This window comes from Sulfurimonas sp. (assembly GCF_028694895.1).
Lineage (GTDB): Bacteria > Campylobacterota > Campylobacteria > Campylobacterales > Sulfurimonadaceae > Sulfurimonas.
On sequence record NZ_JAQVKA010000004.1, the window covers coordinates 1 to 57,082 of the forward strand.

The following is a 57,082-nucleotide window of genomic DNA, read 5'->3' on the forward strand; positions in this document are numbered from 1 at the left end:
CTGCACACTTTTCATTCATATCTTCTAGCACACTTCTCTCCTTGGCTAAATAGTCAACTATTTTTGCGATTACACTAAAATCAAATTAAAATAAAATTGATTTAAACTTCTAAACAGTCACTTATAGAGTAAAGACCTGACTCTTTTTTAGCTAACCAAGAAGCAGCTCTGATTGCACCTTTACTAAATGTATTTCTTGAAGTAGCTGTATGATTTAACTCTAAAAATTCGCCATCATTGTAAAAGCCTACGGTATGACGCCCTACGATATCTCCACCGCGAAGAGCCATAACGGCTATCTCATCACTGCTTCTCTCGCCAATGTTTCCATCTCTTCCGCTAATGCGAACCTTATCAAGATCTAAACCACGTCCAGCTGCTGCTGATTCTGCTAAAGTAAGTGCCGTTCCACTTGGTGCATCTTTTTTATGTTTATGATGCATCTCAACTATCTCTATGTCAAAGCCATCTAGAGCTGCAGAAGCTTCGCGTACAAGCTTGTTTAAAAGAGCTACTCCTAAAGACATGTTTGTAGCATAAAGAACAGGCATATTTTTACTTGCTTCTTTTAGAAGGTTTAACTGATGAGTGTTTAATCCTGTAGTACCAATTACTAAAGGTTTTGGAGTTTTAAGTGCAGCTTCGAGTAGTGTTTCACAAGCCTCAGGAAGTGAGAAGTCAATAACTATATCACATGCATTAAGAAATGACTTCATATCAGTACTAACAAGCACTGATGGGTCTATTGAAAAATCAAGAGAGTTTCTTACAAATACAGAACTTAGACTAATATTTTCAGTCGTTTTAAGGTCTTCTAGGAGGAGCTTTCCAACTCTTCCATTTGCGCCAAAAACACCAACTTTTACCATTTTATTCCCCTTTTATTTCTATAACATTTAAAATTTATCTTAGTGATTTAGTAGCTCATCAACATAAGAGATTGCTTTTAATGCAGCAACCGCGCCATCTCCAGCTGCACTTACAACTTGTTTAGGAGCTGCTATACGCATATCTCCAGCTGAGAAAAGTCCTTTTACAGAAGTTTGCATACTAATATCAACAATAACTTCACCTTGTTTATTCATTTCACATAAGAAAGTACCATCTTCTTGCTTTAGAGTTTGGTTATTCACATCATTTCCAACAAATGTAAACACCCCAGGAACTTTGATATCGCGAACTTCACCGTTATTATTTTTTATAAGAATCCCAGTAACACCCATCTCATCGCCATAAACTTCTTCTGGAGAGGAGTTTAAAACTAACTCTATATTTTGTGTTCTTTTTACTCTAGCAACTGTGTTTGGAGCGGAGCGAAATGTATCACGTCTATGAACAAGATAAACTTTTGAACATATCTTAGCAAGGTAGAGTGCCTCTTCAAGGGCTGTATCTCCGCCACCGATGACTACAACTTCTTTTCCTTTATAGAAAAATCCATCACATGTAGCACAAGTACTTACACCTTTTCCAAATAATGCATCCTCACCCTTAAATCCAGCACGTCTTGGAGATGAACCAGTACAAACAATAACGCTATGTGCTTGCGTTATTGAGCCGTCATCTTTATGAATATTGAAAGTATCTCCATCTTTGCTAACTCTAAGAATAGCTACCATCTCATGCTTAAGGCCAAACTTTTGGCACTGCTGGGGCCATGGAATCATAAGATCCATTCCGCTAATTTCTCCTGTTACACCTGGATAGTTTTCTATCTCAGAACTTTGAGTAATTTGACCACCTGGCATACCTTTTTCATACATAACAACATTTTCTAATCCACCACGAGTTGTGTAGAGTCCAGCAGTTAAACCAGCTGGCCCTCCACCTATAATTGCGCAATCTAAAATCATATATATATATTCCTTTTACAAATCTCTTATTTTATTCGATAATTCATGCAAATTATCTAGTTTGAGTATCATACTATCTTGTTTATAAATCTGCTCTTTTGTTTTTTTTATAAAGAATATAGATGGGGATTCATAGATGTTAAACCTCTGTATAAAGCTAAGTGAGGTCTTTGTCCCAGACCTAAGAAAGGTTGTACTTTGCGTATTTGTAAATGCTTGATTGTAGTAATCAATTGCTAAGATTTTATACTTAAGATTTGTTTGAGAGAGAAGCTCTGCAGTGCCAGATTCTTTTGAAGAATAAAAGACGATTATATAGTTTTCATCGCTTGGTTTAAATATCTCTTTTTGCTCATAAAACACCCACTCTTTAAAGTCGATAAATTTATACTCAGCAAATTTGTAATTGAAGTAAGCAAAAGTAGCAGCTATCATAGCTGCACCAAAGAAAGAGGCTAGAAGAGTAGATAAAGTAAAGAGACTTTTGCCTCTTTGCTTCACCGGAGCACTCTTAAAGATTACGCTAAAAGCGCGTCGATTTTTTGTGCAAGAGCAGCTTTAGATTGTGCTCCAACAACTTGATCTACCATTTTTCCATCTTTAAAAAACATGATAGTTGGGATAGAGCGGATACCAAATTTTACAGCGATATCTTGCTCTTCATCTGTGTTTACTTTACAGATTTTAGCTTTACCATCGTAATCATTTGCTAACTCCTCAATTACTGGAGCAATCATACGGCAAGGCCCACACCAAGGTGCCCAAAAATCAACTAAAGATACACCTTCACCCAGTGTTGCTTCGAAATCTGCGCTAGTTAATTCTATATATTTTCCCATTTTAATTTCCTTGCTTTTTTTGTATTTGGGGCATTATACAAAGCTAAGTCTTTAAAATTGCTTTATAACAAATCTATTAAAATTTTATAAACTCTTTTTTTCGCTTACGATAAATTACACATTCACTAAAGCCTAATTCCTTAACCATTTTCATAGTTTCATCACTAAAGAGGCCAACTTGTTCTGGTTTATGCGCATCTGAAGCAAATGTTATAGGAATGTCTAATCTTTTAATCTCTTTGAGTAGCTCAGGTGATGGATATGCCTCTGCAATTGGTTTTCTAAAACCTGCAACGTTTATCTCAACAGACATACCAGATTCTTTTATTGCCAAAAGAGCGTTTTTTGCTATATCTACAATGTTGCCCTTTGGCATAAATTTAAAAATTTTTATTAAATCTAGGTGGCCTACTATATCAAATAGTTTGCTCTTTGCCATCTCCTCGATTGCGTTAAAATACTTTTGCCAAATCTCATCAATATCTTGATTTTCATAATCTTTTATAAACTCAGGGTTATCAAATCCCCACTCATTTATAAAGTGCACACTTCCGATAAGATAATCTACTTTTGCATTTAATACTCTCTCATCCATGTAGCCTCTTAGATAATCTACCTCATAGCCTAAGAGAATCTCTATTTTATCTTTATAGTGCTCTTTTGCTTCTAGAATGTTTTGCTCATACTCGCGCATCTGATCAAATCTCATGCGATATTTTTCATCAAAATTCATTGCTGCATGCTCCGAGAAGCCAAAGTATTGAATATTGCACTCAATCGCTTTATCAATATACTGGGCTATTTCACCCTCTGCATGGTTACAAAGCTTAGTGTGATTATGTAGGTCAACTATCATTTTCTCATTCCAATTTTGTATATTTTTATGATATTATAGTGTCAAACAATAAATTTAGCTAATTTTACAAATATGGAGAAATTGATTATGACCCAAGAAGAACTTGATGCTTTGATGAGTGGTGATATTGATGATTTAGACTCTTTTGAGGATGAAAAAAGTACTTCTGATGAAGAATCTTTTATAGAAGAAGAACTATCAGATGATTTAACTTTACAAGATGACGAACTAAAAGAGACTGACGACTCAAAACCAGCTGGATATACAAAGCAAACTTCTCACCATTGGCCTTTGCCTGCTACTGATGAGAACAAAATGGTACATCAATTGGATGATGTTACAAAAGAGAGCGAAGAGAAAGCTAGTGAAATATTTGACATTATTGATGGTGTTTCTAACAAACTTGTGGAGAGTGAAGAGTTTATAAATAATATTGTTGAAACTTTAAATAGTAATATAGAGCTCTTTAAAACATTAAATAAAAAATTTCCAGATGTTGAAGCTTTTGCAACACACTTAGAAAAAAATAACGCAGCATTAGATGAAGCAAATGAGATAATAGAGGCTATGCAATCTGGTGGAGACTCTATTATGAATGTTATGGATATTATGCAGTATCAAGACATTCATCGTCAAAAGATAGAGCGTGTTATAAATGTTATGCGCGCACTCTCTAACTATATGAACTCTCTTTTTGAAGGTAGAATTGACGATGAGAAGAGAGTCTCTTCTGCTCAACATATTGTAGGTGATACTCATAATGAACTCGCTTCAAATGAAGATATAGAAGCACTACTCGCAAGTTTTGCAAAATAATGGATAGAGTTGAGTTATTGTCTCCTGCTGGGACGTTAGAGAAATTAAAGATTGCTATTGATTTTGGAGCAGACGCTGTTTATGGTGGAGTTAGTCACTTCTCACTTCGTATCCGCTCTGGTAAAGAGTTTAGTTTTGAAGAGTTTGAAGAGGGGATTGCTTATGCACATGCAAGAGGTAAAAAAGTCTATGCAACTATCAATGGTTTTCCTTTTAACTCACAACTAAATCTACTGAAAAAACATATACTTAAGATGGCAGAGTTAAAGCCAGATGCTTTCATAATAGCAACTCCAGGTGTACTTAAACTATGTCATGAGCTAGCTCCTGATATGCCGCTTCACCTTTCAACTCAAGCAAATGTTATGAATGTTTTAGATGCAAAAGTTTACTATGACATGGGAGCTACTCGTATCATTACAGCTAGAGAGATTTCGCTTAGGGACTTGGTTGAGATAAAAAAAGAGCTTCCAGATTTGGAGCTTGAAGTATTTGTCCATGGATCTATGTGTTTTGCATATAGTGGAAGATGCCTCATCTCAACTCTACAAAGTGGACGAGTTCCAAATCGTGGAAGTTGCGCAAATGATTGTAGATTTCCTTATGAGATGTACGCAGCAAATCCAGAAACAGGGACGCTCTTTAAGCTTGAAGAGGATGAAGGTGTTGGAACTTACATCATGAACTCAAAAGATTTAAATCTTGCTTCGCATATAAAAGAGATACTAGATACTGGTGCGGTTGATTCTATAAAAGTTGAAGGGCGCACAAAAACATCATATTATGCGGCAGTTACTGCAAAAGCTTATAGAATGGCGTTGAATGACTACTATAACGGTATAAACGATGTAGAGAAATATCAATATGAGTTACAATCTTTACAAAACAGAGGCTACACAGACGCTTATCTTATCTCAAGACCTTTTGAAAAGCATGATACACAAAGTCTAGATTTTACTATGCAACTTGGAACTCATCAGGTTAGCGGACAAGTAGATGAGCGAGGAACACACTTCTTGTGCAAATACAAAACTCTGCCTAATGATGAGTTAGAACTTGTTGCTCCGCTTGATGCAAAGATAGAGATGGTAGATAATGAGATAGGTACTATTTATGAGAGAGACGGCAGAGTTTACATGAAGCTAAAAAAACTTTTAGCTGAGAATAAAAAAGTTTGGGATGAGGTACATAGTGGAAATTTAAACCCTATAACACTTCCTATAAAACTACCTGCTTATACATTTCTAAGAATCCCATCTACGCCAGATATGGGAGCATATCCAAAAGCATAAAAGCTTTTATCTGCTTTATGCTTGGATGGCTTTATCAAGCCTAACATCAAAAAAAAGTTTAAAAAGCTATGATATAATCAACTATCAAAAATAAGGATGATGGATAGATGAAATTTGTTTCAATTGTAATAGGCAGCAGAAGTGATTATGAGGTTATGAAATCTTGCTCAGATACGCTAGAGGCGTTTGGTGTCTCTTATGAGATGATCATCTCTTCAGCGCATCGTTCACCAGAGAGAACAAAAGATTATATTGTAAAAGCAGAAAAAAAAGGTGCTCAAGTTTTCATTGCAGCAGCTGGTATGGCTGCGCACCTAGCTGGTGTTTTATCTTCTAAAACTGTAAAACCTATCATTGGAGTTCCTATGAGTGCATCTGCACTTAGTGGGATAGATGCACTTCTATCAACTGTTCAAATGCCGGCTGGAATGCCAGTTGCTACGGTAGCAATAGGAAAAGCAGGAGCAATCAACTCTGCATATCTAGCTATGCAAATCTTAGCACTTGATAACGAAGAGTTATCTGTTAAGCTAAAAGAGGATCGTATAGCTAAGGCTAAAAAAGTTGAGATGGATTCGCTAGAGATAGAGACTATTTTACCTTAAAAAATTGCAATAGGGGCGAAAATGAAGTGGATGCGTGATGAAGAGTATATGGAGCTTACAGGGTTAGATATATCAGCTATTGATGATTTAGCACAAAGAGGTAAGCTTACTCTAAAAGTTGAAGACGGTATAAGATACATCGACCCATCTAAAGGTGCAAGAGAGGTAGTTCCCGCCCAACTAAGAGAGCTCTCTGCGCATAATACAAAAGAGATGTTGGTTCAGCCTCAGTTTGTTGAAAAGACAATAGGCACCATCATAAATCTACATGAAAAAGTTCTTGATGCAAAAGATGAGACTCTAAAAGCTGTTAGAGTTGAAAATGAATTTCTAAGAGAAGCATTAGGCTCTCTTCAAGAGCTTTATGATGAAGATAGAGTAACTATACATACACTTCAAGAACAGCTAAAACTCTCACAACAAGAAGTTGAGTTTATGAGAAGAAAATATAAACTCATGTGGAACAAAGCTATAGATGAACATACTGATAAATAGTAGATATTTTAAAATATGACGATAGATGAAGCTTGCGTTACATGCATAATAAACCAAAGCACAAAAGTAGCAAATGCAATTGGCGCAGATGAGTTGCTCTTTAAAAAATTAACCTCTACAGTACAAGAGATGAGTAAGTCATTCTCTTTTAGTGATACCCCTCCTGAAATTGCATCTTATGTTTATGAAAAAATGGCTCTTCTTGCTAATAAAGTAGATTTATATGATGAAGTAAAAGAGCTGTCAACAAAAAAAGCACTCTCTTTTGTTCCACTTTTAAAAGAGAAAATATTAAACTCTAAAGATAAGCTCTTAACCGCTACAAAAATAGCGGTGGCGGGTAATGTTATAGACCTCGCGGCTGAAGTTGAGTTTGACCTCAAAGAGGAGCTTGATAAAATCTTTTATACAGAATTTGCACATGATGACTTTTCTCTCTTTGAAAAAAAGTTAGATGAGGCAAAGAGTGTTTTAGTCATAGGCGATAATGTAGGCGAGCATATCTTTGACTATATGTTTATAGAGGTACTCAAAGAGTTTTACCCTAAAACAAAGTTTTCATATATGGTTCGTGGAAACCCAATCATAAACGATGTTACTATGAAAGAGGCAGAGGAAGCTGGGTTTCATGAGCTTTGTGAGCTAATTGATAGTGGTGTAAACACTCCTGGATTTGCCTATAGCAGAGCTTCTTCTTACTCTAGAGAAGTTTTTGATAGTGTTGATTTGGTTATAAGTAAAGGGATGGGAAATTATGAGTGCCTAAGCCCATCACATAGGGCTAATATCTGCTTTTTGCTAAAAGTAAAGTGCTCAGTAGTTGGAGCACACCTGCAAAAAGAGATAGGCGATATCATCTGTAAAATCGTATAAAAAATTACTCAAACACCATAAGCGCATAACCATCGTTTTGATACTTGATGGTTTCTAAGAAGCTGTTTGGAGAGATTTTTGCAGCTGAGATTACACTGCTCTCATCAATTGCATTTGCGTTTAGGCTCATTGCGCAAACTACTATTTTAACGCCCTTTTTATCAAGTTTTATCAGTTGAAGTTGAGCTAGTTTTGCATTTTGTATCTCATCATCTTTTACGAGCATATCATAATCTTTAGAGACAATCTTAGCGCAGCTTCCATGTAGAGTTATAGCAAAATTTACACTATCACCATTTGACTCAATCATATCCATAGTTCTCTCAACTAAAAACATTCGACTAGCTATGTATGACATATCATTTGAATTACAGTCAAAAACAGTTTTGTACTCATGCGCACTAAGCGTAGTTAAAAAAAGAGTGATTAAAATTAAAATATTTCTCATGATTATTCTCCTAATCCAAAAACATTTGAGAGTGTATTTATATAGTTAAAATATCCAGTTATTGCAACTGCCTCAAGGATTTGTGCATCACTATAACCTAAATCTCTTATAGCGTCGATATCCTCTTTTAGTATCTTGTAACTATCTTTTTGTGCAGCTCTTAGGCAGAAGTTTAGAAGAGCTTTTTCTTTTGCATCAATGTTCATGGCATCAACGCCTTGTAATATTTTCTCAATTTTCTCATCACTAAGCCCTAGCATTTTTGCGATGCCTTTATGAACATCCACACACATTTTACATCCATTTTCTTTTGAGACTAGAAGGGCGATAGCCTCTTTTGTGTCATAAGAGAGTGTTGTCTCATCTAGGAGGTATTTTTGAATCATCATATCAGTTGCAAAATAGACTTTTTCATCCATCGCCATAAGCTTAAAAATCTCGCCAAGTTTTCCTGTTTTTTCTAGTATAGGACGCGCTCTATCTTGTATAGAAGGAGTCATATCTTCAAATTCTGGTAGTTTAATATGTGCCATATTTTCCCTTTTTTTGTTTAGTCTCTTTAAAAACGTTAAGTTGTACTTAACGTTTAGAATTATAGAATACAATTCTTAGATAAAAGTAAACAGGTAAAAGATGAAATATAAAATATCTCAAATAGTAGAACTCACTCAAACTCCAAAATCAACAATTTTATACTACATAAGAGAAGGACTACTTCCAGAGGCAAAGAAACTAAAATCAAATGTTCATAGATACTCAGATGAGCATGTAGAGCTTTTAGAGTATATAAAGTACATGAAACAAGAGATGGGAAGCTCTAATGAAGAGATAAAGAGTATGCTAAAAAATAAAAATAGTTCTCTCTCCAGCTCATTTTCTATGATAGCACCTATGATGCAGACACTAGAAAATATCCCAAAAGATGCCAAGCACTACACAAAAGAGGAGTTTATAAAAGAGTATGAAGTTGACGTAGAGCTTTTAGAAGAGCTACTAAAAGATGAGATTTTACTGCCTTTAGGGAGCGATGACTTTACACAAAAAGAGGCTTCTATCGTCAAACTTGTAAAGAACTTTCAAGGTATTGGTGTTGAGTATAGCATCCTAAGGGAGTACGCAAGTCATGCAAAAGCGCTCTCTACACTTGAGTATGAGATGCAAAAAAAATTATGTGCAATAAGAGATGATGAGAACTTCTCTACTTTATGGAAGATTATGTTTGAGACTCTCTTTGTAGCAAAAGAGTACATGCAAGGACGCTCAACACATAAAGTTTTATATGAGGCTCTCAAAGAGGAGATTTCAAAAAAGTAAAGTATTGCTTTGATATAATCTCATAATTTTTAAAAGAGGCAATTATGATAACTTTTAGCGAGATGTTACTAAAACTACAAGAATTTTGGATGAAACAGGGTTGCAATATTGTCCAACCTTACGATATTCAAGCGGGAGCTGGAACTTTTCACCCAGCTACATTTTTACGCTCCCTTGACTCAACTCCGTGGGCTGTTGCTTATGTTGCACCAAGTCGCCGTCCAACTGATGGAAGATATGGTGAGAACCCAAACCGTCTGGGAAGCTACTACCAGTTTCAAGCACTTATAAAACCATCACCTGACAATATCCAAGAGCTATACTTAAAGTCTTTAGAGTACTTAGGACTTGATGTAAAAAACCATGACATCCGTTTTGTAGAGGATAATTGGGAGTCTCCAACTCTCGGTGCATGGGGGCTTGGCTGGGAAGTTTGGCTAAATGGTATGGAAGTTACACAGTTTACCTACTTCCAACAAGTCGGCGGTATAGAGTGTAATCCAGTCGCAGTTGAGATAACTTACGGAACAGAGCGCCTTGCGATGTATCTTCAAGGCGTGGACACTGTTTTTGATATAGTTTGGGGCGAGAATGAGCATGGAAAAACTCTATACAGAGACGTTCACAAAGAAGCAGAGATAGAGTTTAGCAAATACAACTTTGAAGTAGCAGACACTGACATGTTGTTTGCAGAGTTCAACGCAAAAAGCAACGAGTGCCTAAGAGCCCTAGAAGCTGGGCTTCCTCTTCCTGCATATGACTTATGTATGATGGCAGCAAGCACTTTCAACGTTCTTGACGCTAGAAAAGCAATCAGCCAAACAGAGAGACAAAACTACATCCTAAAAATCCGCGAACTATCAAAAGGTTGCGCAGAACTCTATAAATCACAAGAAGAAGAGAGAAATAAGAGGGTTAAGGCGTAAATATATGACAGATTGTCATGAAATAGAACTTTTTTATTTATTTGATCATATACTTCAAAATAATGAAATTTAATTAGGATGAGAAAATGACTGCACCGCTAAATCAATCTAATTTTACAAAGTATCAACCATTTGTAAAATGGGTTGGTGGTAAAAGGGGTCTTTTATCTCAAATAATTCCTCTTATTCCAGAGGAATTTAATAACTATTTTGAGCCTTTTGTAGGTGGTGGCGCACTCTTCTTTGAACTTTATTCACTAGGGCTTTTAAAAGATAAAAATGTCTATCTTTTTGATATAAATTCAGAACTTATCAACGCTTACAATATTGTAAAATCCAATCCTTTTGACTTAGTAAAAGAACTTCAAAAATTTAAAGAAAAACACTCTAAAGAGTTTTATTATGAAGTAAGGGCTTGGGATAGAGAAGAAAACTTTTTAAAAAGAAGTGAAATAGAGCGTGCTTCAAGATTTATCTATCTAAACAAGACTTGCTTTAACGGGCTTTATCGTGTGAATAGTAAAGGTTATCACAATGTGCCTATTGGGAGTTATAAAAATCCAAATATTTGTGATGAGCTTGTTATTTATAATGCTAGTGAAGCTCTGCAAAATGCCACGATTTTAAATAATTCATACAAAGATGTGCTTTTACATGCAAAAGCAAATGACTTCGTATATTTTGATCCTCCGTATTATCCGCTTACACCAACTTCAAGTTTTACCTCTTACAATGAAAATAGTTTTTTAGATAAAGAACAAAGAGAGCTTTTTGAAGTATTTGATAAATTAGCAAAACAAAAGAGTCATGTCATGCACTCAAATTCAGATACTAATTTTATAAATGAGTTATATGAAAAATTTGAAATTAAAAATATCCAAGCTAATAGATTTATCAATAGCAAAAGTAATGGACGCGGAAAGATTAGTGAAGTTTTAGTAAAAAATAACATAAAAGGTTTGTTATGCAAATAATAAAAGCGTTTCAGGATTTTAAATTAACCGATACTCAAGTTAGTTTAGCATTAGATTTTTATGGAAAAAAATACAAGTTTACAGAAAAATCTATTGCTTACATGTTCTTTATTCTTGAAGAAATATTTGATCTTCAAGATGATGAAATATACAACTCACTTACTGATACAAGCTTTATTACAAGACAATCTGATTACATAGATAAAAAACATTATCCACATGATAGAGGAATAGATGCAATTATTATAGATGAAGAGAATAAAATTGTTCATTTGTTTAATTTTAAACATATATCAAATTATGAAAAAGCAAAAAATGCTAAGTTTGAAAGTAATGAAATTGATAAAGTTTTAAATTTCCTTACTGCAGTATTTGAAAGAAAACCTGATGCTAACTCAAATCCAAAAATACTTGAAAAACTCAATGAAATTTTTTCTGCACAAGAAAAAGGGGTTATGTTTTCATTCCAAATATATTTTAGTGCAAATATATATGAAGGTTTTACAACAGATGAAGAAAATAGATTAGCAGAAAGACTGAAAATGTTTAGAGGGACTGGTTTTCAATATATTCTCTTAGATTCTATAGTTCAAAAACTGACCTCCTATAGTGAACAGCTAGATGCCAGATTTAAAATTGTTGATAATCATTTTTTTGAAAAAAGCGAATTTGGTAGAAGAGCATTAATTGTTGAAATATATGCAAAAGATTTAATTAGAATTGTTTCCAATGATAAAGAATTACGCAATAACTTAGAAGCTGATGATATTTTAATAAATCAATCTTATATTAATGAAAATGCTTTTGAAGATAATGTGAGAGTATATAAAGAACAAGGTACCAATGTTAATAAAAATATTAAAAGTACTGCTTTAGATGAACAAGAGAGTAAAAAGTTTTTCTTTTATAATAATGGAATAACTATTACATGTGAGGAATTTGATTATCGTGGGCATAGAGCTATGCCAATAATTTTAAAAGGGTTGCAAATTGTAAATGGCAGTCAGACTATCCACTCTCTAAAAGATGCTATGACTGAAAACAAAGATTTTTTTGATGATATTTCTCTATTATGTAGAATATATGAGACAAAAGATCAAAGTTTTAAAAATAAAATAGCAGAATATACAAATAATCAAAATCCAGTAACTAATCGAGACATTAGATCTATTGATGTTGTTCAAATTAAATTAGAAAAAGAGTTAGTAGCTTCAGGATATTATTATGAGCGAAAAAAGAATCAACATAAAGACAAGAACAAGGAAGAAAGAATAGATGCTGAAAAACTAGGACAAGCTATGCTAAGCTACTATGTACAAATGCCAGGTGAAGCAAAAAATAAAAAGAGTATCATTTTTTCTACTAAATATAATGAAATCTTTGATAACAACATTACAGCTGAGAAAGCTTTAAAAGCTTACCGTTTATATATTGAAATAGAGAATAAAAAGATCGACCTATTAGAAAGTAAACCTTTTTTATCACATGCAACGTATTACATAATGTATTTTATTTCTCTCATTGCTTCTAATGATGAATTAATGAATTTTTATGATAAAGCAATCGAGTATATTGAATTTATACGTGGTAAAGAAAAAGAAAAATTAAAAGAAAAATTCTCAGATGCAGTATTATTTAAAGGGAGTACGCCAAAAGCTTATTTGTCAGAGTTGGGCTTATGATAAAAATGAAATTTGAAATTCTAAAAAATACCCTCCAAGATTCAATTTTTACATGGGATTATTTTACTGACTTTGAAAAAGTAAAAAAGAATATAAAGAAAATAGAAAAAGAGCTCAATCTTCTTAATTATTTAATAGGCAAAGAAAATCTTGAAGAGGAGTTTTTATCTTTGGTGGAAGAGTATCCTAAAGTAAGAAAGATTTTACCTATTTTAATTGCAATTAGAAACAATAAATTATCTGAAACATCAGTTATTACAGATGAAGAACTATTAAATGCTGAAAATAAGAAATATATCTTCAATGATCCAATTGATGAAAATATAAAAAAAGAATTATTAATTTTTTTCAATATTAGTGGATTGAAATACTTATTTGAAAGTAAATCAGTAAAAAACTTAGTTGATTATTGTTATGGTGTTGAAGTTGGGCTTGATACAAATGCAAGAAAAAATAGAACTGGCAAACTAATGGAAGAACTTTGTGAAAATTTTATGAATAATTTTATCAAAGAGCATAAAGAGTTTAAATTATTAAGAGAAGCTACAAAAGTTCATATATTAAAAGAATTTAACATAGATGTTAAGACACAAATTGATGCTGATGAAAAAAAGAAAAATGATAGAAGATTTGATTTTGTACTTTATGATACTAAGAAGCATAAATTATATATATTTGAAGTTAACTATTATAGTAGTAGTGGTTCAAAGCCAAATTCGATTGCGCGAGAGTATACAGATTTATTTGTTTTATTAAAAAGTCAAAATATTGAATTTGTTTGGATTACAGATGGAAAAGGATGGTTGAAAATGACTAATGCTTTAGAACAAACTGTAGAACATAATGATTATGTAATTAATCTTGACATGTTAAAAAATGGAATTCTCGAAGAAATAGTTCTCAGCAAATCTTACTAAAATATATGACAATTTGTCATATTATCACTCTCTCTTTTTTCAATTTGATATAATATTTTATATTAATAAAAGAGGTTTTCATGAATACTACTTATTTCAAATCCCTTTATATCTTAGATGTAGATACGCTAGAAACAGAGGTTGCAGACCATCTTGTTATGTGCGGTACGCAAAATTGGGAGCATTATTATGATCTGTGCCCACAAGAGGCGCATGTAGAGACTTTGCAAGATATTGTTCTTATAGAGTTTAAAGATAAAAAAACATTTCAAAGTTTTATTACAACTAATGAAACTATAGATTATTCTTTAGAGCATGAAAATCCTTTGGTACTGATTCATGGCAAAGATTAAAAAACTTCACCCTGAAGAGTTTGAACTAGAGTGTGCAACAGTTTGGAGCTTTAGAAGACGTGGGAATTGGGCGACTCATAACTCAAAATATAGAGGAAATTGGGCACCTGAAGTTGTTCGTAATCTTATACTTAGATATTCACAAGAGAAAGATTGTTTGTTAGATCCGATGATTGGCGGAGGAACAACTGCTGTTGAGTGTAAACTTTTAAACCGTCGTCTTTTAGCCTTAGATATCAATCCAAACGCGATAGAACTGACAAATAATGCGCTTAATTTTGAATGTGAATACAATCCTAGAATAAGAGTTGAGTTAAATGATGCTAGAAATTTGTCAATCTTAAAAGATGAAACAATAGACTTCATTTTAAATCATCCACCTTATGCAGACATAATCAAGTATAGTGATAAAAAGATAGAAGAAGACCTATCAAATATACATGATTTAGAAAAGTTTTGTGATGAGATGGAAAAAGTTGCAAATGAGTTTTATAGAGTTTTGAAAAAAGATAAATATTGTGCAATCTTGATAGGCGATACTAGAAGAAATAAAATGTATCAACCTATGGCTTTTATGGTGATGCAAAGATTTTTAAAAGTTGGTTTCGAGCTCAAAGAAGACATAATCAAACATCAACATAATTGTAAAGCTACAGGCTTTTGGGTAAACAAAAGTAAAGAAGCAAATTTTTTGCTTATTATGCATGAGCACCTTTTTGTATTTAAAAAGAGTTAGTTTTATCCGCAAAAATATCCGCAATTTTTATTTTTTTAAAATATACAAAAGCCATAAATAGGGTATAAAAAGGCATAATACATTAACAAAAATATCCGCAATTAATATATAAAAATATATAGGTTTAAAACTTGAATGAAACTCTAATCGGACAAATTGATAAAATCCTCTTTGAAGAGGAAGCTTTTTTTATAGCTGTGCTAAAGAGTGGGGAAAAGATTAGTGGGTCTTATTTTGAGAGTGAAATTTCACATATCAAAGATAGTGCTGTAACTCTTAGGGGGCACTGGGAAGAGCATAAGAAGTATGGGAAGACATTTAAGTTTGAACATATCAAAGTAAACCAGAATGAGCTTTTTTTCTTTCTCAACAAGATAGTAAAAGGGTTTACTAAAAAGCTTACCGCAGAGTTGATTGAGCACTTTGGGAATGAGGGGCTTGTTGATGTTTTGGACAATGACATCGAGAGGCTTTTGGAGTTTAGCGGTATCAAGGAAAAACGTCTCAAAAAGATACAAGCTTCTTGGAAAAAGTTTCGCTCCATGCGTGAGATAGGGGAGTTTTTAACTCCTTATGATGTAACTCCCGCACTTTTAACTACCATCGCAACGGCTATGCGAGATGTGGATGAGCCGTGTGCTAAGATAAAAAATAATCCCTACATCTTGACATCCATAAATAGCATCGGGTTTAAAAGAGCGGATGAGTTAGCACTGAAGATGGGCGTAGCAAAAGAGGATGAAAACCGCATCGGCTCGGCTATGGATTATGTGCTTTTGAACTACTGTGAGCAGCAAGGAAACTCATGTGTGGCAAAAGATATCCTTTTTCGTGAGCTAGATGAGTTGCTTGGTTTTAGTGATAAAAATCATATATATGAAGCGACACTAGTTGAGAGAGTTAGTGAGGGAAGTATAGTTCTCATGAGGAACGACCGTCTTTCTCCTTCACGTCTTTATGACGCAGAGAAGTTCTTATATGATGAGTTTAAAAGAAGAGCAAAGCTTGAAAATGGTGGGTTTGTTAAAGATTTGGATCTGTTTTTAAGCGAGCATGATTTAAAGCTTGGAGATGAGCAAAAAGAGGCTGTCAAGAAGATAAACGAAGGCGCATCTATACTCTTTTTAGTTGGATATGCGGGAACTGGAAAGAGCACCACTTCAAAAACTATTCTTGATTTGTTAAATATAAAATATGATAAAAAAGAGATTATCACCTGTGCTCTTAGCGGTATCGCTTCACAGCGCATAGCCGATACTACGGGCTATGAGAGTGCAACTATACAATCACTTTTGGTGAAGTTTGAAGAGAGAGACTATTTCCCATATTCGGTTGTTTTGATAGATGAAGCCTCTATGATAAACTCATCTTTGTTTGCAAGATTGGTTAGAAAAGTTAGCAGAGATGCTCTGCTGATAGTTGTCGGAGATGATGCACAGCTTCCTCCTATAGGCGCTGGAAATGTGCTCAGTGATGTCTTAACATTAGAACTTGCACCGATAGTCAAACTTACAAAGATATATAGACAAAGTGAAGATAAAGCGATAACGGTTATAGCAAATGATATTCGTTTGGGAGTGGTGCCTGAGTATAAAAAGGAGTATGAGGATTTTGAGTTTGTGGATGTTAGTATGCAAAACTACTATGCTCTTAAAAACCAACTCACTCAAGCGGAACTCTCAACTCAAAGAGAGGAGAACTCTGCGCAAATAGTCGCGGTTATTGCTCATAAAGTTTTAGAGTCAATTGAGAAAGCTAGATATAGACTGAGCAATAAACGTATTAAAGAGTACCTAAACTACTTTCAGGTTATAACGCCTATGAAAGGCGGAACTCTTGGCTCAAACAACCTAAATATTGTCCTGCAAAACTACTTTAACCCAAACCCAAAAAAGTGCGTAAAAAGAGGTTTTTCAGAGTTTAGACTTATGGATAAAGTAGTCCATACAAAAAATGAAAACATGACTTCTTGGAGTGGCGAGGGTTTTAAAGTGGGCGAAGATTCTGCTCAAAGACGAATATTTAACGGGATGAGTGGACTACTTTTTAAGATAGAAGAGGATGATGAACAAGTGTTCGTTTTTTATCCAAATGAGGATGTTGTTGTTGTTTATGAGTATGAAGAGTTAAAGTCGCATCTGATGCTCTCTTACGCGCTTACTATCCACAAAGTTCAAGGCATGGAGTACGATATAGTAGTTATTCCTATGAGTTTTTCGCACTACATCATGCACAACACAAAACTCATCTATACAGCTATTACAAGGGCAAAGCATAAGTGCATCTTAGTAGGCGAGAGCATGGCCTTTGAGAGTGCATGTCGCAAGCTTGATATTACCGCAAGAGATACAGTCCTTCTAGAGTTATAAGCGCTAATTTATATACTTGTACTTATAATAGCTTCATATCAGTTGTGGAGTTAATCATGGCAGGAAATAGACTAAAAGTAGCGATTTGCGGGAAAAGTGGTTTGGTTGGCTCTAAACTTACAAAGTATTTTTTATCTCAGCATAATGAAGTTATAGAAGTAAAGATTATGGGTGGCGTACCTGTAGAAGATGTGGCAAAGCAGATAGATAGATGCGATATCTTGATAAATCTTAGTGGAGCTACAATCCTCTCAAAGTGGAGCAAAGAGTATAAAAAAGTTCTATATTCAAGCCGTATAGAGACTACAAAAAAACTGGTCGATGCTATTGAACTCTGCCATGAGAGACCTAAACTCTTTTTAAATGCTTCAGCTGTTGGAATCTATAAATCAGATATGACGCATGATGACAACTCAGAGGAATTCTCAGATGATTTTTTAGCACATCTGTGTAAAGATTGGGAAGCAGAGGCGAGACGCTCAGGTGAGTTTGGAGTAAGAAACGTACAGATGCGCTTTGGCGTTATCTTTGCAAAAGAGGGTGGCGCACTACAGAAGATGCTTCCACCTTTTAAGCTTGGTTTAGGCGGTATTGTTGGAGGCGGAGAGCAGATGGTTTCGTGGATTCATATAGAGGATTTGGTGAGAGCAGTTGCGTTTATAATCAAAACTCCAGATATAAGTGGCTCTGTAAACTTTTGCGCGCCAAATCCACTTAGCAACAAAGAGCAGACAAAAGTTCTTGGAGAAGTTCTACACCGTCCAACTATCTTCCCACTTCCTGCATTTGTGCTAAAACTTCTTTATGGAGAGGGTGCTAGTGTTATACTTGATTCAAAAGAGGTATATCCATCAAAGCTTCTTGAGAGCGGGTTTGCTTACGAGTATGATAACTTTAAAGATGCACTTCAAGAGATAGTTAGTTAGGAGATTTGTTATGATAGATGCTGTAGTTTTAAGAGTTGCAAAGAGTGCGATTTTAAGCAAGTTTGATGGTAGTTATAGTTTTGATAAAGAGACGCTCCTAGATAAGTATCCATTTTTAAAAAAGAAGGGTGCTTGTTTTGTAACGCTAGAGTATAGCGGAAACTTAAGAGGCTGCATAGGCTCTATCATAGCGCATAGAACCCTTCTTGATGACATTATAAGCAACGCAATCTCAGCTGCTTTTAAAGACCCAAGGTTTAACCCTCTAAGTAAAGAGGAGTTGTCAAACCTAAACCTTGAAGTCTCTATACTTACGCCTCCAGAGATTTTAGAGTATGAGGATTATGAGGATTTATTAAAAAAGGTAACACCGTTTAAAGATGGGCTTATCTTAAACTATGGCTCATATCAGGGAACATTTTTACCTCAGGTTTGGGATGATCTAAAAACACCAGAACTTTTTTTAGAACATCTAAGTTATAAGGCTGGAACAAATCCCAGCGTTTTTGCATATCACCCAAGTATATATAGATATAGAGTTGAGGCGATAGAGGAGAATTTTGATGAAGTACTTCCACTATAATGATGAAGATAGCATAACATGTCTTTTGTGCAAACATTACTGCACACTCAAAGAGGGTAGAGCCGGAATTTGTGGCATAAACTATAACATAGACTCAGAGCTTGTAAATAAAACCTACTCACATCCAAGCGCAATAAATATAGACCCAATCGAGAAAAAACCACTATACCATTTTCTACCAGCTTCAACTTCGCTCTCAATTGGTACAGTTGGATGTAACTTAAGATGTCCATTTTGCCAAAACTACTCTATCTCTCAAACAACTGAGGTTGATGAGAGCATAGTTTATACGCCAGAGGATATTGTAAATCTCGCACTTGAGAATAAGTGCGAGAGTATAAGCTACACATATAACGAGCCAGCTATCTGGTATCCATACGCAAAAGATATAGGCGTACTTGCAAAAGAGAAGGGGCTAAAAAATATCTTTGTCTCTAGCGGATATGAGTCCAAAGAAGTTTTAGAGGAGCTTCCATCGTGGCTTGACGCGGCAAATATTGACTTAAAGAGCTTTTCGCATGATTATTATAAAAAGGTGTTAAAGGCTGACCTTGATGGAGTTTTAGAGTCTTTAATCGGGTTTTCAAAGAGTAAGATTTGGCTAGAGATAACAACACTGCTTATCCCTGAGGTCAATGATAGTTCACAGGAGATAGAGAAGATGGCGGAGTTTATAGTTACAAAACTAGGACGAGATGTTCCATGGCACTTTAGCGCTTTTCATCCAGACTATAAAATGGATGTGACCCCTCCAACTTCTATGGCGACAATGCAAAGAGCAAAAGAGATAGCAAAAAGTTTTGGTATAAAGTATGTCTATCTTGGAAATATAGCAAACGATGGCTCAACATACTGCCCAAAATGTCAAACAAAACTCGTAAGTAGAGAAGGCTATAAGGCGAAGATACTTAACCTTCAAGACTCTAAATGTACAAACTGTGGCGAGCTAATAGCAGGGGTATGGAGATGAAAAGAGAGATGAGCGTGGCTGGGAGCTTTTACCCAGCAAGAGCAGTTGAGTTAGAGAGATATTTTGAACACTTTAGCACCTCTTACGATGAAGATAACACTTTGCCAGATATAAAAAGCAGAGTTGTAATCGTTCCACATGCGGGGTATATCTACTCAGGATACAGCGCAAATATAGCGTATAGGATTTTACAAAAGAGTGGTATAAAAAAGTTTCTACTTATCGGTCCATCACATAGAGTAGGGTTTGAGGGGATATCTCTGGGTGATTTCACATCTTATGAGACACCATTTGGCTCACTCTCTGGCTCTTTGGAACTTGCAAAAGAGTTGAGCGAGACTTTTTCGCTCTCTTGTCGTCGTGATGCACACTTTGAACATAGCACTGAGGTGCAGTTTCCATTTATAAAGCACTATATAGAGGGTGCTTCTATCGTGGAGTTGGTTTACTCTTTTACAGAGCCATCAAATGTATCTAAAATTATAGATTTTGCTCTCAAGCATAATGACGTTGGAGTTATCATAAGTACAGATTTGAGCCATTTTCACACACAAGAAAAGGCCCTAAGAGTGGATAGTGTCTGCGTAGAAGCCATAGAGAAGATAGATATAAAAAAACTCCACAGTGGTTGTGAAGCATGTGGGATTATCGGAGTTGAGGCACTACTTCTTAGTGCAAAAGAGAGAGGTTTAACTCCATATATACTAGATTATAGAACAAGTGCAGATGCTACTGCAGATGAGAGCAGCGTTGTTGGATATGTGAGTGCTTGTTTTGAAGAGTAAAAATATATTTAGAGACATTCCCGCTTCGCTAAAAGAGGAGTTTTTTGAGACACTTCAAAGTAGCAAAGAGATAAAGATAGAGAGGATAGTCTCTTATGGACATACAACAAAAGAAGGTGAGTGGTACAATCAAGAACAAAATGAATGGGTTATTTTGTTAAGCGGGGAGGCGGTGCTTTCATTTTTAGATGAGGATGATGTAAAACTAAAGGCTGGAGAGTATATAAACATACCTGCACATAAAAAACATAGAGTCTCTTGGACTGCTCCAGAAAAAGAGAGTATCTGGTTAGCAATTCATTACTAAAGCACTCTAATATTTAGCTAAACTTTTAAAATTTTTTATAAGGACTCCCTTTGGGCCATTTTAGATTCTCTTTTATTTTTACATTTACTTCTTTACTTATTGCGTTATGGTGGGGTTATCACCTTGGCGGATGGAGTAGCGCACTTAACATGATGCTAGTTACGCTAATCTTGGCTTTTATGGAAGTTTCACTCTCTTTTGATAATGCCGTTGTAAATGCATCAATTCTTAAAAATTGGGATGAGTACTGGAGAAAGCTCTTCTTAACTGTAGGTATTTTGATAGCTGTTTTTGGTATGAGACTTCTCTTTCCACTTGTCATAGTTGCTCAAACTGCTGATATGGGAATCTTGGAAGTTTGGAACCTCGCCCTTGATAATCCTACAGAGTATTCAAGTAAGTTGATAGCGCATCATGCAGAGATATCTGCTTTTGGAGGGATATTTTTACTCCTAGTTTTCCTTAATTTTATGTTAGATGAGCAAAAAAATATTCATTGGATTGAAGTTATAGAGAAGAAACTTGGAATGCTTGGAAAGATTGAGGCTATCTCTATTTTTATATCGATAGTTATTTTGATGTTCTTTACCTCTTTTGTAGATCAAGAGCATAAACTAGTTGTTCTTACAGCTGGTCTTTGGGGGATTGTTGTTTATGTGAGTGTTGATATATTGGGCTATGTTTTAGAAAAAGAGCATAATGATGGCGATATCGCAAATGTTGTAAAAAAAGGAAGCATTGGTGGCTTTTTATATCTTGAAGTTCTAGATGCATCATTCTCTTTTGATGGAGTAATAGGTGCTTTTGCAATTACAAAAGATATTGTGGTCATCATGCTAGGGCTTGGTATCGGAGCTATGTTTGTAAGATCTATAACTATCTATTTGGTAGAAAAGGAGACCCTTGGCGCATATATATACCTCGAACATGGTGCACACTATGCTATTGGTATCTTAGCCCTTATCATGCTATTTGGAATGAAGTTTCATGTTCCTGAAATATTTACAGGGCTTGTAGGAGTAGCTTTTATACTACTCTCTTTATATTCATCTATCAAGCAAAAACGCCTCTCTTCATAAGGCGTTGTTAGCTTATAAAAGTATAGTAGTAATTATAATGTGCTATAATTCACTCCAAAATTTTTTAAGGAAATATTAAATGACCAAAAGCGACCCAGACTCGCGTAGTTTTACCAATATGTTCATAGGAAAAGTTCTATGACACTTCTTATTACTTACCTTTTAATCGCTCTTATAGTATCGTTTCTCTGTTCTATTCTTGAAGCAGTTTTACTCTCAAGCACAAACTCATATGTAGAGAGTTTATCAAATGGACAAAATGATAGTTTAGTAAATAAACTAAAGAATTTAAAATCAAATATTGACAAACCAATATCTTCTATTTTAACAATTAATACATTTGCGCACACAATGGGTGCTGCAGGTGTTGGTGCTCAAGCACAAATAGTTTTTGGAGAGGAGTGGCAAGCTCTTGTTGCATTTGTTGTAACGCTGCTTATTTTATACCTCTCAGAGATTATCCCTAAGACTATTGGTGCACTTTATTGGAAGAAGCTTTTAATTCCATCTGCTTATATCATTGAATTTATGATGGTTATTAGCACTCCTTTTACATGGGTGTCATCTATTTTGACAAACTTTATATCTAAAAATAAACCTTACCAGAGTAATTTTTCACGTGATGAGATTATGGCAATTGTTGCTATGGGTGAGAGAGAAGGTGCCATACTATCAAAAGAGAGTGATTTAATAGAAAACCTACTCAAACTCAAAAATATAAAAGCAAAAGATATTATGACTCCAAGAAGTGTTGTTTTTGCTCTAAGAGCAGATACAAAAATCGAAGAAGCTATTGAAGATGATAGAATGTATATTCACTCACGAATACCAATATTTAGAGATACTTTAGATGACATTGTAGGAATTGTTTTTAATCAAAAAATCCTTGAAGAGAGTAATGAAGACCATGACGAAATAACTTTAGAGAGTATCTCTCATGAAGTTCATATGGTCTCAGAGAACCTTCCAGTTCCACAGCTCATAGACCTTTTTGTAAAGCGAAAAACTCACCTTTTTATAGTTTTTGACAACTATGGTCAAACTGTAGGAGTTGTAAGTCTTGAGGATGCGATTGAGACACTCTTAGGTGTTGAGATTGTTGATGAGATGGATGAGATCGAAGATATGCAGCTCTTTGCAAAAGATAAAAGTAAGCTCTTCCAAGATCGTATGAAAGTTGAGCGAAAAAAGATAGAAAAAGCCAAATTAGCTTAGATAAGGTTCATCATGGTCAAAGTAAGTGCAGTTCAGATGAGTATGAGTGAAGATAAAGCTTCAAATGTTGATAAAGCCTATAGACTGGCGATAGAAGCTGCCTCAAATGGTGCAGAGATTATACTTCTACCAGAACTCTTTGAAGGACACTACTTCTGTAAAGACATGGATGAAAAATATTTCTCATGGGCATCTCCAAAAGAAGGAAATAAGCTTATAGAAAGATTTGCCTCTTTGGCAAAAGAGTTAAAAGTAGTAATCCTTATAAGCTATTTTGAAAAGAGTGATGAGGGTTATTTTAACTCTCTGGTCGTTGCCGATGCTGATGGCACTATCATGGATAACTACCGCAAAACTCATATCCCAGATGGCCCTGGATACGAGGAGAAGTTCTACTTCAAAGCTGGTAACACAGGTTTTAGAGTTTACGATACAGCGTATGCTAAGATAGGCGTTGGTATCTGCTGGGATCAGTGGTTTTGTGAGACTGCAAGAGCACTTACTCTTATGGGAGCAGAGATAATCTTTTATCCTACGGCAATTGGTAGCGAGCCTGAGATTCACCTTGATTCTAAGGAGCACTGGCAAAGAGTTCAAATGGGACATGCTGCTACAAACACAGTTCCAGTAGTTGTTGCAAACCGTATTGGGCAAGAGAGTGGCGAGAGCTGCACTCTTAACTTTTATGGATCATCTTTTATAACAGATTATACTGGTGCAAAAATCGCAGAGGCGTCCAGAGACAAAGAAGAGATTATCTACGCCTCTTTTGATATAGAAGATAACCAAAAACAGAGAGAGTATTGGGGACTTATCAGAGATAGAGAACCAAAAATGTATGCTAAAATCTGTGAACCAAAAAAATAAGGGTATAAAAATGAAAAAAGTAAAAGTTATAGCACTTCTAAGTGCAGTTCTACTATCTACACATTTAAGCGCATTTGATATGGGTTCTATGATGAAAGCGGCTACTCCTTTGATGTCAGATAGCAAGACAGAGACAAAAACTGAGGATAATGTTTTGTTATCATCACTAAGCGCACTTGGAGTAACAAAAGCTCAAGCAGCAGGCGGTGCAGCAATACTTCTTGGTGATGCAAAAGATAAAATGGCACCCTCAGAGTTCTCAGAACTTACAAAACAAGCTCCTGCCTTAGGCTCTGTTTTAACGTCAGCCCCTGCTGCTTCTTCTCTTTTGGGCACATCATCTACTGAGAGTAAGTTTAAACTCTTAGGAATGGACGCATCAATGATTGCTCCATTTAAAGATACTATTGTTGAATATGCAAAAGAGTATGCATCTCCTGAAATAATCACTGCATTAGTAGGTGCATTAGAACTCTAAAGGGCTATAAATAGCTTTTATTGGAACTGTTTTTGCTTTAAAAGCTAAAATATCCAATAAAGGTTAGAGTACATGGAGATTGTTTTACGCAATAATCTTATTCTTATCAATACGGACTTCGATACACTAAATAGTGTTTGGATGAGAGACTTTTTAAGTCATCATGCAAGAGGGATGCTTTTTTTAGATAAAGCAGTTCTTATCTTTAGAAATGAAACACTTAGTGATGTAAGAAAAGATTTTATAAAAGAGTTAAGCGAGCACCACGCCGCAAAACATGACTTCTCACACGAATTTTTCCTACGCTCAATGCTCAAATTTGGAAATCAACCAATTAGAATAGAGCTAAACAAAGCACAAGAGCCTCAAAACATAAAAGTAAATCTTTACGCATATGATAAAAATAGAGTACTGATTACTTTAGATAGAGACAACTCATGGGTTATGAGCTATTTACGCTCACAGCTTGATATATATATAGAGCGAGGAACAGATAACTCTTTGGTTCTTGATTTGTCTGATTTAAAGTCACGAGAGAGGCTAGATAAGACTTTAAATAAACGTAGTGTTTTACACTATCAAATAACTTATACCTACGATAACCGCTTTATGAGTAAACTCTATAGCGAATTTGCACACTATAGCTTTGGTAGTCTTTGCAAAGAGGAAGAAGATAGAGAGAAAAACTACTTCTATATGGTTTTGGAGTGCCCAGTTGGAGCGAGCCAAGACGAGCTAAGAGAGAGCTACAAAAAGCTAGCAAAGGTTTATCATCCAGATAAGCTTCATAACGAACCACCATATATGATAAAACGTTACACGCAGAAGTTTCAGCTCCTACAAGAAGCATACGCAGCACTAAGAGCTAGCTAAAACAGAGATTCTATTAGCTCTTGCTCATTTGATTTTTTTAAAAGTGCTTCAAAGTCTTTTGCACAAAAAAGAGCGAGTTCTTTACCCTCATTTTTTAATAACTCTTTTGAGAATCCTCTTTTTGAAAATATGATTATTTGTGTAGGCTCGATACCTGTTTTTTTGCATTTATCTACTATCTTAGTCCACTCCGCTTTAGTTACTTTATGGTTTGTCCATTTGCACTCAGCTACATAGGTTTTATCATCTTGTGTGATTGTTAGTATATCTATCTCAACATTAGCGTCCCAGTAGCTTCCTGAACTAAGTATTTGAGAGTCTCTTAGATTGTAGTTTAGTAGTATCTCTGAGAGCTCTTCAAAAACTAAACTTGTATAACTGTTTTGTCTTGTTTCAAAGGCTTTGAAAAATCCATCATATTGACGAAGTGCTATCTCTCTTGCATGAGGTGCTATAAAGTAGAACCAAAATCTTACAAAAGGGTGAGTGAATAGTACTTTATGCGAGATTCTATGTCTGGCTTCTTCTCGCTTTAGCTTCTCGTTTGGGCGCGCAGGACGGGTTGGTTCCTCTCTTGAGTACTCTATTTGGACTAGACCTTTTTGCTCAAGATAGTTGAGAGCACTTCCTCCATTTGCGTTGTTCAGTCCTGCTCTATTAAAAGCTGAGAAAATCTTTCTATCTCCAATGGCTAAAGCTTTAAGAAGCCTCAAACATTGTGAACTTGAGAGAGTTAGCTCTTGCATCTTTTTGTTGAGTTCTTTATAATTATCAAGAATAAGCTCTTTAATAAGTAAAGAAGCATCTTTTGTAGTATCTACTTCCCAGCCAAGCCCGCCAAAGATAGCAAAATACTCAATCTGAGTCTCCATATCATCTGGATAATTTCTTGCATAAAATGAGCGAAACTGCTCTAAAAGTTTAGTTTTTACCATGGGATGATTCTATCATAATTCACTTCCCCATTTCAACATGTCTATACCGTATTTTTCGCGTATATCTTGGGAGTGATTTGTCAGAGAGTGCATCTTTTGATCATCTTCAAAACCTATAAGGGAGAGCTCTTTTCTTGACTCTCTTGTAAAACTTGAGCAGTTTATACTTATACGGATAAGATGAAGGCGCTTATGTACATCAGCTTCATTAAAGAGCCTTAAACAGAGTGAGTCAAACTTTTTTTCTGTAAAAATTTCACAAAGAGAGATATTTTTATGTGATTTTTGACACATTTCATAATTTAGTGAAAGACTAAAAACTGTTGGAATTACTTTGAGTTTTAAGATGGCAAAGCTTAGATGACGAGCGAGCACATGAACTCTTCGTCTAAGCTCATCTCTATCATAAAGAGGGTCAAATGTTCTTGAGATTCCTATGGATTTTCGTATATGTTTAGATGTTATCTCATCATCACTCTGTGCGCTAACTCTGAGATAAAGCTCTTTTGCATAAGGTCCCCATGACTCTAGTGTACCTCTTCTTCTACTTAGTTCTCCAAGTGTATGAATCTGCACACTTTTTAGTTTCTCTTTCATACTTTTACCAATTCCCGCAAACTCTCCAACGGGAATATTTTCTATAAAACGCTCCAGCTCATTTTCATAAATAACTCTGCATCCATAAGGTTTTGCATAAGTTGTAGCAAGCTTTGCAATGTAGCGAGTCTTTGCTGCGCCTATTGAGACGGGGAGTTTAGTAACAGCTTTTATCTCCTCTTTTAGTGCGGCTATAAAACTAGGCACTTCAGAGTCCTCCACCCAGCCACTCAAATCACCGTAAAACTCATCAATACTAGCTTGCTCAACTAGCGGTATCTTAGTTTGTAAAAACTCATGAAGCTCATGTGAGAGTTGTTGATATAGCGACATATTAGGAGCTTTTATGATTAGATGAGGGCAGAGATGAAGCGCTTCTCTTATGCTCATCGTGGTTTTTATACCATACTTTCTTGCTTCATAACTAGAGGTAGTAAGTATGCCTCTTATTTTCCCATCAGCATCTTTAAACGCATCTATATCATCATAGCCCAGGCTACCCTCTCTTGCTCCGCAATTCACCTTGTTCTTTTCTTCATAAGGTTTATAAAAAGTAGGTACAAAAGAGCCAGAATTTTCAAGATTTACAGTCTGGTTTTTTGCCTCGGAGTTAAATATTTTTGTATCACTACGCCCACCAATAGCCACAGCCTTGCCCTCAAGGAAAGGCTCTTTTATGCGAGCAGCACTAACAAAAAAGCAGTCTATATCTATGTGTATTTTCATAAGATGATTATAGAGGAGATTTTGAAATATCATAAAAAGTATTGCAAATTGACATTTTATGTATTTGAGCATGAAATCTATATACGCTACTAAATACGTAAAAAGTTACATATTTTACTGCCCTAGTAGCCATTTTATTATCAAAGTTTATAAATAAAGCGAATTTTGATACTATTCATTTAACAAATAAAACAAAGAGAGAAAACATATGAGAATAATAATACTGTTTTTAACACTCTTTTTTATCTCTATAGCACAACCAATTATAAACATAGATTCAGACAAATCAAGCATTACAGATTTTGAACTAAGTTATTTTATTGACACTACAAATAAACTAAAATTTGAAGATATTAAGTCTATGCACTTTACTCAAGGTAAAAACAATGACTCTTTAGGTGTTAGAGTTAAAGAAGCTTGGATAAAAATAGAGCTATTTAATTCAACTAAGCAAATACAGGCTCTTTTTTTACATCAAGATATAGCGTATAAATATATAAGTTTAGAGTATTTTGAAGTGGATAGCGATGATAATCTTATAAAAGAAGAACTGATTGCTCCATATGGCCCTAATGCAAAAGAGCAACTAAGAGGCTCAGATGCTGTTTTTAAATTTACTCTTGATGCATATGAATATAAAACAATATATGTGCATCAAAAAACTCCAGCTTATCAGTTTTACAATTTTTCAATATTTTCAGCTAAAGAGTCTATTGAATACCTCATATATCAAAAAGTAGATGCAGTGTTGATATCTGGGCTGCTACTAGCTTTAGGTCTATACAACCTACTTTTATTTATGTCTTCAAGATATAAAGAGTATTTGTATTACTCTCTATATCTTTTATCATCTACTCTGTGGGTATTTTATGTTTATGGCGCATTTGCACACTATTTTCAAATATATGGTGAAATTCCTTTAAGATTTAACTTTGGCATGATGCTCTCGCCAATTTTTTTAACACTTTTTATTCAAGCTATTTTTAAAACAAAAACAGCGTATGCAAAAGAGCACAAGCTACTAAATAGTATTATATTTATAACGCTAGTAAACTTTATATACGCTCTCATAGACTTTAATAGTGCGTTAGAAATCATGTCTCTCTCACTCACTTATGCGTTGATAATTTTTATGTGGATTGCTATTAGTATCTACAAAAAAGGTGATAGGCTCATAAAAATATTTTTATTTGCGCATACCTTTTATTTGATTTTTAGTATTTATGCTCTTTTATATTATATGGGTTTAGTGGAGTCCAACTATGTTTCATCTCATGGCACAAGTATAGGACTCATTATCGAAGCATTGCTACTCTCTTATTTGGTTTCATATAAGTTTAAAATCACCGAACAAGAAAAAGAAGAGGAGAGAATAAAGCAGTTAGAGTTAAGGCTCTTAGCATCCACTGACCCTATGACTAAACTCTACAATAGAAGATATTTCACTGAGATATCAGACAAAATACTACATCTCTCAAGAAGAGAAAAACAAGAGTTATCTATTCTTATGCTTGATATAGATAAATTTAAAGTTGTTAACGATACATATGGGCACCAATTTGGTGATGAGGTATTGATTGCTCTATCGCGTCTCTTAGTCGAGCATCAAAGAAAAAGTGACATAGTTTGTAGATATGGAGGCGAAGAGTTTGTGATACTGTTGCCAAACACTTCGCTTAGTGATGCTGCTAATATAGCTGAGAAATTACGAAAGTTAATAGAATCGTTGAGTATGAAAGCTCCATCAAATGACAACTTTAAATTTACAGTAAGTTTTGGTGTAGCGAATGTGGATATAGAAAATGAGCAAGACATAAAATTTGCTCTAAAGAGATCCGATGATGCTTTATATGTTGCTAAAAAAAGTGGCAGAAATAGAGTTTGTGTCGAGAATATAAAAAATTATTAACTCAAAAAATAGGATGAAAAATGTCTAATATTAAAGATTTTATGACTCAAAGCCATAGAGATTGCGATGAGATTTTTGCACAGATGGAAGACGCAGTTGCTGCAAAGAGTGATGAAGCTGTAGTTAAATTTGAAGAGTTCTCTGACGCTTTGACAAATCACTTTAAAATGGAAGAGATGGTTCTTTTTCCAGCGTTTGAGCAAGCAAGTGGCATGAGAGATGGACCTACTCAAGTTATGGCGATGGAGCACGAGCAGATGAGAGAACTTCTATCAAGAATGAGTAGCGCAATCAAGGATAAAGATAAGTTTTTTGGTATCTCTGAGACTCTTATGATTTTAATGCAACAACACAACATGAAAGAGGAGCAGATGCTCTATCCTATGGCCGAGCAACATCTAGGTGATGATGCAGACCATATCATCTCACGCATGAGAACTGTAGCTTATTAGTTTTTTGTACCTGAGAGTATCAAAGATTTTAACTCTAAAATCTCTTCTCTTAGTTTGGCAAGTTCGATGTTAGTGCTATTGTTTGCTATCTGAACTTCCTCTACTATATGTTCTTCTTCGACTTTGTTTATAATTGACATTGCATCAACAACAATGGCAACAATGAGATTTACCATAACAAAAGTAACTATAAAGATAAATGGAACAAAAAACGTCCACGCTAAAGGATAAACTTCCATGATTGGGCGAACTATTCCCATAGACCAAGACTCTAGCGTCATGATTTGAAAAAGTGTGTAAAAAGATGCACCTAGTGTTCCAAACCACTCTGGAAACTTTTCAGAGTAAAGCTGAGTTGCCATAATTGCAAATATATAAAAAAAGAGACTCATTAAAGCCGCTATAGAGAGCATTCCAGGAATAACGCTGATGAGTGCTGATACAATTTTTCTCATCTGAGGAACAACTGTTACAAGTCTAAAGAGTCTTAGAACCCTTAAAACTCTTAAAATCTCAAATCCAGCGCTTAGTGGAACTAGTGAAATTGCAACAATACTAAAGTCAAAAATGCTCCAAGGGTCTTTGAAAAAAGCGGCTCTATAGACATAGATTCTCATAACAATCTCTATAGTAAATACAGAAATTACAAAAATATTAAAGAGTGAAGTATAAGCGCCAAAGCTATCCATAAACCCTTTTGAAGTCTCAAGTCCCATAGTTATGCCGTTTAGAATGATAAGGTACGTTATGAAATTTGTAAAGCTTTTACTTTGAACAATTGTTTGGATTTTGTTGTACATGTAGGTCCTCTAATTTTTTCGCAATACTATCACTCTTTGAATAATGTTTGGTAGTTTGAAGATAGAGTTTTTTGTTATCAACATATATTCTTTAACTACTTTGAATATTAAACTTGATATATTAAATTGAATTTTGTTAAAGTTATTGTTTTCTCTACTCTTATGAAATAAATACAGTATAAAAAAGAGATTTTGTAAAATGGGTAAGTACTTTTTATAGTGTTACAATGCCAATAAAATAACCGCTATAATCTCACTTATGAAACAAATACTGCTTATTTTTGCTCTTTTATTTAGCGCATGTAGCGTTAAAAACTATGAGCATACTCAAACAAAAGTCATCACTATAAAGTCGCCAAAGATAAAGTTCTCTGATGCTGGGTATCTCAGAAATAGTGGCGATACTATTGAGCTTGAGCTCTTTGTCGCAGGTAAGTGTATAGAAAAAATTACTATCAATCACATGATTTGTACAAGTGAGGGTTGCAAGAGCAAAAGTGGATTTAACCAAGATTATCTACATAGTGCATACCCCGATGATACTATGCAAAACATGCTTCTCTCCCGTGCAATTTATAATGGTGTAAATTTGAGTAAAAATAGTGATGGTTTTGAGCAGAGTATAAGAGATGATAAAGTAGATATTATTTATAGAGTTGATTCGCATGGAGTTTTTTTTAAAGATAGAGCAAACGGAATTATTTTTAGTATAAAGGATTTAGATGAGTAAATTTGTAGGAGCACATGTAAGTGCAAGTGGCGGAGTTTTTAATGCAGTTGAAAATGCGGTGGCAATAGGTGCAAAAGCGTTCGCACTCTTTACTAAAAACCAAAGACAGTGGGTTGCAAAAGATTTGGACACTGAGACGATTGATAAGTTTAAAACAGCGCTAGAGAAAAGTGGAATCTTGCCTAAACATGTTCTTCCACATGACTCATATCTTATAAACCTTGGTCATCCTGAACTTGATGCTAGAGAAAAATCAGTTGAGGCATTTTTGGATGAGGTGCAGAGATGCTCTATTTTAGGGCTTGATAGACTAAATTTTCACCCAGGAAGCCACTTAAAGAAGATAAGTGAAGATGAGTGTTTGGCAAATATTTCTGAATCTATGAATAGAGTTTTAGATAAAACAAGCGGTGTTAGTTTGGTTATAGAAAACACGGCAGGACAGGGAAGTAATCTTGGCTGGAGATTTGAGCATCTGGCTCAGATAATCGATAAAGTAGAAGATAAAAGTCGTGTTGGAGTCTGTATAGATACATGTCATATGTTTAGCGCTGGATATGATATAAGAACAAGAGAAGCTTATGATAAGAGCTGGGGCGAGTTTGAGAAAATAGTAGGGTTTAAGTATCTTATGGGGATGCACATAAATGACTCAAAAGCAAAATTTGGCTCACATGTAGATAGACATAACTCTTTAGGAGAGGGCGAAATTGGGATTGATGCTTTTAAATTTATCATGAATGATGAAAGAATGAATGACATCCCTTTAATCCTTGAAACCATTGATGATACTATCTGGGATAAGGAGATAGCACTACTCTACTCGTTTGTAGATTAAGTGCTATTTGTGTAAAATTAGAAACTATTTCATAAAGGGGAGGGCTTTGTTATGAGAAACATATTTGTGTTTTTGCTGCTTACAACTGCCCTTTTTGGAGGCGGATATAGAATCCCAGAGACTTCACTAAACGCTGTTGCTCTTGGGGCTGCAAATGTAGCACATATAAGTGGTGCAGACGCAGCATACTATAACCCAGCAAACATGGCTTTTATGAAAAATGAGGCTCTTATAGAATTAGGAGTCATCTATATCGGGCTTAATAATGTTAATTATCAAGGCTCATATACAAGTGCTTCAGGTGCTACAACTAGCGGACATAACATAAATGCTACTAGAGAAGACTTTTTCATTCCGACACTTCACTATGTCTCACAAGGTATAGACGGAGTTCGCCTTGGAGTGAGCTTAGTTACTCCAGCAGGACTTTCAAAAAGATGGCAAGACGCTCCAGCTGTGTATAGCTCTGAGGAGTTTACACTAAAGACAATTGAGCTAAATCCGAGTATCGCATATAGAATAAGTGATACACTCGGAGCTGCTTTTGGTCTAAGAGCTATCTATACGGACGGCGTTGTAAAGAGTACTTCGCCAATTTCGTCACGTGATATGAGTGGAGATAGTGTTGACTTTGGATATAACTTAGCACTTTCATATAAGCCAACCTCAGAGCTTGAGTTTGCACTAACATATCGCTCAAGAGTAGATTTGACTTCAAAAGGTGATGCTACTCTTTTTTATCGTGATATGACAAATGCTTTTGGTGGAGGTGCTGGAGCAACATATAGCTCTTTTAGTTCTGCATCAGTTAGCGTGCCAGTTCCAGCTATTTTAAACATAGCAGCTGCATATACATTTCCTTCAAAAACAACACTGGAGTTTGTTTATGAGAGAAACTACTGGAGTGCGTATGAAGAGCTTGATTTTAACTATGGAAGTGGTGTAGATCCTGTAACTAACATTGTTTTTGGCAATCCAGTTGCAAAGAACTTTAAAGATACAGATGCCTTTCGCTTTGGTGTAACTCAAGAGTTGGATGCACTGAGACTTATGGGTGGTGTGGTTATAGATAAGACTCCAGTTCCAAACGAAACTATAGGTTTTGAACTTCCAGATAGTGATTCACTCTCACTCTCTTTAGGCACTAGATATCAGATAACTCAGAAGATAAACATAGGATTGGCGGCTCTTTACTCCATGCGAGAAGATAGAAGAGTCTCAAATGCCTCATTACAAGGCGAATACTCAGATGCAAACGTACTTATAGTTTCATCTGCAGTAGAGTATAAATTTTAAGGAATTATTTGGAAACGTTAATAGATTTTTTAGAAGCTAGTGATATAGAGAAAACTCTCATATTTGCTCAGCTAAAATGTAGTAAAACAGAGGCAAAACTTCTTAGAGCTCTTGCAAAGAGATATATACAAGGCGAAGATGATGTCTTGGTATTTGATCTTTTAAAAGAGCTTTATGGTGAGAAAAAGTATGATGCAATCAAACACTTAAAAGAGGTAAAACTTCTCTTAGAACTTGGTTGGTTGTATCAGCAGAGTTTTGCACCCATGAAGATTTCTGAAGTTACCCCGCTTGAACTTTTAAACAGTGCACTAGGGCTCTCTCCATCATTTTTAAAGCTTCTTCAAGATGGAGCGCTTGAGAGTGAACTCCCAGACATCAAGCCATATAGTGATCATTTAGAGTATCTTCAAGATCAATTTTTACGTATAGATTTATATCAAAAGATGAGTGCAATACGCCAAAATGTTCATGAGCACTCTCTAGGGATTGATAGAACTCAAGCAAAACTTAATCTCTTAGAAAAACGCATAGAAGATAGAGTAGGTCAAACCACAGGAAAACTGGTACTTGATAAATTTTTTAAACAAAAAAAGATGGACTCAAAAGAGCAGGTTATATTTTTAGCACTTCTTCGCGAAGAGTACAGTGCAACTGATGCTTCACTAAGAGAGATGAACACGCTTATAGAGCTTATCTCGCTTGATGAGTATGACCGTATAAAAAACAGAGCTCTTTTGGAAGATGGATCTAACCTTATAAATGAGGGAATAATCGATTATGAAGAGATGTTAAACCCTTTTGGTGGGATTTCAAGAGCTTTTTATATAGTTGATGAAGTGCTTCAAAGCATAATCCACCCTCAAAAAAATAAAAAAATTCGTCGTATAAAGTTGAATACCCTTATAAGTGAGCAGGATATTTTCGAGCTTGTAGAGCCTGAGACTTCACTAGAAGATGTGGTTTTGGCAAAAGAGACGCAAACCACACTAGAAAACCTAATGCGCCAACTAGATAAAGAGGTCGTAAATAGACTTGTTGAGTGGGGTATAAAAGATAAAAAGAGCGGGATTGACGCTAGAATCATCTTCTATGGCGCGGCTGGAACTGGTAAAACCATGACTGCTTATTCACTTGCAAAGTCACTAAAGAGAGAAGTTTTGGCGTTTGACTGTTCTAAAATCCTCTCAATGTATGTAGGCGAGAGTGAGAAAAATGTCAGAAAGATTTTTGATACTTTTTATGATTTATGTGAGAAAACAAAGAGTGAGCCTATACTTTTACTAAATGAGGCGGATCAGTTTTTAGGCTCAAGATCAAGTGGAGTAACAAGCGGCGCTGATCAGATGCATAACCAGATGCAAAATATCTTCTTAGAGCAGATAGAAAAGTTTAAAGGCGTTCTTATAGCTACAACAAACCTTCTTGAAAACATAGATAAAGCATTCTCAAGACGCTTTAACTATAAGATAGAGTTTAAAAAACCAAACAAAGAGCAGAGATTAGAGTTATGGAAAAAGATGCTTCCTAAAGGGGCTCCTTATGAAGATGGTTTTGATATAAATGAACTCTCAACTCACTCTCTAACTGGTGGGCAGATAAGCCTAATCATAAAAAACACTGCATACAAAGTAGCGGTGAGAGAGAAGGCACTTTTTACGCTTGAAGATTTTATAGGTGAGATAAAAAAAGAGAAAGATGCAAGTTTTGATAGCGAAAAGCTAATGGGCTTTTTAAACAAATAGGATTTTAAGATGCAAGGTTACATACTTCTCTCTCACGGTAGCAAAGTTAAAGAGTCAAATGATGCGAGCAAAAATGTTTTAAAAGAGCTAAAAAAAAGTCTTAAAAATGTTGAACTTGCTTTTTTAGAGTTAGCTGAGCCAGATTTCCAGAGTGCTGTAAAAAGCCTAAAAGAGGCTGGAGTAACTCATATAAAAGTTCTACCTCTTTTTTTAGCTCCAGGAAAACATGTAAGAGAAGATGTTCCACACCTTTGTGAGACATTTTCTAAAGAGTATGAGATAGAGATAAGCGTGTTAGAGCATATTGGTGCAAATGACGGATATGTGAAACTCATAAAAGATATCTTAGAACAAAAGTAACATAATGAATCAAGACTCTATTTTTATGCAAAAAGCCATAAAAGAGGCTTCTTGTGGGCTTAGTAAAGGACACGGTGGCCCTTTTGGAGCAGTAATTGTTAAGAGTGGAAAAGTTATAGCAAAAGCTCACAACAAAGTCTTAAAACTTGGCGATGCAACAGCTCACGCTGAGATGCAAGCTATAAAAAAAGCTTCAAAAAAACTTGGTACATATGATTTGAGTGGATGTGATATATATGCTACATGTATGCCGTGTCCTATGTGCATGGGTGCTATTAGATGGGCAAACATAAAGAGCGTTTACTTTGGAGCAACAAGCCAAGACGCAGGTGATATAGGCTTTAGAGACAAAGAGTTTTACGAGAGTGATTTTTTGGAGCTAAAAAATATACAAAGAGATGAGTGCCTAGAACTCTTTGAAATGTGGAAAGAAAAAGAGGATAAGAGGCTTTACTAATCTCTCTTGCGCGATTATTTATTTATGAGTGCTAGAACTTCATCCACACTTAAAACTTTCCCACTACTTACCACTTTACCATCAATCACAAGCCCCGGTGTACTAATCACTTGATACTCCATGATTTTCATAAGGTCATCAACTTTTAGTATCTGAGCAAACTTTCCACTTGAAGCAACTGCTTGTTTTACGACTGCTTCGAGTTGAGAGCACTTTGAGCAACCTGTTCCTAAAATTTCTATTTTCATATTTTTGCCTTTATAAAATAATATTAAATATAAACCCAACAAGAAGTATTGCACTTCCTACGATACTAAAGAAAATCGCAATAAGCTTCATACTAAGTACGCGCTTTAAAATCATCGCCTCAGGCAAACTAAGTGCGACAACAGCCATCATAAAACTAAGTGCAGTTCCAAGAAGCATTCCTTTTTGGGTTAATACTTCAATAAGTGGCAACATCCCTGCAGCACTTGAGTACATAGGGATTCCAGCTACTACTGCAATAATAGGTGCATACCAAACATCTCCACCTGCGTACTTTGTGATAAAGTCAGTTGGAACATATCCATGGATGAATGCTCCTATTGCGATACCTATGATTATGTAGATATAGATTTTGTAAAATATATCCATAGTCTCATTCCACGCCTCACTAAGCTTAAACCTAAAGAGAGGTTGCTCACTTTTTTGTGGTGTGTTACAACAAGAGTTTATAGGTTTTACTTCAAGTAAAATCTCTTTTTCAAGCTTTAAACTCCCTATGATAAGCCCAGCGATAATGGCAATAGCAAGAGCAAAACCAATATAAAGTAGAGTTACTTTTAGACCAAAGAGAGAAAAAAGCAGGGCAATAACCACAGCATCAGATAAAGGTGCCGAGATAAGATAACTAAATGTTACACCCAAAGGGATTCTAGCTTGTAAAAAACCTAAAAACAAAGGGATAGCGCTACAAGAGCAAAAAGGGGTAAGCATCCCAAAAAGAGCTGCAAAGATATGTCCAACTATTTTATGATTTGCACTCAGATAATCACGTACTCTCTCGATGGGAAAATAACTTCTTAGCAGTGTTACAATATAGACAATAACGATAAGGAGTATAAAAATCTTTATAGTGTCATAGAGAAAAAAGTGCAGAGCCTCTCCTAGATGAGTCTTGCTATCAAAGCCTAAAACATCAAAGATTATATAAGCACTAAAACTCTCCCAAACACTAAACATATTTTGATTCCTTGATAACACTACTCACAATCATATGTATAAGTTGCATTTAGATTTAAGATAGTTGGTTCTTTTGTTGGAGTCTGCATTGTGCTTTTTGACATCAACATATTTTGAGCTTCATAGCGGGTATAACCATCAGCTATGATTTCTACATTTTTTACACTGCATTTAGCAATCTCTTCTATGGATAAAATTTCTGTGTACTCTTTTGCATACTTTATTGCTCTAAACTCTAAAGATGTTTTTTCGATTTTCATATTTTCTTTATCAACTACCCATCTAATAGGTGCTTGTCTTAGCTCTAAATCTTCTAACTTATCAAAAAAAGCCAGCAGAGTATCTATCTCCTCTATATTTTTAAAACTACACTCAAAATCAGCAGTTCCTATATAGTCTAAAAGTTCTCTCTCTTTAGAGTTGTAGTTATACTCAGGAGTTATACTATATCCTCCACCTTTACAAAGAGGCTCTTTTTTTATACTCTCTATAGCTTTGTGCAGAACCTCTTTTGCCTTAGCAGCACTCTCTTTTTTTGCAATCAAAGAAAAAGATAACTGCATTCTATCAGGCTCAAGAGACTCATCAAATGTTTTATTTATCTTCAGTTCATAGCCATAGCTAAAAGTTACAAGTAGAGAAATGAGGGATAGTTTTAATAGATTCATAAATCGCCTTTTAATTTTTAAATAATTGTATCTTCTTTAACTTTGCAAATCAAATTAAAGCTATTTTAAAGAAGTGTTTCTTTAATACACACTCAATATAAAAGGTTAAAATTAAGTGTAGTAATTAGTAACATAAAGAGCCCCAAATTTCATCATAAGCTTGCATTTAATTCTCTTTTTGCTACAATCCCCCTAACTGTTTTTTCTAAAAATATCTATTAGAATTTAGGCTAAACGACGTATGTTTTTATACGTTTTAAAACAATTATAATAGCAAAGGTAGGTTGTATGGAGCATATAGTGACTTCAAATCCGTATTTTGGGGTATTTGTACTATTTCTTTTAACGTTTGGTGCATTTACAATGACAACGATAACGGCTCGTTTGGTGAGTCGTGCATTGGCGGCTAAGAGTAATGAAAAAATTAAATTGTCAGTTTATGAGTGTGGACCAGAGGTCACAAAACAACCAAATAGAATCTCTCCACAGTTTTATCTATTTGCACTACTCTTCTTACTTTTTGATGTAGAGATTGTCTTTATGTTTCCGTGGGCAGTTGATTTTAAATTGCTAGGGTGGTTTGGTTTTGCTGAGATGTTAATGTTTATACTTCTTTTAACTATCGGTTTTGTTTATGCATGGAAAAAAGGAGCGCTAGAATGGCACAACATAAAGTAAATTACACACAAAATGGCGGTTTGCCAGTTGCACTTACGAGTATAGATAAAATTGTAAACTGGGGACGTTCAAACTCTATTTGGGCGCTTACTTACGGTCTTGCTTGTTGTGGTATCGAGATGATGGCTAGTGGTGCTTCAAGATATGACTTTGATAGATTTGGAACGATTTTTAGAGCGTCTCCAAGACAAGCGGATGTTATGATAGTTGCTGGGACACTAACTAAAAAACATGCTGAGTTTATCAAAAGACTTTACGACCAGATGACTGAGCCAAAATGGGTTATATCTATGGGCTCATGCGCAAATACTGGCGGTATGTTTAACACTTATGCAACTGTTCAAGGTGTTGATAGAATTATACCTGTTGATTTGTATCTTCCAGGGTGTGCTCCACGTCCTGAGACTCTTCAGTATGGTGTGATGCTACTGCAGAAAAAAATACGTGCAAACAAAGCGTCTCGTGCGCAAGTAGCTAAAAGGTTGATGTAATATGAGAGCTTATAAACCTAAAGATAATGTACAAGCAAAAGCTTACTATACAGATAGATTTTATGTATCTCCTCAAGTGCCAAAGAGCCCAGTTGAGAGTGATGAGATATTTGCTAAAGATTTAGAGGCAATAAAAGCAAACTTTACTGTGCTTGATGCATATATTCAAGTTGAGCAGATGGTTGTTTATATCAACCCGCAAGATAATTTTAAAGTTTTAAAACTCTTAAGAGATGAGTGCGAATATACACAACTCTCAGAGATGAGCGCTATTGATTGGTTGGCAACTAGAGGCGGATTTGAAATCTTTTATCAGATGCTAAGTATGAATAAACGCAAGCGTATTCGTATCAAAATGTTCATCAACAAAGGCGAGAGTGTAAACTCTGTTGAGAAGCTTTTTCGCTCTGCTGATTGGTCTGAGAGAGAGATGTTTGATATGTTTGGTATAGAAGCAAACGGACATCCATTTATGAAAAGAATCCTTATGCCATATGATTGGCAAGGATTTCCACTTCTAAAAACTTATCCGCTTCAAGGTGATGAGTTTGCTGCTTGGTATGAAGTTGATAAGATTTATGGCAAAGAAGCAAGAGATATTATTGGGCCTGAACTTCGTGATAGTGCTAAGGTAGATAGATATGACTCTGAGCGATTTGCACGCCTTGGATACGAAGTTCCAAAAGGAACTGTGATTACTGGTAATGAGCCAAAAAATGAAGAGAACTACCAAGAAGAAGGTGGCGTGTTTATGATTAAGAAATTTGATAAAAAAGATTCGGTCGTTGTTGACGATCCTCAAAGATAGGTGGAAATAATAATATGCAAGTAACAAATAGATTAAACCCATTTTTTGAGAACATTACCTTTGATAGAGAAGACAATGAGATGATTCTAAACTTTGGTCCGCAGCATCCATCAGCTCACGGACAACTTCGTCTTATGCTTCATCTTCAACAAGAGCAGATTACAAAAGCTCATCCAGATATTGGTTACCTTCACCGTGGTATGGAGAAGATGGCTGAGAATATGATTTATAATGAGTTTATGCCTACAACTGATCGTATGGACTATATTGCATCGTCTTCAAATAACTATGGATTTGCACTAGCTGTAGAGAAATTGATAGGTCTTGAAGTTCCTCGTCGTGCAAAAGTTATCCGTATGATGCTTCTTGAGATAAACCGTCTTATGAGTCACCTTTTCTGGTTAGCTACAACAGCACTTGATATCGGTGCTATGACAGTTTTTCTTTTTGCATTCCGCGAGAGAGAATACCTTATGGACATCATTGAGGGGTATTGTGGAGCTAGACTTACACATGCTGCTATTCGTATCGGTGGAGTCCCATTAGATATTCAAGATACATTTATATCTCAACTAAAAACATTCCTAGATAAGCTTCCGCAAAATATTAAAGATTATGAGGATTTACTAGACACTAACCGTATCTGGCTTATGAGAATGGAAGATGTTGGAACAATATCTAAAGAGATGGCTCTTTCATGGGGCTGTACAGGTCCAATGTTACGTGCTAGTGGTGTTGCTTGGGATATCCGTAAAGAAGAGCCTTATGAGCTTTATGATGAAGTAGAATTTCGTGTGCCTTATTCTGATAAAGGTGATAACTTTGCAAGATACCGTATCTACATGGAAGAGATGAGAGAGTCTGCAAAGATTCTTCATCAAACAATAGATATGTATGAGAAATGTGTAAAAGACAATCAAACTGAGCTTATGGCTCACGCTCCAAAATATATTTCTGCACCAAAGCTAGATATCATGACTCAAAACTACTCTTTGATGCAACATTTTGTTTTAGTTACACAAGGTATGAGACCTCCGGTTGGCGAGGTTTATGTAGTTACTGAGTCACCAAAAGGAGAGCTTGGCTTTTTTATCAACTCTCAAGGTGGGCCATACCCATATAGACTAAAACTACGTGCTCCATCATTTTGGCACACAGGGATTTTAACTGACCTTTTACCAGGTCATTACATCCCAGATGTTGTTTCAATTATTGGTACAACAAACATCGTATTTGGAGAGGTTGACCGATGATAAATTTTAATAATTTATTCCTCATCGTTAGATGTAGCTTTAGTGATGGGAATTTTGCAAAGAATTCACTTCTTTGTAAAAGGAGACAAATATGAAAAGATATGATTTAAGACATTTAAAAGACGGTTTTGAACCTAGAATGAAAGAGATACTCTTGGCTCACAAAGCTGGAGAAGTTGCAATTTTTCTCTTTGAAATAGGAGATTTTTCTCCAATTCAAAGATCTGCAGATCTAGTAAAAGAGTGCGGGTATGAGTTGCTTAACTCTTTAAAATTTAACGAAGTCGACTGGACTATCGTTACAAAAAAATAGGCAGGGTTAAAATTTTGAGTAAAGTATATTTTTCTACTTGGAACGGTGAGTTTGTAAATAACATCAACACGCCGGTAGAGGAGTGGAAAGAGTCAGCTTACGACTTACCCGCACAGTATGATAGTCATCGTGAATCAAAAGCCTTTATAGGCTGGGACGGCGTTGCACTTTTTGATAAAAATGTAGACGTTATTCGCCTTGCTATGGAGTACGCAGCCCAGTATCAAGAGTATTCTGAAGCATGTGGAAGATGCGCACCTGGACGTTGGGGTGGCAGAATTCTATATGATCAGCTTGATAAAATAGCTCGTGGTGAAGGTAGTATCGCTGATTTGGACCATTTAAGGGAGATTGGCAAAAGTATGCAAATCACTTCAAAATGTGAGATTGGAAAAACTGTTCCAAACCCTATTCTTGATTTGATGCAGCATTTTGAGCATGTATTTTTAGAGTGCATTAATGAGCAAAAACCATCAATCCACTATAGTGAATCTATAGCATATATAGCTAAGATTACGGCACCTTGTACAGATGCTTGTCCATCACATGTTGATATTCCTGCATATATTGAGGGTGTTAGAGATGTTAGAATGGATGATTCACTTATAGCGACTCGTCAAACAATGCCACTAGCGCATGTTTGCGGTCGTGTTTGTCCACATCCATGTGAAGACGCGTGTAGAAGAACAAACTTAGATGAACCTATCTCTATCATGGCGCTTAAACGTCTTGGAGCTGACTGGGAAACTGATCATGGTTATGATTTTTTTCATCCTATGGAGAAAAAGCCAAGTAACGGCAAGAGAGTTGCAGTTATAGGTGCTGGTCCTGCTGGACTTACTACCGCTTACTATCTTGGAGCTGAGGGTATTGCTGTTGATGTTTATGAAGAACTTCCAGTACTCGGCGGCGAGGTTGCTGTTGGTGTTCCAGAGTATAGAATGCCTATAGATAAATATAACAAAGATATAGATTGTGTAAAAGATATGGGTGTTAATTTTATAGTAAATTCTAAGATTAATGCTGATGATATGAGAAGATTTGAGAATGAATATGATGCAATTATGGTTGCAACAGGAACAAGAATATCTAAAAAAGTCTATTGTGATAACGAAAGACCTGAGATTAAGGGTTACTGGGGTGCGATTGATTTCTTAGATAAAGTGAATCTTTATGAGAAGTATGGATATACAATCTCTAAAGAAGAGCAAGAAGATAACCTACTTACTACTCCATATGTTGATTTAACTGGAAAGACACTTGTTTGTGTTGGTGGTGGATTTACATCCATGGACGTTGTAAGATGCGCAATCAGAGCAAACGCTAAAAAAGTTTATATGATTTATCGTAGAGATGAGAAGACTATCATCAAAAATACAACTTATGAAGAGTATCACGAAGCAGTTGAAGAGGGTGTAGAGTTTCTTTTCCACTCAGCAGTTGCCGAGATGAGAGATGAAGATAATCTTTTAAAATCACTACTTGTAGATAAGTTTGAGCTAGTTCCAGATCCAAATGGAGGACGAGCAGAGCTTGTTAAGATTGAGGGCGCTTCTTATGAGATAGAAGCGGATTATATTATCCCTGCAGTTTCACAATCAGCTGACTTGCAACTTCTTCCTGAAGAGTGGGAAATTGAGAAGACCTCTTGGGCTACTATTAAGACAAATGGTAGAGACTATATGACTTCAAGAAAAGGTATTTTTGCTTCTGGAGACTGTGAATATGGTCCGATGACAATTGTAAATGCAGTTGGGCAGGCAAAACGTGCATCTTCAGTTATGAGTAGATATCTACAAAGCGGCGAAGTAACTCTTAGTGATGATGAGATTATGGAAGACCACTTAAGAAAATTAAGAGTTTATGATAAAAAAGAGAAAGTTACAGGTTGGATGGCTGGAATTCCACGAGAGCATGCCGAAGTCCTTGAAGTTGAAGATAGAAAACATAATAATAAAGAAGTAAACTTAGGCTTCACACAAGAAGAAGCTCTTGCTGAAGCAGAGCGCTGTATGCGCTGTTACTACATAGCAATGGTACAGGCGTAGGAGATGGGTGCAATGAAAAAAGAGATTAATTTCAAAATTAATGGTATCTCAGTCGTTGCTTCTAGTGGTGAGACTATACTAACTGTTGCGCGTAAGAATGAAATCTATATCCCAACAATGTGTTATATCTCTAAAACTACTCCATGTGCATCTTGTCGTATGTGTGTTGTAGAAGCTAGTGGTATGGATGGCTTTGTACTTAGTTGTAACACTCCACCAGTTGAGGGCGTTGAGATAACAACAGATAGCCAAGCACTAAATCATGAGAGAGTAAATATCATGAAGCTTTATGATGTAAACCATCCATTAGAGTGTGGCGTTTGTGATAAATCTGGAGATTGCGACCTTCAAAACAAAACTCTAGAGTTTAATGTTGAGCGTCAAAACTTCTCAGCTCGTGATCAACTCCGCCCAATAAAGCACTGGGGACTTATAGACTATGAAGCATCGCTATGTATTATGTGTGAGAAATGTGTTCACGTATGTAATGAAGTTATCGGCGATGATGCTATTGAAGTAAAATTTGGTGGCTATAACTCTATAATCATTCCAAAAAATTCTGAAGCGCTAGATTGTACTTTTTGTGGAGAGTGTATTGCAGTTTGCCCAGTTGGAGCACTTACTAGCAGTGGCTTTAGATATAGAGCAAATGCGTGGGAGTTAGAGCGTATTCCTTCTACTTGTGCACACTGCTCAGCTGGATGTCCATTAGAGTATGAGACAAGACACGCCTCTATAAATGGAGAAGATGAATTATATAGAGTTAAAAATAACTTTGAATTTACATCTCTTTGTGGAGCAGGACGTTTTGGCTTTGACTTTGAGAATAGAGCTTCAAGTGATGAAGTGGCATTTAACAAAGCAATTCAAGCGTTACGTAGTGCTAAAGCTATTCGTTTTTCTTCAATGATTACAAATGAAGAGGCACACATACTAGAGCTCTTAAAAGCAAAACTAGGTGTAAAACTCTTCAATGAAGATGCAAGAAAGTTTGCTTCATTTATGCACTCATACAGCTCAATTAGTGGAAAACTACACCATAGCGGTTCACTTGATGCTATAAAGCAATCAGACGCTGTTGTGATAATTGGAAGTAGAATTGCAACCGATAATCCAGGCGTTAGATACGCACTTACAACGGCTGCAAAACATAATGGTGCAAAGATAGTATATATGCACCCTATGGAAGATGCTTTGATGCAAAACGTTATAACTCAGATGATGAAGCATGAAGTAGGAACAGAAGAGGGTGTTATAGCACTTTTAGCTAATTCTCTTTTGAGTGAAGCTTCACTTGATGAAGATGAGAGAGCGTTCTTTGATGAGTTAGACTTAGGATATATCTATGCTGAGACAAACATCGGAGAAGAGGAGTTCTCGCAGATGATGAAATCTTTTGCAAGAGCATCAAAGCGTACTCTAATAATTGGAAATGATATTATCGCTCATGAGCGCTCAAGCAACATTGCAAAACTAGCAGCACTTATTGAAAAATATAGTGATTTTTCTATAGTTGTTGTTCCTCGTGATGTAAATACTCTAGGCGTATCACTTATAAACTCTTTAGATAAAGATGAAGATATATCTAACGTTGTTGGATATAACGCAAAAGGAGATTTTCTTATCTCTTCACTTGGGAGTGGAGATTTGGCAGTTGCAGCGCTTAATCAACAAGAGGGAACATTTGTAAGTATAGACAACAGAGTGCTTCCTACAAACGTTGCTTTAGCGTTTGATGGATATACCCTAAATGATATTGCAAAAGCATTTGATATAGTTAAAGATGAGACAATTGATTATACAAAAGAGTTAAACACAAATGCTGGCTTTAAGGGCATAGCTTTTGATGATTTAGAAAACTTTTTAGCTCCGCTTGGCGAAGATAACAGAGGTTATATACTTGATGAAGTAGAGTGCGCTTCTAATGGTAAGATTGAAGAACTTGATGATATGCCGGAGTTTAATGGAACAATTATCTATCAGTGTGATCCAGTTCTTCAGTTTAACAACTACACTGCAAAAACTACACAACTACCAAAAGAGAACTTCTTAAGAGGTTCTGCGCAGTTTGCAGTTGCTGCAAAGATAAACGATGGAGACAAAGTTGAGATAAGTTATGGCTCAACAAAAATTACAAGAGAATTTAAATTAGATAATGAACTTAAAGGAACTGTGGCGCTAAACCCTACATTTGATATTAGTGTAGATGCTAGTAGATACAGATTTGAAAAATCCAAAATAGTGAGAATAGTGTAATGAGTAAAATTACTATAAACATTGATGGAAAAGAGATACAAACACAAGAGGGCGAGTATATTTTAAATGCTGCTCGTGCTAATGATATCTTTATACCAGCTATCTGTTATCTAAGTAGATGTAGTCCAACACTCGCGTGTAGACTATGTTTAGTTGAAGCAGATGGCAAACAAGTTTATGCATGTAACGCAAAGAGCAAAGAGGGAATGAGTGTTATTACTTCTACTGAAAACATCATAATAGAGCGCCGTGCAATCATGGAAGTGTATGATGTTAATCATCCTCTTGAGTGTGGTGTTTGTGATCAATCAGGAGAGTGTGAGCTTCAAAACTATACTTTAGAGATGGGCGTTGATAAGCAGCATTATGCAGTTAAAGACGTCGATAGAAGTGATGTAGATTGGGGCCATATTCATTACAACCCAGGTCTTTGTATCGTATGTGAGAGATGTGTAACAACATGTAAAGATATGATAGGCGATAACGCTCTAAAAACAGTTCCTCGTGGCGCTGATGCGCTTGAGGCTGAGTACAAAGAGAGTATGCCAAAAGACGCTTATGCGATGTGGAATAAACTAAATAAATCTCTTATCGGTCTTACGAGCGGCGAAGAGATGCTTGATTGTACAAGTTGTGGCGAGTGTGCTGCTGTTTGTCCAGTTGGAGCGCTTGTTGATACTCACTATATATATACTTCAAATGCTTGGGAGTGTGAGCAGATTCCAGCAACTTGTGGACACTGCTCGGCAGGATGTCAGATTAGCTATGATGTAAAACATACAAGTATTGACAACACAGATACAAAGATTTATCGTGTTATGAATGAGTGGAACTATGTTGCACTATGTGGCGCTGGAAGATATGGTTTTGACTATCAAAATGTAGTGGATAAAAAAGATGAGAGTGCATTTAATGCAGCGATTGAAGCATTTAAAAAAGCAGACACTATTAAATTTACTTCAACTATTACAAATGAAGAGGCTTATCTTCTTCAAGTTCTAAGAGATAAGTTCGGATATAAACTTGTAAACAATGAAGCAAAAGCATTTCAAACATTTTTAAATTACTATAGTGAGATTAGTGGTACTAAGCTTTATGGTTATGATTTAGAAGCAACCCATAATGTTAACTTTGTTATCTCAGTTGGAACAGCTATTAAGAGCGATAATCCAAATGCAAGATACGCGTTAAATAACTCAATGACTGTAAATAAGGGTGCTGGACTATACTTCCATCCTTTAAAAGATCCTGTTATTGAAGGCCTTGGTAAAAGTATAATGACAATGTATCACGCTCCACTTCAAGAAGAGATTGTTCTTTATCTAATCCTTGATCTGTTTGCAGATAAAGAGAAATTACCTTCAGAGATAGTTGATTACTTAGCATCATTTCATACTAAAAAAACTATAACTGTTGAAGAGATAATCAAAGAAGAGATTACTGAAATAGTTAAAGTTATGAAGATAAATGAAGAGAGTGGTGAAGAAGAAGAGATTGAAGAAGAGAAGAAAAAAATAGTTCCTAAAAAAATCACAAAAGAAGTAGAAGTAGATGAAAATGCTCTTTTAGAGATTTTAGGTGCTAATGAGAACTTTATGGAAGAGTTGGAGAAGAACTTAGCTAAAAAAGATAGTTTTGCTCTAATCGCTGGACCAGATTTATATACGCATCCAAATGCAAAAAACCTTGCTCGTCTTTTAGCTCTGATTGAGAAGTATAGTGCGTTTGAAATTACAATGATTCCTACACTGACAAACTCACTTGGTGTTGCACTTATTTGTGAGCTTGATGATGAAGTAGGCTCTTATACTATCGGCTATAACACGAAAGGTGACTTTACACTCTCAGCTTTAGGTGATGGGGATTTGGATATGCCTTCTATTAATCAGCAAGAGGGAACACTAACAAGCATAAATAAAAGAGTAAACCCAACAAATGCTGCAATTGGCTACAACGGATATGAACTTAATGACATCGCAAATGCTTTAGGCTTCAATGCAGAGAATGTAATAGAATATACAAAAATGCTTCCAACAAAGAGTGGATTTATCTCAAAAGAGTTTGATACGCTACCAAACCATTATGAGAATGATGGAACAGAGTGTCGTGGATACCTACTTGATAATGTTGCAGTTAAAAAATGTGGCGATGAGAGTGTAGAGAAGTTTAAAGAGACAAAACTCGAGGGAACTTTAATCTATATGGCAAATCCTGTTAGACAGTTCACTCCATTTACATATAAAACTACCAACCTTGATGAGGTAAGTGGTGTTTATATGAGTGAAGAGTTCTTGGCTAATTCTGATTTTAATGAAGGAGACATCGTGAGAGTAAAGAGTGCAAGCGGTGAACTAGTAGCAAATATAGTTAGTGATAACAAAATAAGCGGGGATATTATTGTTCTGCCGACTTTTGATTCTAAATTGAACTCAGAGGCACTGTTTAGCTCATACCGCTTTGCAACAGCTTCGATTGAAAGGGTGTAATATATGGAAATGGCATATTTTATAGAGACGATAATAAAAATAGTAGTTATTTTACTAGTATTCTCTGGCTTAGCTGGAATTGGTACTTACTTTGAGAGAAAAGTTCTAGCATTTATGCAGCGTCGTCTTGGGCCTGTAAACGTAGGTCCTTTTGGACTCTTACAAGTTGCCGCGGATGGTATCAAACTCTTTACTAAAGAGGATATTGTTCCAACAAACGTTGTTGGAAAAATCTTTAAGATAGCACCTGTAATTACAGCAGCAACAGCTTTTATGGCAGCTGCTGCAATTCCGTTTTTACCGTCTTTTACACTTTTTGGATATGAAGTTCATCCAATAGTAGCAGATATAAACATTGGTATTTTATATATACTAGGAATCATGGGAGTTGGTCTTTATGGTCCACTTCTTGGCGGTATGGCTTCTGCAAATAAGTTCTCACTTATCTCAGCTGCTCGTGGTGCTGCCGTATTTATCTCTTATGAGGTAGTAACTGGTCTTTCTATTTTAGCACCTATTATGATGGTTGGTTCTTTATCATTAGTTGATTTTAATGAGTATCAAGCAGATGGAATTACAAGCTGGATAGTATGGACTCAGCCTGTTGCATTTATTCTTTTTTGGATAGCAGCTTTTGCAGAGACAGGAAGAACACCATTTCACTTAATCGCAAATGATCATGAGATTATTGATGGATTTGGAACAGAGTATTCTGGTATGAGATGGGGACTGTTTTTTATCGGAGAGTATGCAAATATGTTCTTTATATCTTTTGTAATTGCACTACTTTTCTTAGGTGGATATGGTGATGGAAGCTTTTTAGGAGCAATTGGATTACTTCTTAAAGTTGCATTCTTCTTTTTCTTCTTCTTGTGGACTAGAGCGGCTTGGCCAGATATTAGACCAGATCAACTTATGTGGTTGTGTTGGAAAGTTTTAATGCCAATAGCTATGATAAATATACTTATCACTGCTATTGTACTGATGTAAGGGGGTAGAGATGCATAACGAAAATATTGAACAACATTTTAATAATAGAAATGTAACTGAAATTAATAGCGATTACTTTATGGTGGATATCGCAGACTATCCAACAGATGGATGGGGTAAATTTACAAGAACACTAAGAAGAGCACTCAGAGGCGAACTCTTTGTAGGTCTTTGGGTAGTTCTTCGTGAGATGATTAGATTTGATATTCATACGATTCAGTATCCTCTTGAGAAGATGCCAATTGGACCAAGATACAGAGCTGTTCATGAGATGAAGAGACTTTGGGAGTCTGATGCTGAGAGATGTATTGGTTGTGGTCTTTGTGAGAAGATTTGTATCTCAAACTGTATTAGAATAGATACAAGATTAGATGAAGAGTCTCGCAAAGAAGTAACAGAGTACAGTATTAACTTAGGTCGTTGTATCTTTTGTGGATATTGCGCGGAAGTTTGTCCAGAACTTGCAATTACGCATGGTGGCGAATATGAGAATGCAAGTGATCAAAGAGAACACTTTATTATGTACCAAGATATGCTTACACCTTTTGATACGATGAAAGCAGGAACTCAAGTAGAGTTTGAAGGTTTTGGTGCAATTACACCACATGAAGATGAGCGTGTTAAAAAAACACCTCTAGCTTATTAAGGAGTTTAGTTATGTTTGAAGCAATTGCATTTTACCTTTTCGCTTTTTTAACGATTGCAATGTTCTATATTACGGTAACAACGTCACAAGCGTTGTATGCCCTCTCAGCACTTGCAGCAGGAATGATTTTTATATCAGCGTTTTTCTTTATTTTGGGTGCTGACTTTTTAGGTGCCGTTCAAATAATAGTATATTCTGGTGCTGTTATGGCCCTTTATGCTTTTGGAATGATGTTCTTTGATACTACAAGAGATGTAAAAGAGAAACAAGGCAATAAAGCAATAATTATTGGACTTAGCTCTTTAGCAGCACTTTTAGTAGTTGTCATTGTTTCAGCTCCAATAGTTGGCAACAATGTTGAGGCATTCTATCCAATGGTAGAGGGTGCAGGAAACACTCAAGAAGTTGGTATGGTTCTTTTTACAAAGTATTTGGTACCTTTTGAAGTGGCTGCAGTTATGCTACTTGTAGCGATGATTGCTGGAATTGTTCTTGCAGGAAAGAAGATGGATTTATCTCTTACTCTTATGAGCGATTCGGAACTTATGAATATGAAAGAAGAAGATAAAAAGGTTAACGTATGATGGAAATTGGATTAAATCACTATCTTGTACTCTCAACTATACTTTTTGCTATAGGTTTAGTTGGAGTTATGAGAAGAAAAAATCTACTTATGCTCTTTTTTGCAACAGAGATACTCTTAAATGCAGTAAATATATCTTTTGCTGCGATATCTCACTATTATGGTGATTTAACTGGCCAAATGTTCGCATTTTTTGTAATAGCAATTGCTGCATCAGAAGTTGCTGTAGGACTTGGGCTTTTAATTGTTTGGCATAAAAAACATAACAATATAGACCTAGACAATATGTCAAGTATGAGAGGATAAGATATGGAACTATTTTTATATACAGCACTTTTCTCTCCACTAGTAGGTTCTTTGTTTGCAGCACTTTTTGGGGCTTCACCAAAGATAAAAATAGCTGGAATAGTGCCAAGTGCACTTCTTGGAGTATCTCTATTTAGTAGTACGATGCTACTAATACTAGTATTTACAACAGATATTACTCTTCATGTTGAGATGATGACATGGATAGCTACGGGAGATTTATATATTCCTTTTGGTTTTGTAGTTGATCAGGTCAGCGTTGTCATGATGATGGTTGTAACACTTGTTTCAACTGTTGTTCATGTCTATGCTATTGGCTATATGGAAAATGATAAAGGCTTTAACCGTTTCTTCTCTTGGTTATCAGCATTCGTATTTTCTATGATGGTTCTTGTTATGAGCGACAACTTTGCTGGTCTTTTTATAGGTTGGGAAGGCGTTGGTCTATGTTCATGGGGACTTATTGGTTTTTGGTATAAAAAAGAGAGTGCTACATGGGCTGCTAATGAAGCGTTCATTATGAACCGTATTGCTGACCTTGCAATGTTGATTGGTATCTTCTTAGTTTATTGGAATACAGGAACACTTCAGTATTACGCTGCTTTTACTGCAATGCCATCTTTAGACAGTGCAATTCTTGTATGGATGGGTATATTTTTATTTATCGGAGCGATGGGTAAATCTGCACAGTTTCCACTTCATACTTGGCTCGCAGATGCGATGGAAGGACCTACTCCAGTTTCGGCTTTAATTCACGCTGCTACAATGGTTACAGCTGGTGTTTACCTTGTTGTTCGTGCAAGTCCACTATATGATTTAATCCCTAGTGTAGGGCTTTTTATTGCAAGTTTAGGAGCATTTGTTGCTCTTTTTGCAGCATCTATGGCACTAGTTAACCGTGATATGAAAAGAGTTATTGCATACTCTACGCTATCACAACTAGGGTATATGTTTGCAGCTGCTGGGCTTGGAGCTTACTGGGTTGCACTTTTTCATCTTATGGCTCATGCATTCTTTAAAGCGCTTCTATTTTTGGGTGCAGGAAACGTAATGCACGCTATGCATGATGAGTTAGATCCATTTAAAATGGGTGGACTTAACAAAGTAATGAAGGGCACATTTGTTATGATGACTGTCGCTTCAGTAGCACTTGCAGGAATCTTTCCACTTGCTGGATTCTTCTCAAAAGATTTGATTCTAGAGGTGGCTTTTGTTGAGAACCATTATATTATCTACTCAGTTTTACTCTTTACTGCAGGTTTAACAGCGTTTTACTCATTTAGACTTGTTGCACTTATTTTCCACGGTGAAGAGAGATATAAACTCTTTGGTATTCATCCACATGAAGCACATAAATTTATGTTAGTTGCTATGAGCCCACTTCTTTTACTTGCAGTTATTGCAGGGTCATTTAAGATGACATATTTTGAGATGGTTACAAAAGTACTTCCAGAATTAGAGTATCACATTCACCATCCAATAACATTTTGGATTATGACTATTGGAACTCAACTCTTTGTTGCTGGTGCAATTCTTTATGCATATAAAAAATATACAAGTAGAGAGATTAAAGTGCCAGATGGAACATCTAAGATGGAGAATAGCTTTGGTTATAAACTTCTTATTAACCAATACTACATTCCATATTTTTATGAAGAGTATCTAGTTAAGGCATATAGAGAGCTCTCAGATGTTTTATGGACAAAAGTAGATCAAAAAGTCGTAGATGGAACTGTTGATGGTATAGCAAATATACTCTATAACACAGGAGATACAACAAGAGTTATGCAAAGCGGTAATCTATCAACCATGTTAAAATGGATGGTAGCAGGAACAGTTGCGTTACTATCATTAGCGGTAGTCTTTGGACTAGCGGCTAGATATTCTGGAGAAATAAAGATATTTCTCTCAGGTTTAGGAGTTTAACATATGCTAGATCATATATTATCAATTTTAGTTTTCTTTCCAGCCCTAGCAGGTATCCTTGGATTTGTGGTTAACAAAAATAGCATACGTTCTTATGGTGTAGCTGTTGCTACAATCGAGTTTGGACTTGCAATCTGGTTATGGTTTGCGTTTGACTCAAACGTATCTGGAATGCAGTTTATGGAACAAATTGCACTAGTTCCAGCATTTGGTATCAACTATATAGTTGGTGTGGATGGAGTTTCGCTCTTTATTGTCATTCTAGCTGCATTCTTTACCATGATAGGTATTGCTTCACTTGGAGAGATGAAGGACATCAAAAATCTAATCATTACACTTCTGTTTTTACAGATGACTATGGTTGGTGTGTTTGTTGCGCTTGATGCTATTGTGTTTTATCTCTTTTGGGAGTTATCTCTTGTGCCGATGCTATATATCATTGGTGCGTGGGGTGGACCGCTTAGAATCTATGCTTCTGTTAAGTTTTTCCTATATACATTTGCAGGTTCACTTGTAATGTTAGTAGGTATGTTATTTATGGCATATTTTTATTATCAAGCAACAGGAGAGTGGAGTTTTGCACTTCTTGATTGGTACCGTCTGATACTTCCTGAATCATTTCAAAACTGGCTCTTTGTTGCCTTTTTCTTTGGTTTTGCTATCAAAGTTCCAATGTTTCCATTTCATACATGGTTACCATACGCTCATGGTCAAGCACCTACTATTGGTTCGGTAATACTTGCGGCAATCCTTTTAAAAATGGGTACATACGCATTTATACGTTTCTCTTTACCGCTTTTCCCAGATGCGTCAGTTTACTTTATGTATCCAATAGCAGTACTAGCTATCATTATGATTATCTATACTGCAATGGTTGCTTACGCTCAAAAAGATATTAAGCAAGTTGTTGCTTACTCATCTGTATCGCACATGGGTGTAATTATTCTTGGTACATTCGCACTTAACGTTGAAGGTATTACAGGTTCAATCTTTTTAATGATTGCGCACGGTGTAGTTTCGGGTGCTCTGTTCTTTCTTGTTGGTGTAATTTATGATAGAAGACATACGAAGATTATGAGTGAGTTTGGAGGACTAGCTTCAGTTATGCCTCGTTATGCAACCATCTTTGGAATCATGCTTATGGCTTCGGTTGGTCTGCCTCTTACGATAAACTTTATTGGAGAGTTTTTAAGTTTACTCGGCTTTTACAAGCAGTCACATATACTAACTCTTCTTGCAGGAACTGCAATCATTGTTGGAGCTATTTATATGCTTAGTGCTTATAAGAAGATGTTTTTTGGAGAAGTTACACATGAAGAGAATAGAAATCTTCCAGATGTAAACAAAAAAGAGCTATTAGCGCTTATCCCATTAACGATTATTACTATCTGGCTTGGTGTATATCCAAAAGTGCTTTTAGAGCCAATTAACAAAAGTGTAGAAGGGATTGTTACTTTAATGCATGAAAAATCTATAACCCAAGAAGCAAAATTAAGAATACCAAATGTCAATAAGGACATGGGTCTTATAACTAAACCAGAAAGGGAGGCACACTAATGTTAGCACCTGTAAATGTATCAATAGAGTCATTGAACCTAATGACTCTTGTGCCAATGTTGATTCCGATTATTGGTGCGCTTTTAATCATTATTATAGATCTATTTAAAAGTGAACAAGATAAATCTTTATATGTAATGCTGAGTCTTCTGATTTTAGGAGTTGATTTTGTGGCACTCGTAGATTCTGCTGGTGTATTTGCTAACAATGGTACTATTATGGGCGTGTTTGATGTCATGCTTATTGATGGTTTGGCAATACTCTCTCAGTTTATCATAGTTGGTGCTTCAATGCTCTTTATACCACTTGCACTTACGCATAAGAGATTCCATGAGTTCTCATATCCTGAATTTTTTGCACTCTTTTTGTTTATGATTGCAGGCTTCCAGTTTATGGTATCAACAGATAACCTAATTTTGGTGTTTGTTGGTTTAGAGACAGCTTCATTAGCTCTTTATACTCTAATAGCTATGCACAACCGTGATAAGTCGTTTGAAGCAGCTATAAAGTACTTTACAATGGGCGCACTTGCCGCTGGATTTTTTAGCTTTGGCTCAATGGTATTTTATGCACTTACGGGCTCAGTTGAAATCAATAAAATTGCAGCAGTACTAGCAGCTAATAACTATGAAGATATAGGTTTTGTTCTTATAGCTGTTGTATTTTTACTTGCGTCATTTGGCTTTAAACTCTCTATGGTTCCATTTCATACATGGACGCCAGATGTTTATGAAGGCTCAGCTGCACCATTAGCTGGTTATATGTCTATTGTTCCAAAGATAGCTGCATTTATCGTAGCTATGAGACTATTTGAATTTTTAATTCATAGTGGAGTTGTTTGGCTTGAAGTGATATTATATATTGGTGTTGTAATGACTATGACTATGGCAAACGTTTGGGCACTTGTTCAAACGGATGTTAAGAGGATGTTAGCGTACAGTTCAATATCTCATGCTGGTTTCGTAATGGCTGCTATACTTATTGGTACAACGCAGTCAAATAGTGCACTTTTCTTATACTGGATACTCTTTAGCTTTACAAACCTAGGCTCATTCTCTATGCTTTGGATAAGTAGACAGAAAAATCTTCCTGCTCATCAACAATCAGATCATAGTTATGATAAGTTCTCAGGTATGGTAAAAACTGCTCCAGTTGCAGCAACTATTATGGGTCTATTTATGCTTAGTTTAGCAGGTATACCACCGTTTGCTCTGTTTTGGGGTAAGATATATATGATAAGTTCTGCAATCACTGGAGGATATACTGTTTTAGCCCTTATTATGGCTCTTAACTCAGCAATCGCTGGTTATTACTACTTAAAGCTAATCGTATATATGTTTATGAAAGATCCACTTACAGAGAACAACGGACATGTATATAGTTCAAACGCTACTCTTCCTCTTAGAACAATAATTGGTATCGCAGCTATAGGAACTATTTTTGCTTTTATCGTGGTAAATCAACTCTTAGAGTTTGTTACGCTCTTTGTATATAATAGCGGATATTAATAGAATAATTTTTTATATAAAGGAGGAGGGAGCGTTTGTTTAAAATAGTACTCCTTCTTCTACTTAGTTTACATATTTTTGCACTTGAGATATCTCTCTCTGGTGCAAAAGAGAATCATGAAACCTACTCAACACTCCATTTAAATCATAACAATAAATTTTTATGTCAAGAGTTTAAAGATGACTTTGATAACGTAGCAAAAATTGTATGTGCTTTTTCAAAACTTCCAGCTCAAAAAATCCAGAAGCTTCAAAATAATTTTTTTGAAATTGAGAGTGAAGTAAAAAAAGATACCTTTTTCTTGATAATCAAACCATATCAAAAGATGAAGTTATATCCGATGGTTTTTAATTTGACAAAAGAGGAGACTCTCTTTAGTGCAAATGTAGAGCTATCTGAGCATTGGATGATAGTTGGGTATAAAGATAAAGTCCCGTATATACAAGAAGAGAAAAAAAATCCATTAGCTCTTAATCTCCCTTTTACTGCGCATGAAAACAGATTTCCATATGTTGGAAGTTTAGATATTAAAGGTAACCCAGTATATATTAAAAGAGTTGGTGATGCAACTGAGTATATAAAGATTAAAAAACTCTATGAAGATAAAGATTATGAGCTTGCCTTAGAGTTGTGTGATGAAGTTATAAAAGAGTATCCAAACTCTCTATTTAGAGCAGAGTTACTTTTTTATAAGATTAGAATACACTCAAAATTACAAGAGAATGATAAGCTTATAGACATTTCAAAAGAGTATTTAAGAGAGTATTCCTCTGATGAAAATGTTGCTGAAGTACTCTCTTTAACCGCAAAAGCTTACAATAAAGTTGGATTAAATAGCGATGCAGAGTATTTTTATGATAGATTGTTTAGCGAACACTATGACTCTGTTTATGCCAAATGGGGATATATCTACATGGCAGAGGCACTAGAAGGCTCTGCAAACTATTCAAAGGCTCAAACACTGTATGAAAAGGCACTTAGTGAGACAGATAACATTGATGTTGCAGTGGAAGCGGCATTTAGATTAAGCAGAGTACTGATATCAAATACCAAGATGAGCGAAG

59 protein-coding genes and 1 pseudogene are annotated in these 57,082 nt (G+C 35.6%); 47 read left to right on the top strand and 13 right to left on the bottom strand.

Annotation, left to right across the window (positions count from 1 at the left end; all coding sequences use genetic code 11):
- Window positions 1-101 precede the first annotated feature (101 nt).
- The 5 genes from dapB to PHI38_RS01220 form a co-directional block, all read right to left on the bottom strand.
- The gene (gene dapB, locus PHI38_RS01200) at window positions 102-869 is read right to left on the bottom strand and encodes a 4-hydroxy-tetrahydrodipicolinate reductase (protein ID WP_299851645.1); all 768 of its coding nucleotides are present in this window, start codon (window positions 867-869) and stop codon (window positions 102-104) included.
- Window positions 870-908: 39 nt separating this feature from the next.
- The gene (trxB, locus tag PHI38_RS01205; protein WP_299851792.1) at window positions 909-1,850 is read right to left on the bottom strand and encodes a thioredoxin-disulfide reductase; all 942 of its coding nucleotides are present in this window, start codon (window positions 1,848-1,850) and stop codon (window positions 909-911) included.
- 18 nt (window positions 1,851-1,868) lie between these two features.
- Window positions 1,869-2,354 carry a hypothetical protein gene (locus PHI38_RS01210; protein ID WP_299851648.1) on the bottom strand — a complete coding sequence of 162 codons (486 nt, stop codon included), beginning with the start codon at window positions 2,352-2,354 and terminating at the stop codon, window positions 1,869-1,871.
- Between the two features lie 17 nt (window positions 2,355-2,371).
- Entirely contained in the window at window positions 2,372-2,692 is a 321-nt protein-coding gene (trxA, locus tag PHI38_RS01215) for a thioredoxin (protein ID WP_299851651.1), read from the bottom strand.
- 76 nt (window positions 2,693-2,768) lie between these two features.
- On the bottom strand, window positions 2,769-3,548 hold the full coding sequence (locus tag PHI38_RS01220) for a histidinol-phosphatase (RefSeq protein ID WP_299851654.1): 780 nt from the start codon (window positions 3,546-3,548) through the stop codon (window positions 2,769-2,771).
- Between the two features lie 87 nt (window positions 3,549-3,635).
- Between PHI38_RS01220 and PHI38_RS01225 the strand changes: the two genes are divergently transcribed.
- From PHI38_RS01225 to PHI38_RS01245, 5 genes are all read left to right on the top strand, one after another.
- Window positions 3,636-4,364 carry a chemotaxis protein gene (locus PHI38_RS01225; RefSeq protein WP_299851658.1) on the top strand — a complete coding sequence of 243 codons (729 nt, stop codon included), beginning with the start codon at window positions 3,636-3,638 and terminating at the stop codon, window positions 4,362-4,364.
- The gene (locus tag PHI38_RS01230) at window positions 4,364-5,656 is read left to right on the top strand and encodes a peptidase U32 family protein (RefSeq protein ID WP_299851661.1); all 1,293 of its coding nucleotides are present in this window, start codon (window positions 4,364-4,366) and stop codon (window positions 5,654-5,656) included. Before PHI38_RS01225 ends, PHI38_RS01230 begins: the two co-directional genes overlap by 1 nt.
- 107 nt (window positions 5,657-5,763) lie before the next feature.
- On the top strand, window positions 5,764-6,261 hold the full coding sequence (gene purE, locus PHI38_RS01235) for a 5-(carboxyamino)imidazole ribonucleotide mutase (protein ID WP_299851664.1): 498 nt from the start codon (window positions 5,764-5,766) through the stop codon (window positions 6,259-6,261).
- Window positions 6,262-6,282: 21 nt separating this feature from the next.
- Entirely contained in the window at window positions 6,283-6,756 is a 474-nt protein-coding gene (locus tag PHI38_RS01240; RefSeq protein ID WP_299851667.1) for a DUF3972 domain-containing protein, read from the top strand.
- 15 nt (window positions 6,757-6,771) lie between these two features.
- Window positions 6,772-7,629 (top strand): ARMT1-like domain-containing protein, encoded by an 858-nt coding sequence (locus PHI38_RS01245; protein WP_299851670.1) that lies wholly within the window; start codon window positions 6,772-6,774, stop codon window positions 7,627-7,629.
- Window positions 7,630-7,633: 4 nt separating this feature from the next.
- On the opposite strand, the gene PHI38_RS01250 is transcribed toward PHI38_RS01245, so the two are convergent.
- Both PHI38_RS01250 and PHI38_RS01255 read right to left on the bottom strand, forming a co-directional pair.
- Entirely contained in the window at window positions 7,634-8,077 is a 444-nt protein-coding gene (locus PHI38_RS01250; protein ID WP_299851674.1) for a DsrE family protein, read from the bottom strand.
- A gap of 2 nt (window positions 8,078-8,079) precedes the next feature.
- Window positions 8,080-8,610, bottom strand: coding sequence for a carboxymuconolactone decarboxylase family protein (locus tag PHI38_RS01255; protein WP_299851677.1), 531 nt, complete (start codon window positions 8,608-8,610; stop codon window positions 8,080-8,082).
- A gap of 100 nt (window positions 8,611-8,710) precedes the next feature.
- Here PHI38_RS01255 and PHI38_RS01260 point away from each other — a divergent pair, with 100 nt between their 5' ends.
- From PHI38_RS01260 to PHI38_RS01345, 18 genes are all read left to right on the top strand, one after another.
- On the top strand, window positions 8,711-9,391 hold the full coding sequence (locus PHI38_RS01260) for a MerR family transcriptional regulator (RefSeq protein ID WP_299851679.1): 681 nt from the start codon (window positions 8,711-8,713) through the stop codon (window positions 9,389-9,391).
- Window positions 9,392-9,435: 44 nt separating this feature from the next.
- Window positions 9,436-10,317: a glycine--tRNA ligase subunit alpha gene (gene glyQ / locus PHI38_RS01265; RefSeq protein WP_299851681.1), complete on the top strand. Its 882-nt coding sequence runs from the start codon at window positions 9,436-9,438 to the stop codon at window positions 10,315-10,317.
- An 86-nt stretch (window positions 10,318-10,403) separates the two neighbouring features.
- Window positions 10,404-11,291 (top strand): DNA adenine methylase, encoded by an 888-nt coding sequence (locus tag PHI38_RS01270; RefSeq protein WP_299851683.1) that lies wholly within the window; start codon window positions 10,404-10,406, stop codon window positions 11,289-11,291.
- On the top strand, window positions 11,282-12,973 hold the full coding sequence (locus PHI38_RS01275; RefSeq protein WP_299851685.1) for an AIPR family protein: 1,692 nt from the start codon (window positions 11,282-11,284) through the stop codon (window positions 12,971-12,973). Before PHI38_RS01270 ends, PHI38_RS01275 begins: the two co-directional genes overlap by 10 nt.
- Entirely contained in the window at window positions 12,970-13,890 is a 921-nt protein-coding gene (locus tag PHI38_RS01280) for a type II restriction endonuclease (RefSeq protein WP_299851687.1), read from the top strand. The genes PHI38_RS01275 and PHI38_RS01280 overlap by 4 nt, the downstream gene beginning before the upstream one ends.
- Window positions 13,891-13,970: 80 nt before the next feature.
- Window positions 13,971-14,243, top strand: coding sequence for a hypothetical protein (locus tag PHI38_RS01285; RefSeq protein ID WP_299851689.1), 273 nt, complete (start codon window positions 13,971-13,973; stop codon window positions 14,241-14,243).
- Window positions 14,230-14,979, top strand: coding sequence for a DNA methyltransferase (locus tag PHI38_RS01290; protein WP_299851691.1), 750 nt, complete (start codon window positions 14,230-14,232; stop codon window positions 14,977-14,979). Before PHI38_RS01285 ends, PHI38_RS01290 begins: the two co-directional genes overlap by 14 nt.
- Window positions 14,980-15,110: 131 nt before the next feature.
- Window positions 15,111-17,348 carry an AAA family ATPase gene (locus PHI38_RS01295; RefSeq protein WP_299851693.1) on the top strand — a complete coding sequence of 746 codons (2,238 nt, stop codon included), beginning with the start codon at window positions 15,111-15,113 and terminating at the stop codon, window positions 17,346-17,348.
- A 56-nt stretch (window positions 17,349-17,404) separates the two neighbouring features.
- The gene (locus tag PHI38_RS01300; RefSeq protein ID WP_299851695.1) at window positions 17,405-18,274 is read left to right on the top strand and encodes a TIGR01777 family oxidoreductase; all 870 of its coding nucleotides are present in this window, start codon (window positions 17,405-17,407) and stop codon (window positions 18,272-18,274) included.
- Between the two features lie 10 nt (window positions 18,275-18,284).
- Window positions 18,285-18,857: an AmmeMemoRadiSam system protein A gene (amrA, locus tag PHI38_RS01305; RefSeq protein WP_299851697.1), complete on the top strand. Its 573-nt coding sequence runs from the start codon at window positions 18,285-18,287 to the stop codon at window positions 18,855-18,857.
- A complete protein-coding gene (gene amrS / locus PHI38_RS01310; protein WP_299851699.1) occupies window positions 18,838-19,827 on the top strand; it encodes an AmmeMemoRadiSam system radical SAM enzyme in 990 nt (329 codons plus the stop codon). Before amrA ends, amrS begins: the two co-directional genes overlap by 20 nt.
- The gene (amrB, locus tag PHI38_RS01315) at window positions 19,824-20,612 is read left to right on the top strand and encodes an AmmeMemoRadiSam system protein B (protein WP_299851701.1); all 789 of its coding nucleotides are present in this window, start codon (window positions 19,824-19,826) and stop codon (window positions 20,610-20,612) included. Before amrS ends, amrB begins: the two co-directional genes overlap by 4 nt.
- Window positions 20,593-20,919, top strand: coding sequence for a cupin domain-containing protein (locus PHI38_RS01320; protein ID WP_299851703.1), 327 nt, complete (start codon window positions 20,593-20,595; stop codon window positions 20,917-20,919). The genes amrB and PHI38_RS01320 overlap by 20 nt, the downstream gene beginning before the upstream one ends.
- Before the next feature lie 50 nt (window positions 20,920-20,969).
- Window positions 20,970-21,998 carry a DUF475 domain-containing protein gene (locus PHI38_RS01325; protein ID WP_299851705.1) on the top strand — a complete coding sequence of 343 codons (1,029 nt, stop codon included), beginning with the start codon at window positions 20,970-20,972 and terminating at the stop codon, window positions 21,996-21,998.
- 138 nt (window positions 21,999-22,136) lie between these two features.
- On the top strand, window positions 22,137-23,213 hold the full coding sequence (locus PHI38_RS01330; RefSeq protein ID WP_299851707.1) for a CNNM domain-containing protein: 1,077 nt from the start codon (window positions 22,137-22,139) through the stop codon (window positions 23,211-23,213).
- 12 nt (window positions 23,214-23,225) lie between these two features.
- Window positions 23,226-24,080 (top strand): N-carbamoylputrescine amidase, encoded by an 855-nt coding sequence (aguB, locus tag PHI38_RS01335; RefSeq protein WP_299851709.1) that lies wholly within the window; start codon window positions 23,226-23,228, stop codon window positions 24,078-24,080.
- A 10-nt stretch (window positions 24,081-24,090) separates the two neighbouring features.
- Window positions 24,091-24,558: a DUF2780 domain-containing protein gene (locus PHI38_RS01340; RefSeq protein WP_299851711.1), complete on the top strand. Its 468-nt coding sequence runs from the start codon at window positions 24,091-24,093 to the stop codon at window positions 24,556-24,558.
- A gap of 72 nt (window positions 24,559-24,630) precedes the next feature.
- Window positions 24,631-25,431 (top strand): J domain-containing protein, encoded by an 801-nt coding sequence (locus PHI38_RS01345; RefSeq protein ID WP_299851713.1) that lies wholly within the window; start codon window positions 24,631-24,633, stop codon window positions 25,429-25,431.
- On the opposite strand, the gene PHI38_RS01350 is transcribed toward PHI38_RS01345, so the two are convergent.
- Together PHI38_RS01350 and PHI38_RS01355 are read right to left on the bottom strand one after the other, a co-directional pair.
- A complete protein-coding gene (locus PHI38_RS01350; protein ID WP_299851715.1) occupies window positions 25,428-26,366 on the bottom strand; it encodes a DUF234 domain-containing protein in 939 nt (312 codons plus the stop codon). The genes PHI38_RS01345 and PHI38_RS01350 overlap by 4 nt on opposite strands.
- 12 nt (window positions 26,367-26,378) lie before the next feature.
- Entirely contained in the window at window positions 26,379-27,689 is a 1,311-nt protein-coding gene (locus PHI38_RS01355; protein WP_299851717.1) for a DNA polymerase IV, read from the bottom strand.
- A 208-nt stretch (window positions 27,690-27,897) separates the two neighbouring features.
- On the opposite strand from PHI38_RS01355, the gene PHI38_RS01360 reads away from it, so the two are divergent.
- Both PHI38_RS01360 and PHI38_RS01365 read left to right on the top strand, forming a co-directional pair.
- On the top strand, window positions 27,898-29,598 hold the full coding sequence (locus PHI38_RS01360; RefSeq protein ID WP_299851718.1) for a diguanylate cyclase: 1,701 nt from the start codon (window positions 27,898-27,900) through the stop codon (window positions 29,596-29,598).
- A 20-nt stretch (window positions 29,599-29,618) separates the two neighbouring features.
- Window positions 29,619-30,050, top strand: coding sequence for a hemerythrin domain-containing protein (locus PHI38_RS01365; RefSeq protein WP_299851719.1), 432 nt, complete (start codon window positions 29,619-29,621; stop codon window positions 30,048-30,050).
- Here the strand turns inward: PHI38_RS01365 and PHI38_RS01370 are convergent.
- Window positions 30,047-30,850, bottom strand: coding sequence for an ion transporter (locus PHI38_RS01370; RefSeq protein ID WP_299851721.1), 804 nt, complete (start codon window positions 30,848-30,850; stop codon window positions 30,047-30,049). The two genes, PHI38_RS01365 and PHI38_RS01370, sit on opposite strands and share 4 nt — an antisense overlap.
- Window positions 30,851-31,109: 259 nt before the next feature.
- On the opposite strand from PHI38_RS01370, the gene PHI38_RS01375 reads away from it, so the two are divergent.
- Genes PHI38_RS01375 through PHI38_RS01400 form a run of 6 tightly spaced genes read left to right on the top strand, consistent with a single transcriptional unit; the run spans window position 31,110 to window position 36,276 of the window.
- Window positions 31,110-31,580, top strand: coding sequence for a hypothetical protein (locus PHI38_RS01375; protein ID WP_299851723.1), 471 nt, complete (start codon window positions 31,110-31,112; stop codon window positions 31,578-31,580).
- Window positions 31,573-32,418: a deoxyribonuclease IV gene (gene nfo, locus PHI38_RS01380; RefSeq protein WP_299851725.1), complete on the top strand. Its 846-nt coding sequence runs from the start codon at window positions 31,573-31,575 to the stop codon at window positions 32,416-32,418. The genes PHI38_RS01375 and nfo overlap by 8 nt, the downstream gene beginning before the upstream one ends.
- A 51-nt stretch (window positions 32,419-32,469) precedes the next feature.
- Entirely contained in the window at window positions 32,470-33,714 is a 1,245-nt protein-coding gene (locus tag PHI38_RS01385) for an OmpP1/FadL family transporter (protein ID WP_299851728.1), read from the top strand.
- 8 nt (window positions 33,715-33,722) lie between these two features.
- The gene (locus PHI38_RS01390; protein WP_299851731.1) at window positions 33,723-35,459 is read left to right on the top strand and encodes an ATP-binding protein; all 1,737 of its coding nucleotides are present in this window, start codon (window positions 33,723-33,725) and stop codon (window positions 35,457-35,459) included.
- Window positions 35,460-35,468: 9 nt separating this feature from the next.
- Window positions 35,469-35,819, top strand: coding sequence for a CbiX/SirB N-terminal domain-containing protein (locus PHI38_RS01395; RefSeq protein WP_299851734.1), 351 nt, complete (start codon window positions 35,469-35,471; stop codon window positions 35,817-35,819).
- A gap of 4 nt (window positions 35,820-35,823) precedes the next feature.
- Window positions 35,824-36,276, top strand: a complete 453-nt coding sequence (locus tag PHI38_RS01400) for a nucleoside deaminase (RefSeq protein WP_299851737.1) — start codon at window positions 35,824-35,826, stop codon at window positions 36,274-36,276.
- Window positions 36,277-36,290: 14 nt separating this feature from the next.
- Here PHI38_RS01400 and PHI38_RS01405 read toward each other — a convergent pair whose 3' ends face one another.
- Genes PHI38_RS01405 through PHI38_RS01415 form a run of 3 tightly spaced genes read right to left on the bottom strand, consistent with a single transcriptional unit; the run spans window position 36,291 to window position 38,168 of the window.
- Window positions 36,291-36,524 carry a thioredoxin family protein gene (locus PHI38_RS01405; RefSeq protein WP_299851740.1) on the bottom strand — a complete coding sequence of 78 codons (234 nt, stop codon included), beginning with the start codon at window positions 36,522-36,524 and terminating at the stop codon, window positions 36,291-36,293.
- Window positions 36,525-36,534: 10 nt separating this feature from the next.
- Window positions 36,535-37,500, bottom strand: a complete 966-nt coding sequence (locus tag PHI38_RS01410; RefSeq protein ID WP_299851743.1) for a permease — start codon at window positions 37,498-37,500, stop codon at window positions 36,535-36,537.
- Between the two features lie 20 nt (window positions 37,501-37,520).
- The gene (locus PHI38_RS01415; RefSeq protein WP_299851746.1) at window positions 37,521-38,168 is read right to left on the bottom strand and encodes an SIMPL domain-containing protein; all 648 of its coding nucleotides are present in this window, start codon (window positions 38,166-38,168) and stop codon (window positions 37,521-37,523) included.
- A 288-nt stretch (window positions 38,169-38,456) separates the two neighbouring features.
- Here PHI38_RS01415 and PHI38_RS01420 point away from each other — a divergent pair, with 288 nt between their 5' ends.
- From PHI38_RS01420 to PHI38_RS01495, 16 genes and pseudogenes are all read left to right on the top strand, one after another.
- Window positions 38,457-38,846 (top strand): NAD(P)H-quinone oxidoreductase subunit 3, encoded by a 390-nt coding sequence (locus tag PHI38_RS01420; RefSeq protein WP_299851749.1) that lies wholly within the window; start codon window positions 38,457-38,459, stop codon window positions 38,844-38,846.
- A complete protein-coding gene (locus tag PHI38_RS01425; protein WP_299851752.1) occupies window positions 38,828-39,337 on the top strand; it encodes an NADH-quinone oxidoreductase subunit B family protein in 510 nt (169 codons plus the stop codon). The genes PHI38_RS01420 and PHI38_RS01425 overlap by 19 nt, the downstream gene beginning before the upstream one ends.
- Before the next feature lies 1 nt (window position 39,338).
- Window positions 39,339-40,145 carry an NADH-quinone oxidoreductase subunit C gene (locus PHI38_RS01430; RefSeq protein WP_299851755.1) on the top strand — a complete coding sequence of 269 codons (807 nt, stop codon included), beginning with the start codon at window positions 39,339-39,341 and terminating at the stop codon, window positions 40,143-40,145.
- Between the two features lie 14 nt (window positions 40,146-40,159).
- Window positions 40,160-41,398, top strand: coding sequence for an NADH dehydrogenase (quinone) subunit D (nuoD, locus tag PHI38_RS01435; RefSeq protein WP_299851758.1), 1,239 nt, complete (start codon window positions 40,160-40,162; stop codon window positions 41,396-41,398).
- Between the two features lie 91 nt (window positions 41,399-41,489).
- Window positions 41,490-41,711 carry an NADH-ubiquinone oxidoreductase subunit E family protein gene (locus PHI38_RS01440; RefSeq protein ID WP_299851761.1) on the top strand — a complete coding sequence of 74 codons (222 nt, stop codon included), beginning with the start codon at window positions 41,490-41,492 and terminating at the stop codon, window positions 41,709-41,711.
- A gap of 14 nt (window positions 41,712-41,725) precedes the next feature.
- On the top strand, window positions 41,726-43,759 hold the full coding sequence (locus tag PHI38_RS01445) for an FAD-dependent oxidoreductase (protein WP_299851764.1): 2,034 nt from the start codon (window positions 41,726-41,728) through the stop codon (window positions 43,757-43,759).
- A gap of 12 nt (window positions 43,760-43,771) precedes the next feature.
- Window positions 43,772-46,015, top strand: coding sequence for an NADH-quinone oxidoreductase subunit G (locus tag PHI38_RS01450; RefSeq protein WP_299851767.1), 2,244 nt, complete (start codon window positions 43,772-43,774; stop codon window positions 46,013-46,015).
- Entirely contained in the window at window positions 46,015-48,501 is a 2,487-nt protein-coding gene (locus PHI38_RS01455) for an NADH-quinone oxidoreductase subunit G (RefSeq protein WP_299851770.1), read from the top strand. The genes PHI38_RS01450 and PHI38_RS01455 overlap by 1 nt, the downstream gene beginning before the upstream one ends.
- 3 nt (window positions 48,502-48,504) lie before the next feature.
- Window positions 48,505-49,491, top strand: a complete 987-nt coding sequence (gene nuoH, locus PHI38_RS01460; RefSeq protein WP_299851773.1) for an NADH-quinone oxidoreductase subunit NuoH — start codon at window positions 48,505-48,507, stop codon at window positions 49,489-49,491.
- Between the two features lie 10 nt (window positions 49,492-49,501).
- Entirely contained in the window at window positions 49,502-50,137 is a 636-nt protein-coding gene (gene nuoI / locus PHI38_RS01465; RefSeq protein ID WP_299851776.1) for an NADH-quinone oxidoreductase subunit NuoI, read from the top strand.
- Between the two features lie 11 nt (window positions 50,138-50,148).
- Window positions 50,149-50,721: an NADH-quinone oxidoreductase subunit J gene (locus PHI38_RS01470; protein WP_299851779.1), complete on the top strand. Its 573-nt coding sequence runs from the start codon at window positions 50,149-50,151 to the stop codon at window positions 50,719-50,721.
- Window positions 50,718-51,026, top strand: coding sequence for an NADH-quinone oxidoreductase subunit NuoK (nuoK, locus tag PHI38_RS01475; protein WP_299851781.1), 309 nt, complete (start codon window positions 50,718-50,720; stop codon window positions 51,024-51,026). Before PHI38_RS01470 ends, nuoK begins: the two co-directional genes overlap by 4 nt.
- Before the next feature lie 3 nt (window positions 51,027-51,029).
- The gene (nuoL, locus tag PHI38_RS01480) at window positions 51,030-52,952 is read left to right on the top strand and encodes an NADH-quinone oxidoreductase subunit L (RefSeq protein ID WP_299851784.1); all 1,923 of its coding nucleotides are present in this window, start codon (window positions 51,030-51,032) and stop codon (window positions 52,950-52,952) included.
- A gap of 3 nt (window positions 52,953-52,955) precedes the next feature.
- The gene (locus PHI38_RS01485) at window positions 52,956-54,509 is read left to right on the top strand and encodes an NADH-quinone oxidoreductase subunit M (protein ID WP_299851787.1); all 1,554 of its coding nucleotides are present in this window, start codon (window positions 52,956-52,958) and stop codon (window positions 54,507-54,509) included.
- On the top strand, window positions 54,509-56,017 hold the full coding sequence (gene nuoN, locus PHI38_RS01490) for an NADH-quinone oxidoreductase subunit NuoN (protein WP_299851789.1): 1,509 nt from the start codon (window positions 54,509-54,511) through the stop codon (window positions 56,015-56,017). The genes PHI38_RS01485 and nuoN overlap by 1 nt, the downstream gene beginning before the upstream one ends.
- Window positions 56,018-56,052: 35 nt before the next feature.
- A pseudogene (locus PHI38_RS01495) lies at window positions 56,053-57,082 on the top strand (flagellar protein); the annotation flags it as partial.

Excerpts from the sequence above, each read along its gene's own strand:
- dapB (WP_299851645.1), bottom strand. The coding sequence starts at position 869 with ATGGTAAAAGTTGGTGTTTTTGGCGCAAATGGAAGAGTTGGAAAGCTC.
- trxA (WP_299851651.1), bottom strand. The coding sequence starts at position 2,692 with ATGGGAAAATATATAGAATTAACTAGCGCAGATTTCGAAGCAACACTG.
- PHI38_RS01220 (WP_299851654.1), bottom strand. The coding sequence starts at position 3,548 with ATGATAGTTGACCTACATAATCACACTAAGCTTTGTAACCATGCAGAG.
- PHI38_RS01225 (WP_299851658.1), top strand. The coding sequence starts at position 3,636 with ATGACCCAAGAAGAACTTGATGCTTTGATGAGTGGTGATATTGATGAT.
- PHI38_RS01230 (WP_299851661.1), top strand. The coding sequence starts at position 4,364 with ATGGATAGAGTTGAGTTATTGTCTCCTGCTGGGACGTTAGAGAAATTA.
- purE (WP_299851664.1), top strand. The coding sequence starts at position 5,764 with ATGAAATTTGTTTCAATTGTAATAGGCAGCAGAAGTGATTATGAGGTT.
- PHI38_RS01240 (WP_299851667.1), top strand. The coding sequence starts at position 6,283 with ATGAAGTGGATGCGTGATGAAGAGTATATGGAGCTTACAGGGTTAGAT.
- PHI38_RS01245 (WP_299851670.1), top strand. The coding sequence starts at position 6,772 with ATGACGATAGATGAAGCTTGCGTTACATGCATAATAAACCAAAGCACA.
- PHI38_RS01250 (WP_299851674.1), bottom strand. The coding sequence starts at position 8,077 with ATGAGAAATATTTTAATTTTAATCACTCTTTTTTTAACTACGCTTAGT.
- PHI38_RS01255 (WP_299851677.1), bottom strand. The coding sequence starts at position 8,610 with ATGGCACATATTAAACTACCAGAATTTGAAGATATGACTCCTTCTATA.
- PHI38_RS01260 (WP_299851679.1), top strand. The coding sequence starts at position 8,711 with ATGAAATATAAAATATCTCAAATAGTAGAACTCACTCAAACTCCAAAA.
- glyQ (WP_299851681.1), top strand. The coding sequence starts at position 9,436 with ATGATAACTTTTAGCGAGATGTTACTAAAACTACAAGAATTTTGGATG.
- PHI38_RS01270 (WP_299851683.1), top strand. The coding sequence starts at position 10,404 with ATGACTGCACCGCTAAATCAATCTAATTTTACAAAGTATCAACCATTT.
- PHI38_RS01275 (WP_299851685.1), top strand. The coding sequence starts at position 11,282 with ATGCAAATAATAAAAGCGTTTCAGGATTTTAAATTAACCGATACTCAA.
- PHI38_RS01280 (WP_299851687.1), top strand. The coding sequence starts at position 12,970 with ATGATAAAAATGAAATTTGAAATTCTAAAAAATACCCTCCAAGATTCA.
- PHI38_RS01285 (WP_299851689.1), top strand. The coding sequence starts at position 13,971 with ATGAATACTACTTATTTCAAATCCCTTTATATCTTAGATGTAGATACG.
- PHI38_RS01290 (WP_299851691.1), top strand. The coding sequence starts at position 14,230 with ATGGCAAAGATTAAAAAACTTCACCCTGAAGAGTTTGAACTAGAGTGT.
- PHI38_RS01300 (WP_299851695.1), top strand. The coding sequence starts at position 17,405 with ATGGCAGGAAATAGACTAAAAGTAGCGATTTGCGGGAAAAGTGGTTTG.
- amrA (WP_299851697.1), top strand. The coding sequence starts at position 18,285 with ATGATAGATGCTGTAGTTTTAAGAGTTGCAAAGAGTGCGATTTTAAGC.
- amrS (WP_299851699.1), top strand. The coding sequence starts at position 18,838 with ATGAAGTACTTCCACTATAATGATGAAGATAGCATAACATGTCTTTTG.
- amrB (WP_299851701.1), top strand. The coding sequence starts at position 19,824 with ATGAAAAGAGAGATGAGCGTGGCTGGGAGCTTTTACCCAGCAAGAGCA.
- PHI38_RS01330 (WP_299851707.1), top strand. The coding sequence starts at position 22,137 with ATGACACTTCTTATTACTTACCTTTTAATCGCTCTTATAGTATCGTTT.
- aguB (WP_299851709.1), top strand. The coding sequence starts at position 23,226 with ATGGTCAAAGTAAGTGCAGTTCAGATGAGTATGAGTGAAGATAAAGCT.
- PHI38_RS01340 (WP_299851711.1), top strand. The coding sequence starts at position 24,091 with ATGAAAAAAGTAAAAGTTATAGCACTTCTAAGTGCAGTTCTACTATCT.
- PHI38_RS01345 (WP_299851713.1), top strand. The coding sequence starts at position 24,631 with ATGGAGATTGTTTTACGCAATAATCTTATTCTTATCAATACGGACTTC.
- PHI38_RS01350 (WP_299851715.1), bottom strand. The coding sequence starts at position 26,366 with ATGGTAAAAACTAAACTTTTAGAGCAGTTTCGCTCATTTTATGCAAGA.
- PHI38_RS01355 (WP_299851717.1), bottom strand. The coding sequence starts at position 27,689 with ATGAAAATACACATAGATATAGACTGCTTTTTTGTTAGTGCTGCTCGC.
- PHI38_RS01360 (WP_299851718.1), top strand. The coding sequence starts at position 27,898 with ATGAGAATAATAATACTGTTTTTAACACTCTTTTTTATCTCTATAGCA.
- PHI38_RS01365 (WP_299851719.1), top strand. The coding sequence starts at position 29,619 with ATGTCTAATATTAAAGATTTTATGACTCAAAGCCATAGAGATTGCGAT.
- PHI38_RS01370 (WP_299851721.1), bottom strand. The coding sequence starts at position 30,850 with ATGTACAACAAAATCCAAACAATTGTTCAAAGTAAAAGCTTTACAAAT.
- PHI38_RS01375 (WP_299851723.1), top strand. The coding sequence starts at position 31,110 with ATGAAACAAATACTGCTTATTTTTGCTCTTTTATTTAGCGCATGTAGC.
- nfo (WP_299851725.1), top strand. The coding sequence starts at position 31,573 with ATGAGTAAATTTGTAGGAGCACATGTAAGTGCAAGTGGCGGAGTTTTT.
- PHI38_RS01385 (WP_299851728.1), top strand. The coding sequence starts at position 32,470 with ATGAGAAACATATTTGTGTTTTTGCTGCTTACAACTGCCCTTTTTGGA.
- PHI38_RS01395 (WP_299851734.1), top strand. The coding sequence starts at position 35,469 with ATGCAAGGTTACATACTTCTCTCTCACGGTAGCAAAGTTAAAGAGTCA.
- PHI38_RS01400 (WP_299851737.1), top strand. The coding sequence starts at position 35,824 with ATGAATCAAGACTCTATTTTTATGCAAAAAGCCATAAAAGAGGCTTCT.
- PHI38_RS01405 (WP_299851740.1), bottom strand. The coding sequence starts at position 36,524 with ATGAAAATAGAAATTTTAGGAACAGGTTGCTCAAAGTGCTCTCAACTC.
- PHI38_RS01410 (WP_299851743.1), bottom strand. The coding sequence starts at position 37,500 with ATGTTTAGTGTTTGGGAGAGTTTTAGTGCTTATATAATCTTTGATGTT.
- PHI38_RS01415 (WP_299851746.1), bottom strand. The coding sequence starts at position 38,168 with ATGAATCTATTAAAACTATCCCTCATTTCTCTACTTGTAACTTTTAGC.
- PHI38_RS01420 (WP_299851749.1), top strand. The coding sequence starts at position 38,457 with ATGGAGCATATAGTGACTTCAAATCCGTATTTTGGGGTATTTGTACTA.
- PHI38_RS01425 (WP_299851752.1), top strand. The coding sequence starts at position 38,828 with ATGGCACAACATAAAGTAAATTACACACAAAATGGCGGTTTGCCAGTT.
- PHI38_RS01430 (WP_299851755.1), top strand. The coding sequence starts at position 39,339 with ATGAGAGCTTATAAACCTAAAGATAATGTACAAGCAAAAGCTTACTAT.
- nuoD (WP_299851758.1), top strand. The coding sequence starts at position 40,160 with ATGCAAGTAACAAATAGATTAAACCCATTTTTTGAGAACATTACCTTT.
- PHI38_RS01440 (WP_299851761.1), top strand. The coding sequence starts at position 41,490 with ATGAAAAGATATGATTTAAGACATTTAAAAGACGGTTTTGAACCTAGA.
- PHI38_RS01450 (WP_299851767.1), top strand. The coding sequence starts at position 43,772 with ATGAAAAAAGAGATTAATTTCAAAATTAATGGTATCTCAGTCGTTGCT.
- PHI38_RS01455 (WP_299851770.1), top strand. The coding sequence starts at position 46,015 with ATGAGTAAAATTACTATAAACATTGATGGAAAAGAGATACAAACACAA.
- nuoH (WP_299851773.1), top strand. The coding sequence starts at position 48,505 with ATGGAAATGGCATATTTTATAGAGACGATAATAAAAATAGTAGTTATT.
- nuoI (WP_299851776.1), top strand. The coding sequence starts at position 49,502 with ATGCATAACGAAAATATTGAACAACATTTTAATAATAGAAATGTAACT.
- PHI38_RS01470 (WP_299851779.1), top strand. The coding sequence starts at position 50,149 with ATGTTTGAAGCAATTGCATTTTACCTTTTCGCTTTTTTAACGATTGCA.
- nuoK (WP_299851781.1), top strand. The coding sequence starts at position 50,718 with ATGATGGAAATTGGATTAAATCACTATCTTGTACTCTCAACTATACTT.
- nuoL (WP_299851784.1), top strand. The coding sequence starts at position 51,030 with ATGGAACTATTTTTATATACAGCACTTTTCTCTCCACTAGTAGGTTCT.
- PHI38_RS01485 (WP_299851787.1), top strand. The coding sequence starts at position 52,956 with ATGCTAGATCATATATTATCAATTTTAGTTTTCTTTCCAGCCCTAGCA.
- nuoN (WP_299851789.1), top strand. The coding sequence starts at position 54,509 with ATGTTAGCACCTGTAAATGTATCAATAGAGTCATTGAACCTAATGACT.